This is a genomic window from Sphingomonas sp. LC-1 (genome assembly GCF_025371035.1).
GTDB lineage: Bacteria > Pseudomonadota > Alphaproteobacteria > Sphingomonadales > Sphingomonadaceae > Sphingomonas > Sphingomonas sanguinis_E.
The window spans coordinates 221,415-277,872 of sequence record NZ_JANZXB010000002.1 but is presented as its reverse complement, the minus strand read 5'-3'; the positions used below and the strand labels follow the sequence as shown (position 1 = coordinate 277,872).

The 56,458-nt window shown below is 66.6% G+C and carries 54 protein-coding genes and 1 tRNA gene (2 of these 55 only partly in view); 31 read left to right on the top strand and 24 right to left on the bottom strand.

Translation table 11 applies throughout. The annotated features are described in order from the left end of the window. Both tldD and NZL82_RS04075 read right to left on the bottom strand, forming a co-directional pair. Positions 1–1,385 carry the 5' portion of a metalloprotease TldD gene (tldD, locus tag NZL82_RS04080; RefSeq protein WP_261268489.1) on the bottom strand. 49 nt of this gene lie to the left of the window's left edge, so 1,385 of the gene's 1,434 nt are visible here — the first part of the coding sequence; its start codon is at positions 1,383–1,385; its stop codon lies off the left edge, out of view. A gap of 18 nt (positions 1,386–1,403) precedes the next feature. Continuing rightward, entirely contained in the window at positions 1,404–1,637 is a 234-nt protein-coding gene (locus NZL82_RS04075) for a zinc-finger domain-containing protein (RefSeq protein WP_261268488.1), read from the bottom strand. A gap of 100 nt (positions 1,638–1,737) precedes the next feature. Between NZL82_RS04075 and NZL82_RS04070 the strand changes: the two genes are divergently transcribed. Then, positions 1,738–2,670 carry an ABC transporter ATP-binding protein gene (locus tag NZL82_RS04070; protein ID WP_261268487.1) on the top strand — a complete coding sequence of 311 codons (933 nt, stop codon included), beginning with the start codon at positions 1,738–1,740 and terminating at the stop codon, positions 2,668–2,670. Between the two features lie 258 nt (positions 2,671–2,928). Here the strand turns inward: NZL82_RS04070 and NZL82_RS04065 are convergent, their stop codons facing one another. After that, a complete protein-coding gene (locus NZL82_RS04065) occupies positions 2,929–3,675 on the bottom strand; it encodes an energy transducer TonB (protein WP_261268486.1) in 747 nt (248 codons plus the stop codon). A gap of 113 nt (positions 3,676–3,788) precedes the next feature. On the opposite strand from NZL82_RS04065, the gene nadB reads away from it, so the two are divergent. Together nadB and NZL82_RS04055 are read left to right on the top strand one after the other, a co-directional pair. Next, positions 3,789–5,366 carry an L-aspartate oxidase gene (gene nadB / locus NZL82_RS04060; protein ID WP_261268485.1) on the top strand — a complete coding sequence of 526 codons (1,578 nt, stop codon included), beginning with the start codon at positions 3,789–3,791 and terminating at the stop codon, positions 5,364–5,366. Positions 5,367–5,607: 241 nt separating this feature from the next. After that, complete coding sequence (locus NZL82_RS04055; protein WP_405051345.1) at positions 5,608–6,747, top strand: serine hydrolase; 1,140 nt, start codon at positions 5,608–5,610, stop codon at positions 6,745–6,747. Positions 6,748–6,804: 57 nt separating this feature from the next. On the opposite strand, the gene NZL82_RS04050 is transcribed toward NZL82_RS04055, so the two are convergent. The 6 genes from NZL82_RS04050 to NZL82_RS04025 all read right to left on the bottom strand — a co-directional run bounded on the left by NZL82_RS04050 (position 6,805) and on the right by NZL82_RS04025 (position 16,970). Beyond that, the gene (locus NZL82_RS04050) at positions 6,805–8,319 is read right to left on the bottom strand and encodes a lipopolysaccharide biosynthesis protein (RefSeq protein WP_261268484.1); all 1,515 of its coding nucleotides are present in this window, start codon (positions 8,317–8,319) and stop codon (positions 6,805–6,807) included. A 37-nt stretch (positions 8,320–8,356) separates the two neighbouring features. After that, on the bottom strand, positions 8,357–11,131 hold the full coding sequence (gene polA, locus NZL82_RS04045) for a DNA polymerase I (protein ID WP_261268483.1): 2,775 nt from the start codon (positions 11,129–11,131) through the stop codon (positions 8,357–8,359). 162 nt (positions 11,132–11,293) lie between these two features. After that, positions 11,294–12,913 (bottom strand): bifunctional phosphoribosylaminoimidazolecarboxamide formyltransferase/IMP cyclohydrolase, encoded by a 1,620-nt coding sequence (gene purH, locus NZL82_RS04040; RefSeq protein ID WP_261268482.1) that lies wholly within the window; start codon positions 12,911–12,913, stop codon positions 11,294–11,296. A 263-nt stretch (positions 12,914–13,176) separates the two neighbouring features. Then, complete coding sequence (locus NZL82_RS04035) at positions 13,177–14,919, bottom strand: heparinase II/III family protein (RefSeq protein ID WP_261268481.1); 1,743 nt, start codon at positions 14,917–14,919, stop codon at positions 13,177–13,179. A 17-nt stretch (positions 14,920–14,936) separates the two neighbouring features. Continuing rightward, entirely contained in the window at positions 14,937–15,593 is a 657-nt protein-coding gene (gene rpe, locus NZL82_RS04030) for a ribulose-phosphate 3-epimerase (RefSeq protein ID WP_261268480.1), read from the bottom strand. Between the two features lie 33 nt (positions 15,594–15,626). Then, the gene (locus NZL82_RS04025) at positions 15,627–16,970 is read right to left on the bottom strand and encodes an RsmB/NOP family class I SAM-dependent RNA methyltransferase (protein WP_405051342.1); all 1,344 of its coding nucleotides are present in this window, start codon (positions 16,968–16,970) and stop codon (positions 15,627–15,629) included. Between the two features lie 66 nt (positions 16,971–17,036). Here NZL82_RS04025 and NZL82_RS04020 point away from each other — a divergent pair, with 66 nt between their 5' ends. After that, positions 17,037–17,198 (top strand): DUF1674 domain-containing protein, encoded by a 162-nt coding sequence (locus tag NZL82_RS04020; RefSeq protein ID WP_261268479.1) that lies wholly within the window; start codon positions 17,037–17,039, stop codon positions 17,196–17,198. A 138-nt stretch (positions 17,199–17,336) separates the two neighbouring features. On the opposite strand, the gene argB is transcribed toward NZL82_RS04020, so the two are convergent. Beyond that, entirely contained in the window at positions 17,337–18,236 is a 900-nt protein-coding gene (gene argB / locus NZL82_RS04015; protein WP_261268478.1) for an acetylglutamate kinase, read from the bottom strand. A gap of 49 nt (positions 18,237–18,285) precedes the next feature. Continuing rightward, on the bottom strand, positions 18,286–18,939 hold the full coding sequence (locus NZL82_RS04010; protein WP_261268477.1) for a queuosine precursor transporter: 654 nt from the start codon (positions 18,937–18,939) through the stop codon (positions 18,286–18,288). A gap of 247 nt (positions 18,940–19,186) precedes the next feature. Between NZL82_RS04010 and NZL82_RS04005 the strand changes: the two genes are divergently transcribed. From NZL82_RS04005 to NZL82_RS03980, 6 genes are all read left to right on the top strand, one after another. After that, positions 19,187–20,584 (top strand): M20/M25/M40 family metallo-hydrolase, encoded by a 1,398-nt coding sequence (locus NZL82_RS04005; RefSeq protein WP_261268476.1) that lies wholly within the window; start codon positions 19,187–19,189, stop codon positions 20,582–20,584. Between the two features lie 103 nt (positions 20,585–20,687). Then, positions 20,688–21,128 (top strand): hypothetical protein, encoded by a 441-nt coding sequence (locus tag NZL82_RS04000; RefSeq protein ID WP_261268475.1) that lies wholly within the window; start codon positions 20,688–20,690, stop codon positions 21,126–21,128. 87 nt (positions 21,129–21,215) lie between these two features. Beyond that, positions 21,216–21,485: a PadR family transcriptional regulator gene (locus NZL82_RS03995; protein WP_261268474.1), complete on the top strand. Its 270-nt coding sequence runs from the start codon at positions 21,216–21,218 to the stop codon at positions 21,483–21,485. Next, entirely contained in the window at positions 21,482–22,099 is a 618-nt protein-coding gene (locus NZL82_RS03990) for a hypothetical protein (protein WP_261268473.1), read from the top strand. Before NZL82_RS03995 ends, NZL82_RS03990 begins: the two co-directional genes overlap by 4 nt. Before the next feature lie 16 nt (positions 22,100–22,115). Further along, positions 22,116–22,811: a DUF3108 domain-containing protein gene (locus NZL82_RS03985; protein WP_261268472.1), complete on the top strand. Its 696-nt coding sequence runs from the start codon at positions 22,116–22,118 to the stop codon at positions 22,809–22,811. Between the two features lie 119 nt (positions 22,812–22,930). Continuing rightward, entirely contained in the window at positions 22,931–23,257 is a 327-nt protein-coding gene (locus NZL82_RS03980; RefSeq protein WP_261268471.1) for a hypothetical protein, read from the top strand. 95 nt (positions 23,258–23,352) lie between these two features. On the opposite strand, the gene rpoZ is transcribed toward NZL82_RS03980, so the two are convergent. Beyond that, on the bottom strand, positions 23,353–23,697 hold the full coding sequence (gene rpoZ, locus NZL82_RS03975; RefSeq protein ID WP_058734009.1) for a DNA-directed RNA polymerase subunit omega: 345 nt from the start codon (positions 23,695–23,697) through the stop codon (positions 23,353–23,355). Positions 23,698–23,855: 158 nt separating this feature from the next. On the opposite strand from rpoZ, the gene NZL82_RS03970 reads away from it, so the two are divergent. Continuing rightward, positions 23,856–25,043: a phosphatidylserine/phosphatidylglycerophosphate/cardiolipin synthase family protein gene (locus tag NZL82_RS03970; protein ID WP_261268655.1), complete on the top strand. Its 1,188-nt coding sequence runs from the start codon at positions 23,856–23,858 to the stop codon at positions 25,041–25,043. Between the two features lie 105 nt (positions 25,044–25,148). Here the strand turns inward: NZL82_RS03970 and NZL82_RS03965 are convergent, their stop codons facing one another. Beyond that, a complete protein-coding gene (locus NZL82_RS03965) occupies positions 25,149–25,763 on the bottom strand; it encodes a class I SAM-dependent methyltransferase (protein WP_261268470.1) in 615 nt (204 codons plus the stop codon). A 146-nt stretch (positions 25,764–25,909) separates the two neighbouring features. Between NZL82_RS03965 and NZL82_RS03960 the strand changes: the two genes are divergently transcribed. Then, the gene (locus tag NZL82_RS03960; protein WP_261268469.1) at positions 25,910–26,224 is read left to right on the top strand and encodes an antibiotic biosynthesis monooxygenase; all 315 of its coding nucleotides are present in this window, start codon (positions 25,910–25,912) and stop codon (positions 26,222–26,224) included. A gap of 46 nt (positions 26,225–26,270) precedes the next feature. Here NZL82_RS03960 and NZL82_RS03955 read toward each other — a convergent pair whose 3' ends face one another. Further along, positions 26,271–28,562 carry a CDC48 family AAA ATPase gene (locus NZL82_RS03955; RefSeq protein ID WP_261268468.1) on the bottom strand — a complete coding sequence of 764 codons (2,292 nt, stop codon included), beginning with the start codon at positions 28,560–28,562 and terminating at the stop codon, positions 26,271–26,273. Positions 28,563–28,824: 262 nt separating this feature from the next. Here NZL82_RS03955 and NZL82_RS03950 point away from each other — a divergent pair, with 262 nt between their 5' ends. Further along, complete coding sequence (locus NZL82_RS03950) at positions 28,825–29,715, top strand: LysR substrate-binding domain-containing protein (protein ID WP_261268467.1); 891 nt, start codon at positions 28,825–28,827, stop codon at positions 29,713–29,715. A gap of 189 nt (positions 29,716–29,904) precedes the next feature. On the opposite strand, the gene rpmG is transcribed toward NZL82_RS03950, so the two are convergent. Beyond that, positions 29,905–30,072, bottom strand: coding sequence for a 50S ribosomal protein L33 (gene rpmG, locus NZL82_RS03945; RefSeq protein WP_007407030.1), 168 nt, complete (start codon positions 30,070–30,072; stop codon positions 29,905–29,907). 203 nt (positions 30,073–30,275) lie between these two features. On the opposite strand from rpmG, the gene NZL82_RS03940 reads away from it, so the two are divergent. From NZL82_RS03940 to NZL82_RS03930, 3 genes are all read left to right on the top strand, one after another. Further along, positions 30,276–30,611 carry a hypothetical protein gene (locus NZL82_RS03940; protein ID WP_261268466.1) on the top strand — a complete coding sequence of 112 codons (336 nt, stop codon included), beginning with the start codon at positions 30,276–30,278 and terminating at the stop codon, positions 30,609–30,611. Further along, complete coding sequence (locus NZL82_RS03935) at positions 30,587–31,180, top strand: hypothetical protein (RefSeq protein ID WP_261268465.1); 594 nt, start codon at positions 30,587–30,589, stop codon at positions 31,178–31,180. The genes NZL82_RS03940 and NZL82_RS03935 overlap by 25 nt, the downstream gene beginning before the upstream one ends. Before the next feature lie 98 nt (positions 31,181–31,278). Continuing rightward, positions 31,279–31,776, top strand: a complete 498-nt coding sequence (locus NZL82_RS03930) for a Dps family protein (protein ID WP_405051341.1) — start codon at positions 31,279–31,281, stop codon at positions 31,774–31,776. Positions 31,777–31,852: 76 nt separating this feature from the next. On the opposite strand, the gene NZL82_RS03925 is transcribed toward NZL82_RS03930, so the two are convergent. Then, positions 31,853–33,640, bottom strand: a complete 1,788-nt coding sequence (locus NZL82_RS03925) for a hypothetical protein (protein ID WP_261268463.1) — start codon at positions 33,638–33,640, stop codon at positions 31,853–31,855. 275 nt (positions 33,641–33,915) lie between these two features. Here NZL82_RS03925 and NZL82_RS03920 point away from each other — a divergent pair, with 275 nt between their 5' ends. Then, positions 33,916–34,101, top strand: a complete 186-nt coding sequence (locus NZL82_RS03920) for a DUF1328 domain-containing protein (protein ID WP_261268462.1) — start codon at positions 33,916–33,918, stop codon at positions 34,099–34,101. A 7-nt stretch (positions 34,102–34,108) separates the two neighbouring features. Beyond that, positions 34,109–35,701, top strand: coding sequence for a cisplatin damage response ATP-dependent DNA ligase (locus tag NZL82_RS03915; RefSeq protein WP_261268461.1), 1,593 nt, complete (start codon positions 34,109–34,111; stop codon positions 35,699–35,701). 135 nt (positions 35,702–35,836) lie between these two features. On the opposite strand, the gene murA is transcribed toward NZL82_RS03915, so the two are convergent. Continuing rightward, positions 35,837–37,117, bottom strand: coding sequence for a UDP-N-acetylglucosamine 1-carboxyvinyltransferase (gene murA, locus NZL82_RS03910; protein ID WP_261268460.1), 1,281 nt, complete (start codon positions 37,115–37,117; stop codon positions 35,837–35,839). Between the two features lie 247 nt (positions 37,118–37,364). On the opposite strand from murA, the gene NZL82_RS03905 reads away from it, so the two are divergent. Next, positions 37,365–38,045 (top strand): Crp/Fnr family transcriptional regulator, encoded by a 681-nt coding sequence (locus tag NZL82_RS03905; protein ID WP_261268459.1) that lies wholly within the window; start codon positions 37,365–37,367, stop codon positions 38,043–38,045. Between the two features lie 70 nt (positions 38,046–38,115). On the opposite strand, the gene clpS is transcribed toward NZL82_RS03905, so the two are convergent. The 3 genes from clpS to NZL82_RS03885 all read right to left on the bottom strand — a co-directional run bounded on the left by clpS (position 38,116) and on the right by NZL82_RS03885 (position 44,271). Continuing rightward, positions 38,116–41,892, bottom strand: coding sequence for an ATP-dependent Clp protease adapter ClpS (clpS, locus tag NZL82_RS03895; RefSeq protein WP_314732868.1), 3,777 nt, complete (start codon positions 41,890–41,892; stop codon positions 38,116–38,118). Positions 41,893–42,053: 161 nt separating this feature from the next. Then, entirely contained in the window at positions 42,054–43,619 is a 1,566-nt protein-coding gene (locus NZL82_RS03890) for a DNA polymerase Y family protein (RefSeq protein ID WP_261268458.1), read from the bottom strand. Next, positions 43,510–44,271 (bottom strand): ImuA family protein, encoded by a 762-nt coding sequence (locus NZL82_RS03885; RefSeq protein ID WP_261268457.1) that lies wholly within the window; start codon positions 44,269–44,271, stop codon positions 43,510–43,512. Before NZL82_RS03885 ends, NZL82_RS03890 begins: the two co-directional genes overlap by 110 nt. A gap of 131 nt (positions 44,272–44,402) precedes the next feature. On the opposite strand from NZL82_RS03885, the gene NZL82_RS03880 reads away from it, so the two are divergent. After that, positions 44,403–44,477: transfer RNA gene (locus tag NZL82_RS03880), tRNA-Gly, on the top strand. 286 nt (positions 44,478–44,763) lie between these two features. Then, positions 44,764–45,246: a GNAT family N-acetyltransferase gene (locus NZL82_RS03875; RefSeq protein ID WP_261268456.1), complete on the top strand. Its 483-nt coding sequence runs from the start codon at positions 44,764–44,766 to the stop codon at positions 45,244–45,246. A 3-nt stretch (positions 45,247–45,249) separates the two neighbouring features. Here the strand turns inward: NZL82_RS03875 and NZL82_RS03870 are convergent, their stop codons facing one another. Beyond that, positions 45,250–45,999, bottom strand: a complete 750-nt coding sequence (locus tag NZL82_RS03870; RefSeq protein ID WP_261268455.1) for an SDR family NAD(P)-dependent oxidoreductase — start codon at positions 45,997–45,999, stop codon at positions 45,250–45,252. A gap of 155 nt (positions 46,000–46,154) precedes the next feature. On the opposite strand from NZL82_RS03870, the gene NZL82_RS03865 reads away from it, so the two are divergent. The 6 genes from NZL82_RS03865 (at position 46,155) to ribA (ending at position 51,709) form a co-directional block, all read left to right on the top strand. Further along, positions 46,155–46,802 carry a DsbA family oxidoreductase gene (locus NZL82_RS03865; RefSeq protein WP_261268454.1) on the top strand — a complete coding sequence of 216 codons (648 nt, stop codon included), beginning with the start codon at positions 46,155–46,157 and terminating at the stop codon, positions 46,800–46,802. Between the two features lie 20 nt (positions 46,803–46,822). Beyond that, positions 46,823–47,284 (top strand): peptide-methionine (R)-S-oxide reductase MsrB, encoded by a 462-nt coding sequence (gene msrB / locus NZL82_RS03860; RefSeq protein ID WP_261268453.1) that lies wholly within the window; start codon positions 46,823–46,825, stop codon positions 47,282–47,284. A gap of 104 nt (positions 47,285–47,388) precedes the next feature. After that, on the top strand, positions 47,389–48,789 hold the full coding sequence (locus tag NZL82_RS03855; protein ID WP_261268452.1) for a carbohydrate porin: 1,401 nt from the start codon (positions 47,389–47,391) through the stop codon (positions 48,787–48,789). A gap of 63 nt (positions 48,790–48,852) precedes the next feature. Continuing rightward, on the top strand, positions 48,853–49,485 hold the full coding sequence (locus NZL82_RS03850) for an outer membrane lipoprotein carrier protein LolA (protein WP_261268451.1): 633 nt from the start codon (positions 48,853–48,855) through the stop codon (positions 49,483–49,485). A 344-nt stretch (positions 49,486–49,829) separates the two neighbouring features. Then, complete coding sequence (locus tag NZL82_RS03845) at positions 49,830–50,663, top strand: exodeoxyribonuclease III (protein WP_261268450.1); 834 nt, start codon at positions 49,830–49,832, stop codon at positions 50,661–50,663. Then, a complete protein-coding gene (gene ribA, locus NZL82_RS03840) occupies positions 50,660–51,709 on the top strand; it encodes a GTP cyclohydrolase II (protein ID WP_261268449.1) in 1,050 nt (349 codons plus the stop codon). The genes NZL82_RS03845 and ribA overlap by 4 nt, the downstream gene beginning before the upstream one ends. Positions 51,710–51,837: 128 nt before the next feature. Here the strand turns inward: ribA and NZL82_RS03835 are convergent, their stop codons facing one another. Together NZL82_RS03835 and NZL82_RS03830 are read right to left on the bottom strand one after the other, a co-directional pair. After that, complete coding sequence (locus tag NZL82_RS03835) at positions 51,838–52,506, bottom strand: HAD family phosphatase (RefSeq protein ID WP_261268448.1); 669 nt, start codon at positions 52,504–52,506, stop codon at positions 51,838–51,840. Then, the gene (locus NZL82_RS03830) at positions 52,503–53,162 is read right to left on the bottom strand and encodes a YggS family pyridoxal phosphate-dependent enzyme (RefSeq protein ID WP_261268447.1); all 660 of its coding nucleotides are present in this window, start codon (positions 53,160–53,162) and stop codon (positions 52,503–52,505) included. The genes NZL82_RS03835 and NZL82_RS03830 overlap by 4 nt, the downstream gene beginning before the upstream one ends. A gap of 40 nt (positions 53,163–53,202) precedes the next feature. On the opposite strand from NZL82_RS03830, the gene NZL82_RS03825 reads away from it, so the two are divergent. Continuing rightward, positions 53,203–53,703: a thiamine phosphate synthase gene (locus tag NZL82_RS03825; protein ID WP_314732867.1), complete on the top strand. Its 501-nt coding sequence runs from the start codon at positions 53,203–53,205 to the stop codon at positions 53,701–53,703. A gap of 60 nt (positions 53,704–53,763) precedes the next feature. Next, positions 53,764–53,970: a hypothetical protein gene (locus NZL82_RS03820; RefSeq protein ID WP_261268446.1), complete on the top strand. Its 207-nt coding sequence runs from the start codon at positions 53,764–53,766 to the stop codon at positions 53,968–53,970. 45 nt (positions 53,971–54,015) lie between these two features. On the opposite strand, the gene NZL82_RS03815 is transcribed toward NZL82_RS03820, so the two are convergent. Continuing rightward, positions 54,016–54,723: a hypothetical protein gene (locus tag NZL82_RS03815; protein ID WP_261268445.1), complete on the bottom strand. Its 708-nt coding sequence runs from the start codon at positions 54,721–54,723 to the stop codon at positions 54,016–54,018. Between the two features lie 219 nt (positions 54,724–54,942). Here NZL82_RS03815 and NZL82_RS03810 point away from each other — a divergent pair, with 219 nt between their 5' ends. Together NZL82_RS03810 and leuS are read left to right on the top strand one after the other, a co-directional pair. Then, positions 54,943–55,377, top strand: coding sequence for a DUF3576 domain-containing protein (locus NZL82_RS03810; protein ID WP_261268444.1), 435 nt, complete (start codon positions 54,943–54,945; stop codon positions 55,375–55,377). Between the two features lie 15 nt (positions 55,378–55,392). Further along, positions 55,393–56,458: the 5' end (the start) of a leucine--tRNA ligase gene (gene leuS / locus NZL82_RS03805; protein ID WP_261268443.1), read on the top strand. 1,481 nt of this gene lie beyond the right edge of the window; only the first 1,066 of its 2,547 coding nucleotides appear in the window; the start codon lies at positions 55,393–55,395; its stop codon lies off the right edge, out of view.

The following is a 56,458-nucleotide window of genomic DNA, read 5'->3' as shown; positions in this document are numbered from 1 at the left end:
CTCGGCTGGCCGACGCCCGCAGGCACGCTCTGCCCGCCCTTGCCGCAGACCCCCACGCCCTCGTCCAGCGCGAAGTCGTTGCCGATGCCCTTCACCTTGGTCAGCACGCTCGGCCCGTCGCCGATCAGCGTCGCGCCCTTGATCGGCGCGCCCAGGCGGCCATTCTCGATCCGGTACGCCTCGGTGCAGGAGAAGACGAACTTGCCCGACACGATGTCGACCTGTCCGCCACCGAAGGACTTGGCGAAGATGCCGTTCTTCACCCGCGACAGCAGCTCAGCGGGATCGTCCTGCCCACCCTTCATGAAGGTGTTGGTCATGCGCGGCATCGGCGCATGGGCAAAGCTCTCGCGGCGGCCATTGCCGGTCGGCGCGACGCCCATCAGCCGCGCGTTGAGCCGATCCTGCATATAGCCCTTGAGGATACCGTCCTCGATCAGCACGACCTCACGCGTCGGCGTCCCCTCGTCATCGATCGACAGCGAGCCGCGCCGGTCGACAAGGCTGCCGTCATCGACCACGGTGACGCCCGCCGCCGCGACCCGCTCGCCGATCCGTCCCGAAAAGGCCGAGGTGCCCTTACGGTTGAAGTCACCCTCCAACCCGTGCCCGATCGCCTCGTGCAGCAGCACGCCCGGCCAGCCGGGGCCCAGCAACACCGTCATCTCCCCCGCGGGCGCTGCGACCGAGTCCAGATTGACCAGCGCCTGGTTCAACGCGACGTCGATGCCGCGCTCCCACGTCTCGCGCGCGACCAGTCGATCGTAAAGGTAACGACCGCCGATCCCGAAGCTGCCCGTTTCGCGCCGCCCATTCTGTTCGACCACGACCGAGATGTTGAGCCGGACGAGCGGGCGGACGTCGGTGGCGACGAAGCCGTCGGGGCGAACGATCTCCACCACGCTCCAGCTTCCCGACAGCCCGACCGACACCTGCACGACGCGGGGATCGCGCGCACGGGCAGCGGCGTCGATCGTCTGGCAGAGCGTCACCTTCTCGGCGAAGGGGATCAGGTCGAGCGGATCGGTCGCGGTATAAAGATGGCGATTGGTCCCCTGCGGCGGGGGCGCGGCGGTGCCCTTGGCGGGGTCGATCAGCGCCATGGTCTCCGCTGCGCGCTTGATCGCCGCCTCGGAAAGCTCATTGGCATGGGCGAAGGCGGTCATCTCGCCCGATACCGCGCGCAGGCCGAAACCCGAATGCGTGTCGTAGCTGGCCGTCTTCAGCCGCCCGTCATCGAAGCCGAACGCTTCGGATCGCTTATATTGCAGATACAGCTCGCCATCGTCCGCCCGCGACAGCGCATTGGCGGTCAGCCGAAGTGCGGCCTCCGGATCGAGCGTGTCACGGTAGAGGAACGAGCGGGGATCGGTGGCGGATGTCATGCCACCGATATAGGGGGCTCAGCGGCCCGCGCCATCCCCATGGTCGGGAAGCTGCGACTGATCCGCACCATCCGCCGGGCCACCGATCAGCACGAAGCGGCGATCGCAATAGCCGCAATCGACATAGCCGGTCTCATCGATCTGCAGCCAGACGCGCGGATGGCCGAGCGCAGCGCCTCCGGGAATGTCGGTGGCACCGTCGCAAGCGACGCGGGTCTGGGTGACGCGGGTGGTTTCGGGCGGCGGCAACATAATGGCTGTGGCGATAGCAAGGCGTGGAGCCCCGTGCAATTGCCCAAAACAGGGCAAAACCGGCTTGGCCTCTCTGCGTCACGCGCCTATCGCTGGCACCATGACCTCCTCGACAGAAGCCGCCATTTCGATCCAGGGCATCGCCAAGACCTATCAGGGCGGCAAGCGCGCGCTCGACGGGGTCAGCTTCGACGTGCCGCGGGGGCAGATCTTCGGGCTGCTGGGGCCGAACGGTGCGGGCAAGTCGACGCTGATCAACATCCTGGCGGGCTTGGTGATGAAGACCGAAGGATCGGCATCGATCTGGGGCTTCGACATCGACCAGCATCCGCGCAACGCCAAGGCGTCGATCGGCATCGTCAACCAGGAAATCCTGTTCGACCCCTTCTTCACGCCGCTGGAGACGCTGGAGATCCAGGGCGGGCTGTACGGCGTGCCCAAGGGTCAGCGCCGCTCGATGGAACTGCTGCGCGCGGTGCATCTGGAGGACAAGGCCAACGCCTATTCGCGCACCCTGTCGGGCGGCATGAAGCGCCGCCTGATGGTCGCCAAGGCGATGGTGCATTCGCCGCCGGTGCTGGTCCTCGACGAACCGACCGCAGGCGTCGACATCGAGCTTCGCCAGCAGCTCTGGGCCTATGTGCGCCAGTTGAACGAACAGGGCGTGACGGTGGTACTGACCACCCATTATCTCGAAGAGGCCGAGGAGCTGTGCGACCGGATCGCGATCATCAACCATGGTCGCCTGGTCGCCAATGAGCCGACCCGCGAACTGGTCGGCAAGGCGCAGGAAAAGATCGTCGCGGTGACGGTGGACCGCGATGTCGCAGCGGTGCCCGACCATGCCAGCTTCGGCAAAATCGTGCTGAAGGGCAGCCGCACGCTGGAGATCACCTATGCCAAGGACAAGGTGAATGCGGGCCAAGTTTTGGCAGCGGTGCAGGCGGATGGCTATGGGATCGTCGATGTCTCGACCAAGGAAGCCGATCTGGAGGACGTGTTCCTGTCGCTGACGCGGAGCGTGGGGGCCTGAGGCCAAGAGATTCCCTTGGCCTTCGACTTCACTCAGGCTGAACGAAGTTTAGGGAGAAGAGATTGGTTCGCGCGGAGGCGCGGAGAACGCGGAGGTGTCAGGCGCTTGGCAAGCGCATGATCCGCCTCAAAGGTCGATGATGACGGCCGGCCAGCAAAGCGAAGTACGACATCTCTGCGTTCTCCGCGCCTCCGCGCGAACCAAGAAAATCCTCAAGCCCCGTTCAGGCTAAGCGAAGTCGAAGCCCACGCCCCGCCCTCACCGCTCGTCCCGCACCCGCTCCAACACCCAGTCCTGATTGACCACGATGATCGAGCGCACCGGCCGGCCATCGGCATCACGCGACGGATCATAGCGGTATCGCTGCTCGATCAGCTGGCACGTCGTCTCGTCGAGCGCGGCGTTGCCGCTGCTCTGAGTCACCACACAGCCGCTGACCCGACCATCGACATTGACGAAATAGCGGACCTGCACCGTCCCGCTCGCGCCCGCATCGGCGGCGGCCTCAGGATAGTCCGAGTCCTTGATTCGCCCCTTGATCCGCCGGGGCGGGGTTTCCTCCCCATAACCGTCGCCGTCGCCCGACCCGCCGCTGCCCGTGCCGTTGCCGATCCCGCCCGCACCGGTGCCCGGACCGGGCTTGTCGGACGCGCCCTGGCTGGCATCCGCCCCCGTCCCCGCAACCGGCGCGACGATGACGGGCGAAACGGGCGGCAACACCACGATCGGCGGGGGCGCCACCACTTGGGTCGCCTGCGACCGGATATTGGGCGGCGCCGCCGCGCCGCGCGGGCGGTGGGTTTCGACCTTTTTGGGCTGAGTCCGGGGCGGTGGCGGCGGAGCCGGAGGCACCACGTCGAAGCTGTCGAGCGCTTGCGACGGGGCCGGGAGGCTCGGCGCGAAGCCCAGCCCCAGAATGAGCGCATAGCCCATGCCGCCCACGATCAGCCCCGTGGGAATCGCGGCGCGCAGACGGTCGCGCCAATCGGGCCGGGCCAGCGTCATAGCGCAGGAGGTGGGAAGCCCCTTCCCGCAAGACAAGCGCTTACCCCCTGTCCCAACCCTCTCGTCCGTGCCAGAGGGTACGCCATGACCCCAGCGCCCCAAGGAGCCCGCGCATGACCGATTCCGATATTCTGATCGTCGGATCGGGCGCGGCCGGGCTGACCGCCGCGCTCAATCTGGCGGACCGGTTCAAGGTGACGGTGCTGGCCAAGGGCAAGCTGAACGAGGGCTCGACCGCCTGGGCGCAGGGGGGCATCGCCGCCGTCCTCGAACCCGGCGACACCTTCGACAGCCATATCGAGGATACGATGGTCGCGGGCGCGGGTCTGAACGACCGCGCCACCGTCGAATTCGTGGTCGAGAACGCCCCCGCCGCGATCGAGCGCCTCCAGAAAGTGGGAGTCCCCTTCGCGACCGAGGGCAATATGCTCCACCTGACGCGCGAGGGCGGGCATTCGCACCGGCGCATCGTCCATGTGGCGGATGCGACCGGCTGGGCGGTGCTCGACGCGCTGTTGAAGGCCGCGGACGCGCATCCCAACATCACCATGGTCCCCGATCAGGTCGCGATCGACCTGGCGACCAGCCGCCACGAGATGCGCTATTCGGGGGCGGGCCATGTCTGGGGCATCTATGCGGTCGACCGGCGGACGGGCCGCGTCGTGGTGCACAAGGCGCGAGCGACGATCCTGGCGACCGGGGGTGCCGGCCGCACCTATCAATTCTCCACTGCACCCAAGGGGGCGACCGGCGACGGCATCGCGATGGCGTGGCGCGCGGGCGCGCGCGTGTCGAACATGGAATTCATGCAGTTCCACCCGACCTGCCTCTACAACACCCAGGTCAAGAATTTCCTGATTACCGAGGCGGTTCGCGGCGAGGGCGGGCATCTGAAGATTCCCGAGACCGGGCACCGCTTCATGCCCGATCTCGACCCGCGCGCCGAACTCGCCCCCCGCGACATCGTAGCGCGTGCGATCGACCATGAGATCAAGCGGCTGGGCCTGGACTATGTCCATCTCGACATCAGCCACCAGTCGCCCGCCTTCGTCCGCGAGCATTTCCCCAATATCCACGAAAAGCTGCTGTCGCTGGGAATCGATATGACGGTCCAGCCGATCCCGGTCGTGCCCGCGCAGCATTATACCTGTGGCGGCGTGATCGTGGACCGCGACGGGCGCACCGACCTGCCCGGCCTCTATGCGGCGGGCGAGGTGACGCAGTCGGGGCTGCACGGCGCCAACCGGCTGGCCTCCAATTCGCTCCTCGAATGCTTCGTCTATGGCGAGGCGTGTGCGAACCATATCGCGGCGCATTGGGACGATCTGCCCCCCGCCCCCGCCATCCGCCCCTGGGATGAAAGCCGAGTCACCGATTCGGACGAAGAGGTGGTCATCAAGCAGAACTGGACCGAAATCCGCCGCTTCATGTGGAATTATGTCGGCATCGTCCGCACCACCAAGCGGCTGGAGCGCGCGCAGCACCGCATCCGCATGCTGACCGACGAGATCAACGACTATTACGGCCATTTCCGCGTCACGCCCGACCTGATCGAGCTGCGCAACTTGCTCCAGACCGCCGAGTTGATCGTGCGCTGTGCGCTCCACCGCAAGGAAAGCCGCGGGCTGCATTACACGCTGGACTATCCCGAGATGCAGGCGGAGGCGGTGGACACGATCCTGATTCCGTGAAGCAAGCCTTGATTCCTCCCCTACAAGGGGAGGTGGCAGGCGCAAGCCTGACGGAGGGTGTCGCCCTCCTCGATAGCGGGGACACCCCTCCGACGCGCTTCGCGCGCCACCTCCCCTTGTAGGGGAGGAATTCAGAATGTTTCGCGTCTTGTCGTGCAGGAGCGACCTTTCGTCGCAAGCCCCGTGCGGGGGGATTTCCCCCACCCGGTCAAGACGTAAGGATACCCCTGTGTTGCGGGGTATTGCGGTGGCGAAGCGAGTATTGAGCGGCAGGCTGCGTTCATGGCCTGCCGGATTTCTTCTCTTGGGGCTCGCAGGCTGTGGGGCGGATTCACGCCCCGGTGCGACGTCCCATGCTCCCAGCGTGCCCGATCCCCAAGTTTCGGTGTCGATGCCGCTCCCCCCGCCCCGCCCCAGCCGCGCGCCCGCCGCGCCCAGCGGGCTGGTCAGCACGATCGACCGGCTGTCCGCCGGTTTCTCGGGCAAGAAGGGCATCGCCATCCGCGCGGTCGATGACGGCTGGACGGTCGAGGTCGGCGGCCGTCAGCGCCTGCCGCAGCAATCGGTATCGAAGCTGTGGGTCGCGATCACCCTGCTCGACCTTCGCGACCAGGGCCGCGCGCGGCTGGACGAACCGGTGGTGGTCCGCCACGAGGACCTGACCCTGTTTCACCAGCCGATCGCGATGCTGGTCAAGGGCGACGGCTATCACACCACGGTCGGCGAACTCCTGACCCGCGCGCTGACGCAGAGCGACAATACCGCCAACGACCGGCTGCTGACCTTTGTCGGCGGACCGCAGGCAGTACGCACGATGATCGCCAACAAGCGGCTGGGCGACATCCGCTTCGGTCCGGGTGAGCGGCTGCTCCAGGCGAAGACCGCCGGGCTGACCTGGCAACCCGCCTTCGCGATGGCGGGGGCATTCCAGGCGGCGCGCAACCGGCTCGATCCGGCGGCACGGACCGCCGCGCTCGACGCCTATGTCGGCGATCCGCCCGATGGCGCCGCCCCGATCGCGATCGCCGACGCGCTGGCCCGGCTGGCGCGGGGTGAGTTGCTGTCCGAAACCTCGACCCGCATCCTGCTCGACACGATGGAAGCCTCGCGCACCGGCCATGCCCGGCTGCGCGCCGCCGTGCCGTCCGGGTGGAAGATCGCGCACAAGACCGGCACCGGCCAGGATCTGGGTCGTCGCAATGCGGGCTTCAACGATGTCGGCCTGCTGACCGCCCCCGATGGCCGCCGCTTCGCCATCGCGGTGATGATCGGCGACACGACCGAGGATATTCGTCAGCGCCAGTTGCTGATCCAGAATGTTGCCGCCGCCGTCGCCAGCTACGCGGGTCCCCCACGCGGGCCGGTCGCCGTCGCGAACTGAGCCCTGTCCCTACCCCTCAAGGCCGCGATCCTGCTGCCGTCGAGGGGGAGGACGACCTTACCGCGTGATTCCGCCCGAATGGGGTAATGTGGCCTCGTCCGCGCTGGGGGCCTTGCCGAACAGCGCACGGTCCGCCGGGCCGAACGCCCAGCGCCAGAGTATGAACAGATAGGTCGCCGCGATCGCGGGCTCGCCGAACAGCAGTTCCGCCCATTCCAGCCGCTGCGGCAACAGCGTGAAGATGGCCCCCACCGCCGTCGCCGCCGCCGCCGCCCAGACAAGCGGCCAGCGAAACGGGGAGACCGGGGCCTTCAGCATGCCTGACAGGACGCGCGCCTTGATCACCGATGTCATGGTCACGCTGGCCGCCAGCGCCACTGCCGGACCCGCCGCGGCCCAGGTTTCCGGCCAGCCCAGGGCACGCATCCCCAGGATCAGCGCGAAGCTCAAGCCGATCTGCACCCCCAGCATCGCGATCGAGATCATCAGGTTGCGGTGGCGTGCGGTATAGACCAGCGCCGATTCGCACACCGCACCGGTCGAGGCCAGCACCTCGGCGAACAGCAGGAAGGCCAGCGCGGCGGTGCCCGACACGAATTGCGGGCCGACCACGCCCATCACGCCTTCGCCCGGAATCGATCCCATCAGCGCCAGGCACCCCTGCGCCGCCATGATCCAGAAGGCGACCTGTCGCACCTGCCGCGCGATCGCGCCCATATCGCCATTGGCCAGGCTCTGGGTGATGACCGGGCCCAGGATCGGGTCGAAACTGGTCTTCAGCTTCTGCGGCAGCGAGGCGACCTGCTGCGCCATATAATAGATGCCGACGATGCGGGGTTCGAACATCACGCCCAGGATGAAGCGGTCGACATTGCGCGTGCCCCATTCCAGTGCGTCCGCCCCCGCCAGCGGCGCATTGGCGCGGGCGAGCGCGAACACGGCGGCGAGCCGGGGGCTCCAGCCATGGGGCAGGCCATAGCTGCGCAGGAACGGCACCAGGCTGGCGATCAGCGCCGCTGTCATCGACGCCACATAGGACAGCACCAAGCCGTCGCGGATCGTGAAGAAGGAAAAGACCCAGGCGGCGATCGAGATGGTCCAAGGCTCGACCACCGCGCGCGCGGTAACGGTCGCCTTGACGTTCAGGCGATAGGCGAGCGCGGCGAGGCTGACATCCGACCAGGCGATGGCGACGATGATGCAGGGCAGCCATCGGTCCAGCCCGGTGATGGCGCTGTTGGGATAGAGTAGCTCAGGAAACGACCATAATAGACCGCTGGCCACAACCGAGGCCAGGAAGGCCAGCGCCATCGCGTCCCACACGACATGGACATGGGGCCGATCGGTTGAGGACAGCGCCTGCGCCAGCCCACGCTTGAGACCCAGCGTCGCGATCAGCGCCGCCAGTTCGACGACGACCACCGCAATGGCGAAGCGCCCGACCAGATCCGGACCATAGATCCGCCCGGCGATGAACAGGAAGGGGATGCGCGCCGCCAGTCGCAGGATGAACCCTGCGATATTGGTCCGCCCGCCTTTGGCGAGCGCATCAATGTCCTTGGTTTCGGCCATCAGCGGCAGAGCGGCTGGAAAAGGCGGGACGCGACGGTCAATGCGCCGCGCCCCAGCTTTTGCCGAACCCGATCTCGACGCCCAGCGGCACCGACAGCGTGACGGCCGGTTCGGCCGCGCCCGCCATCACTTCGCGGATCACGGCGCCGGCGGCTTCGGCATCCGCCTCGGGCGCTTCGAACACCAGTTCGTCATGCACCTGGAGCAGCATCCGCACATGGCCGAGGCCAGCCGCGGCGAGCGCGGGTTCCATGCGGACCATGGCGCGCTTGATGATGTCGGCACTGGTGCCCTGGATCGGGGCGTTGATCGCGGCGCGTTCCGCCCCCTGCCGCTCGCCCTGATTGCGTGAGGCGATGCGCGGGAAATGGGTCTTGCGGCCGAACAGCGTGCTCGTGAAGCCCTTCTCGCGCACGCTCGACAGCGTCTCGGCGATATAGCGGTTGATGCCGGGGAAACGCTCGAAATAGCGGTCGATCATCGCCTGCGCCTCGTCCGCCGACACGTCGAGGCGGCCCGCCAGCCCCCAGCGCGAAATGCCGTAGAGGATGGCGAAGTTGATCGTCTTGGCCCGCCCGCGCGTGTCGCGATTGACCTCGCCGAACAATTCCTTGGCGGTCAGGCTGTGGATGTCGTCGCCGTTCGCAAAGGCATCACGCAAGGCGGGCACGTCGGCCATATGCGCGGCGAGGCGCAATTCGATCTGCGAATAGTCGGCGGCGATCAGGACATGGCCGTCCTCGGCGATGAACGCCTCGCGCAGCTGTCGCCCGACCTCGGTGCGGATCGGGATGTTCTGAAGGTTGGGCTCGGTCGAGGACAGCCGCCCGGTCTGCGCGCCGGTCAGGCTGTAGCTAGTGTGGACGCGGCCGGTCTTCGGGTTGATCTGCGCCTGGAGCGCATCGGTATAGGTGCTCTTCAGCTTGGACAGCTGGCGCCATTCCAGGATCTTGCGCACGATCTCCGCCGCCTCGCCGCCGTCGCGGGCCAAGCGTTCGAGTTCGGTCACGTCGGTCGAATAGACGCCCGACTTGCCCTTGCGCCCGCCCTTCAGGCCGAGCCGGTCGAACAGGATCTCGCCCAGCTGCTTGGGGCTGCCGATGGTGAAGGGGGTGCCCGCCATGGCGTGGATCTCCCCCTCAAGGCCCGCAATCTGTCCGGCGAACTCGGTCGAAAGCTGCGACAGGCGTTCGCGATCGACCTTGATCCCGCGCCGCTCCATGCCCGCGATCACCGGCACCAGCGGGCGGTCGACCATCTCATAGACTCGCGTCGCCTGCTCCATGGGGAGTCGCGCCTTGAACCGCTTCCACAGCCGCAGCGTGACGTCGGCATCCTCGGCGGCGTAGCGGGTGGCGGTCTTGAGATCGACCTCGTGGAAGCCGAGCTGCTTCTTGCCGGTGCCGACCACTTCCTTGAAGGCCAGGCAGGTGTGCGACAGATGGGTCGCAGCCAGCTCGTCCATGCCATGGCCGTGCAGCCCGGCGTCGAGGTCAAAGCTCAGCACGATCGTGTCGTCATGCGGCGCGACGGAAATGCCCCGCTCGCCCAGCACGATCATGTCGAATTTCAGGTTCTGGCCGATCTTCAGGACCGACGGGTCCTCGCACAGCGCCTTGATCCGATCGAGCGCTTCGGCGACCGGAATCTGTACCGGCACTTCCGAAAGGAGGTCGGTGCCGCCATGGCCAAGCGGGATGTAACATGCCTTGTTGGGCGCCAGGCACAGGCTGACCCCGACCAGTTCGGCCTGGGTCGCGTCGGTCGAGCTGGTCTCGGTATCGATCGCGATAAAGCCCTGGTGACGTGCGTCCGCCACCCATTGGTCGAGCGTCTCCAGGTCCTGGACCGTGGTATAGCCGTCGAGATTGCAGGGCTCGTCATCGTCCATCGGCGCGGCGGGCGCGGCCTCTCCGGCGGCGGGGGCGGGCGCGGCGTCTTCGGTGATCTGCCCCATCTTGGCGATCAGCGAGCGGAAGCCATGATGCTCCAGGAACGCGCGCAGCGGCGCATCCGGGATGGTCGGATGCAGCGCCAGTTCCTCCAGCGGCTGCGGCAGCGGCGCATTGCACTCCAGCGTGACCAGCCGCTTCGACAGCCGCGCATTCTCGGCATGTTCAATGAGGTTGTCGCGCAGCTTGCCCTTCTTCATCTCGGGCGCGGCGGCCAGCACCGATTCGAGGTCGCCATGCTCGACGATCAGCTTGGAGGCGGTCTTCGGACCCACGCCCGGCACGCCCGGCACGTTGTCGACGCTGTCGCCCATCAGCGCCAGCACATCGCCCAACTGCTTCGGGCCGACGCCGAACTTCTCCTGGACGTAAGATTCGCCCAGACGCCGGTTGTTCATCGTGTCGAGCATGTCGAGGCTGCCATCCTCGACCAGCTGCATCAGGTCCTTGTCGCCCGATACGATCGTGACCTGCCACCCCTCGGCCATCGCGGCGCGGGCATAGCAGGCGATCAGGTCGTCGGCCTCCAGCCCTGCTTCCTCGATGCAGGGCAGCGAGAAGGCGCGGGTGGCGTCGCGGATCATCGGGAATTGGGGGACCAGATCGGGCGGGGGCGGGGGCCGGTGCGCCTTATACTGGTCGTACATCTCGTTGCGGAAGGTCTTGGACGACTTGTCGAGGACCACCGCCATATGGGTCGGCCCGTCGGCGGCGTTGATCTCGTCCACCAGCTTCCAGAGCATGGTGGTATAGCCGTACACCGCCCCCACCGGCTCGCCATGCTTGTTGGTCAGCGGCGGCAGGCGGTGATAGGCGCGGAAGATATAGCCGGAGCCGTCGACGAGATAGAGATGGGGCATGACCAGCGCGGTTTAGCGGAACAGAGAGAGGCTAAACAGCCCCTGTTATCACCCCGTTCCCCGAATGTTGCCGATGGGCCACGCTAGATATGATCTTTCCGCCCCCGCAAGGCCGGATCGGAAAAGCCCCTCCCGCATGCGTCGAGAGGGGCCCCCCAATCATCAATGCCGGAAGTGGCGCATGCCGGTGAACACCATCGCCAGCCCGGCTTCGTCCGCGGCCGCAATGACCTCGTCGTCGCGGATCGAGCCGCCCGGCTGGATCACCGCGGTCGCGCCCGCCTCGACCGCCGCGAGCAGGCCATCGGCGAAGGGGAAGAACGCGTCCGACGCGACCGCCGAACCGATGGTGCGCGGCTCGGCCCAGCCCGCCTTGTCGGCGGCGTCCTTGGCCTTCCACGCAGCGATGCGCGCCGATTCCAGGCGGTTCATCTGGCCCGCGCCCACGCCCGCGGTCGAACCGCCCTTGGCATAGACGATCGCGTTCGACTTCACATGCTTGGCGACCGTCCAGGCAAAGCGGCAATCGGCCAGCTCCTGCTCGGTCGGGGCGCGCTTGGTGACGACCTTCAGCATGTCGTCGGTCAGGCGACCATTGTCGCGGCTCTGGACCAGCAGGCCGCCCGCGATCGACTTCAGCATCAGGCCGGCACGCGACGGATTGGGCAGTTCGCCCGACAGCAGCAGACGGAGATTCTTCTTCTTGGCGAAGATCGCGCGGGCCTCCGCGCTCGCGTCGGGTGCCACCACCACCTCGGTGAAGATGCCCGAGATGGCTTCCGCCGTCTCGGCGTCGAGCGGGCGGTTGCAGGCGATGATGCCGCCGAACGCCGACACCGTGTCGCAGGCGAAGGCCGCCTGATAGGCCTCGAGCAGCGTCTCGCCGCTCGCCACGCCGCACGGATTGGCGTGCTTGACGATCACCACGGTCGGCGGGCCGTCGATGAACTCGCTGACCAGCTCCAGCGCGGCATCGGCGTCATTGAGGTTGTTGTAGCTCAGCGCCTTGCCCTGCAACTGCTCGGCCTGCGCGATACCCTGCCCACCCCGCTGCGGCAGATAGAGCGCCGCGACCTGATGCGGGTTCTCGCCGTAGCGCAGGGTTTCGGGATGCTTGGTAAAGGCGAGCGGCAGGGTCGCCGGGAACGCCTCGCCCTGATCGGCGAAGGCGAACCACTGGGCGATCGCCGAGTCATAGGCGGCGGTGGCGGCAAAGGCCTTGGCGGCGAGACGCTGGCGGGTCTTCAGCGTCGAGGCGCCGTCATTCGCCGCGAGTTCGGCGAGGAAGTCGGCATAATCGTTCGGGTCGGTCAGGATCGACACGTAACCGTGATTCTTGGCGGCCGAACGAACCATGGACGGACCGCCAATGTCGATATTCTCGATGATTTCGGGGCGTTCGGCGCCCTTTGCGACCGTCTGCTGAAAGGGGTAGAGGTTCACGACCACCAGGTCGATCGCACCGATGCCATGCTCGGTCATCGCGGCGGCATGCGCGGGATCGTCGCGCACCGCAAGCAGGCCACCATGGACCATCGGGTGCAGCGTCTTGACCCGGCCGTCCATCATCTCCGGGAAGTTGGTAACCTCGGAAATGTCGCGTACCGGCAGGCCCGCATCGCGGATCGCCTTGGCCGTGCCGCCGGTCGAGACCAGATCGACTCCGCGTTCGGCCAGCGCACGCGCCAGGTCGATGACGCCGGTCTTGTCGGACACCGACAACAGCGCGCGGCGAACCGGCACCTGATCGACGGAGGGAGCGGTGGGGAGCGAAACGGCCATCGGGCAGCGGGTCCTGATACTGGGAGGAGTTTGCGGACCCGATAGACTCCGATTCGCCGAAGCGCAAAATGTGATTCGGGAAAGACCCATTCCTCCCCTGTAAGGAGAGGGGGGCCATGCGCCGCATGGTGGAGGGGTGTTACCGGTTGCGAGGGCAGGCTTTACTTGCCGGGCGGGACACCCCTTCGTCAGGCCTTCGGCCTGCCACCCCCCTTGCAGGGGAGGAATTTGAGTCTTTGCGCCTCCGCGCGCATGCCCCCCCCTTAAAGCGCGCGCTTAAAGGCCCAGCTGACATGCGCGCCGCCTGCCGGGGTCTCGCCGGTCACGACAAGCTGCTGAGTCGCGACCGGACGGCCGGTGCCGTCGATCCACAGCGATTCCTCGATCGCCAGCGTGCCGCCGCGACAGCGGAACTGCCACAGCGCGCCATCGTCGAGGCGCAGGATCGCCTGGCCACTCTCGGCCGTCACCATCGCCTCCACCCCGTCGCCGAGATGGAAACGCAGGCTGAAATGGGTGCTCCCCGCCTGGCGCTTACGCCCCTCGGGCAGCAGCGCATCCTCGCCGCGCAACTCGCGCCCGTCGCCGGTCAGCAGCAGCTGGCGGCGATGGGTGAAGCCATAACGGCGGACATAACCGTCATGGCTCGCCTCGATCCGGCTGGCGGCGTCCGATTCCTGGCGGCTGAGTTCGACCTCGGCGACGCCGCGGCCCAGCGTGCCATCGGCATGGATGGCGGTGGAGTTGCTGTCGCCCAGCGTCAGCGTCGAATGCGCCGCCGTGGTGCGAAGGCCGTGCGCCAGGCTGGCGGGCACCTGCGCCACGGTTGCCCGCGCGCCGCCGCAATTGACGACGATCCGCTGCGCGCCGTCCGAAAACTCGAACGCCAGGGTCGAGGCACAGCCACCCTCGATCGCGCGAGCGATCGGCGGGGGCGCGGCGTCCATGACCAGCACCGCCTGCGCCGCCGCGAGCCGCTGATAACCCCAGTCACCCGCCTGGCGCAGCGGCCGGGTGCGCACGCCCGACGCTTCGATCACGGCGGCGATCTTTTCCGGCGTTTCGGGGCCCGAGCCCTGCCAGCTCGACAGCGCGCGATCGCCATGCATCACGCCGAGCAGCGCCGAGATCATCTTCTGCAACCGCGCCTGGAATGGATCGGGGAAGGCCAGGCCACGCGCGTCATAGACCTCACGCATCATGGTCAGCAGCATGACCGCGTCGAGCTGCACCGACGGGCTGCGCGCGATGACGCCGCCATCGGCGAACAGCCCGGTATCGAGCGCCCGCGACAGCCCCGCCTCGCCGAACGCCTGGCGCGGATCGCCCCCGGCCAGCAACAGCCCCGCCGCGATCACCCCGCACCAAGACGCGATCCGCGCGACGCCCGCCGGTGCCTTGTCGGCACCGCGATCCAGATGCCGCGCCCCCCGCGCCATCGTATTCAACACGCGCGAGCGATAGACGAGGTCGGTCGAGGACAGGATCAGCGGCGCATGCGCGGTCCAGAACAGGATGCGCCGTCCCCACAGATCGGGCCGCCACGCCGTGGCATCGACCGTCTCGGCAAAGGCGTCGAGCCAGCGGCCCATCAGATATTCGGCGATCGGCGCGCCCTGTTGCCGGGTGGCGACCGACGAAAGGTCGCGCAGCCAGGCAAAGCTGTGCAGATGATCGGCGAACCCCGTCGACCAGTCGGGCCGTGCGAAGTCGATCGATTCGACCCCCCGCTCCTCGCCACGCCAGTCGAGCACCCCGCCGAGCAGCGCATGACCGCGCTCGATATCGCCCAGGATCGGGTCCTCGGGCACCGCCATCAGCTTCAGCGGATGCCGCCCCTTCAACCGCAGCGAATGGAGCGGCGTGCGCCAGGTCAGGCGGTGGAGATGCTCGCTCAACCGATCGGCGAGCGACAGGCCCCCGGTCTGGACGCGGACGAGGCGCTTGCCCTCTTCGATGCTGTCGGCGGCGGGCGGGGCGACATCGCCCCCGATACGGTCACGCATGTCGTTCGATCGCCCGCTCAGCCGCGCAGCGCGGCGATATTGGCGGCGTAGTGCGCCGGGCCGCCCCGGAACGCCGCCGTCCCCGCGACCAGCGCATCCGCACCCGCCTCGATGCAGCGCTTCGCATGAACGGCATCGACGCCGCCATCGACCTCCAGATCGATTTCGCGGCCCGAATGGTCGATCATCTTGCGGATCGCGACGATCTTCTTGAGCTGGCTGTCGATGAAGCTCTGTCCGCCGAAACCGGGGTTGACGCTCATGACCAGGACCAGGTCGACCATGTCGATCAGATAATCCAGCATCTTGGCGGGCGTGGCGGGGTTCAGCACCACGCCGGCGCGCTTGCCCAGCCCCTTGATATGCTGGATCGTGCGATGGATGTGCGGCCCCGCCTCCGGGTGCACCGTGATGGTGTCCGCCCCCGCCTCGGCAAAGGCGTCCAGATAGGCGTCGATCGGCGAGATCATCAGATGCACGTCGAAGGGCTTGGCCGTGTGCGGGCGCAGCGCCTTCACCACCGCCGGGCCGATGGTGATGTTGGGCACGAAATGCCCGTCCATCACATCGATGTGAATCCAGTCGGCGCCGGCGGCGTCGATGGCCCGGACTTCTTCGCCCAATTTGGCGAAATCGGCGGAGAGGATGGAAGGAGCGATACGCACAGGAAGCATGGTTTTCCCCTCTACTCCCATATCGCGCCCAAGTCAGCCTTTGCGTTGCAGCCTGGCGATGAAGAACCCGTCGAGCCGCCCTTCCTTTGCGAGCATCGTCGGCAGGGTGCGGATCGTGCCCCTCTCCGTGATGCCGGGCCAGTCGCCAGCGATCGGGACCAGCGTATAATCGGGGCGCGCTTCGAGGAACGCCTCGATCTGCCGCTCGCCCTCTTCGGGCTCCAGCGAGCAGGTGGCATAGACCATGGTCCCACCGGGCTTCAGCCAGTCGGCCGCGCGCGCCAGGATCACCCGCTGCAATTCCGCCATCTCGGCGATGATCGCCGGGCGAACGCGGTAGAGCACGTCCGGATGACGGCGGAAGATGCCGCTGGCGCTACACGGCGCGTCGACCAGGATCGCGTCGGCCGGGGCCGGGGGCGCCCATTCGCGCAGGTCGGCGGTGACGATCTCGGCGGATTGCCCGGTCCGCTCCAGATTCTCGCTCAGGCGGGCGAGGCGCGATTCGGATTGGTCGATCGCGGTGACCTTCCAACCGGCGGCGGCGAGTTGCAACGTCTTGCCGCCCGGCGCGGCGCACAGGTCGAGCACATCGCCCTTCCCCTCGCCCAGCAGACGCGCGGGGATCGAGGCGGCGAGGTCCTGTACCCACCAGGCGCCTTCGTCAAAGCCCTGCAATTCCATCACCGAATGGCCCGAGGGCAGACGGACATGACCGGGCAGCAGGCTGACCCCGCCCAGCTTTTCGACCCATTCGGCGGTCGCAGCCGGATCGGCCAGCGTCAGGTCGAGCGGCGGCGGTGCGGCGATGGCATGGGCGGCGGCCTCGACCATCTCGTCACCCCAATTCGCTTCCCAGCGCGCTTCGGTCGCGTCGGGCAAAGCGGGGATTTCGGGGAGCAGCACGCCGCTTTTGGTGATGGTGCTGAATACGCCGTGGACCAGCTTGCGCGGGCCGCCATCGACCAGCGGCAATACGGTGGAGATCGCCGCATGGGGCGGCGTGCCCAGCGCCAGCAACTGCACCAGTGCGATACGGAGCGCGAAACGCGCCTTGGCATCGTCGGGCAGCCGCTGCTTGGTCGCCGAGTCGATCAGCGCGTCGAGATCGGGCAGGCGGCGCAGCGTCTCCGCGGCGATAGCGTGCGCGAGGCCCCGATCCGGTCCCCCCGGCAGCGCCCGGGTCGCCGAGGCGAGCGCGGCCTCCAGCGGCTCACCCCGGCGCAGCACCGCATCGAGCAGGCGGATGGCGGCGCGGCGGGCGGCGGTGCCCAGCGGCTCGGTGGGGCGCTGCTGTCGTCCGCGCCGGTCCTCACCCTTGGGCGCACCCCGGCGATCGGGACGGCCACGGGTCGGCGATTGGGGAGGACGTGTCACTTGGCAAAACTCCTGTCAGCCCCGACATGGGCTGCAATCATTGCCCCTTAGTCGAAAGGACCGCCCATGGGCCAGCGCCCCGACCATGTGAAGCCGCCCGCCTATCTGTCGCAGAATACCCCGGTGCCGCAGCCAGAGGCCAAGCCGGAGCCGCAGAATGACCCGTTGGGGAAGAATCCGGTGCGCTATGGGGATTGGGAATTGAAGGGCGTCGCGGTCGATTTCTGACCGTTTCCCGTCTGGTGCTGGGGCGTGGTCTTCGACTTCGCTCAGCCTGAACGGCTGTCGAGGAGTGGGCATACCCCCAACCCTGTTCAGCCTGAGCGAAGTCGAAGGCCACGCCCCGACCTCGCCTCAGACCAGAAATTACCGGCGGACTAACGTCCCCGCACCCTGCTTGGTGAAGATTTCCAGCAGCATCCCGTGCGGCACCCGCCCATCCAGAATCACCGCCGCATCCACGCCCGCCTCGACCGCGTTGACGCAGGTTTCCAGCTTGGGGATCATCCCCCCCGAAATCGTCCCGTCGGCCCGAAGCTCCGCGATCCGCGCGGGGTTGAGGTCGGTCATCAACTCGCCCTGCTTGTCGAGCACGCCCGCGACGTCGGTCAGCAGGAAGAAGCGCGACGCGCCCAGCCGCGCGGCGATCGCGCCCGCCATGGTGTCGGCGTTGATGTTATAGGTATGCCCGTCCAGCCCGATGCCGACCGGTGCGATCACGGGGATGATCCCGTCGGCGCACAGGCTTTCGATCAGGCGCGGATCGACTGAAACCGGCTCTCCGACGAAGCCCAGATCGACATGCCGCTCGATGCCCTTCAGCGGATCGGCCTCGCGCCCCTGCACCTTCTCGGCGATGACAAGCCCGGCGTCCTTGCCCGAGATGCCGACCGCGCGGCCCCCGGCGGCGGCGATCCAGCTGACGATTTCCTTGTTGATCGATCCCGCCAGCACCATTTCGGCGATCTGCGCGGTTTCCTTGTCGGTCACGCGCAGGCCGTTGACGAACTGCGACTCGACACCGAGGCGCTTGAGCATCGCGCCGATCTGCGGACCGCCGCCATGGACCACGACCGGGTTGATGCCGACCGCCTTGAGCAGCACCATATCCTCGGCAAAGTCGCGCTGACGCTCGGGATCGCCCATGGCGTGGCCGCCATATTTCACCACGAAGGTCTTGCCCGCATAACGCTGGAGATAGGGCAGCGCCTCGGTCAGCGTCTCGGCCTTGGCGAGCAGGGCGGCGTCGGGATCGTGGTTGGTCATGGCGCGCCCTTTATCGCGGGTCGGGACCGGGGAAAACCGGCAATATGGATCAGCCGCGATCCAGCCGCCGCCCGATCCCCACGAACACATAGATGAGCGGCGGCACCAGCACGGCCGACAGCGTGACCTTGGCGATCATCTGCCCCACGATCAGCTGCCCGATCGGAAAGGCGCCGTAAAAGGCGATGGTCACGAACAGCAGCGTATCGACGATCTGGCTGAGCATGCTGGCCACCGCCGCGCGCAGCCAGAGCAGCTTGCTGCCCTCCTTGCCCTTGAGCGCGGCGAAGATGGTGACGTTCAGCGTCTGCGACACGCCGTAAGCGATGATCCCGCCCAGCCAGATCCGCCAGGTCGATCCCAGCACCAGCTGGATCGCGTCGCGATTGGCCGGGATCATTTCGGGCGAGGGCGGCAGCATCCACACGACCCAGGACAGTGCCAGCGAGACGAGCAGCGGTACGAAGCCCACCCGCACCAGCCGCCCGGCGGTGGCGGCGCCGTGCAGTTCGGCGACCGCGCTCGACGTGACGACCAGCAGCAGGAAGGCGAAGATGCCCGCCTCCACCGCCAGCGGCCCCAGCGCGACCTGCTTGTTACCCAGTACGCCGGCGATACATACCATGCCGCCATAGAAGATCGACAGCGCGAACAGCGAGGGGGAGATCAGGCGAGGGCGGGAAACGGTGTCGGGTCGGTCCATCGGCGACTGCTAGCGCGAAATCGCCCCGGGGCAAAGGGATAGCCGCTCCATGTTCCTCTCCTGTAAGGGGAGGTGGCGCGCGCAGCGCGTCGGAGGGGTGTCACCCTCTCGATAGCGGGACACCCCTCCGTCAGGCCTGTCGGCCTGCCCCTCCCCTTCCAGGGGAGGAATGAAGGAACTCAATCGCTTGCACCTGTCCTCATGACGCGCTCTATTCCCATCGAAACCAGAATAAGGGGGACAGAAGATGCGGTTGGCGAAATGGATCGGTGGAGCGCTGGCGGGTTGCGCGCTGCTGCCCGCCATGGCGGCGGCGCAGGATCGGCCGGACCAGAAGGCGTTCTTCGACCTCTACAAGCAACTGGTCGAAACCAATACCAGCCTGTCCGTCGGCAGCTGCACCCAGGCATCGGCGCAAATCGCGGACCGTCTGAAGGCGGCGGGCTATAGGGACGCCGACATCACCCTGTTCTCGGTGCCCGAACATCCCAAGGACGGCGGCATCGTCGCGGTGCTGCCCGGCACCGACAAGAAACTGAAGCCCATGCTGCTGCTCGGCCATCTCGACGTGGTCGAGGCCAAGCGCGAGGACTGGACCCGCGACCCGTTCAAGCTGATCGAGGAGGACGGGTTCCTCTATGGTCGCGGCACCGTCGACGACAAGGCGATGAGCGCGATCTGGGCCGATACGCTGATCCGCCTCAAAAAGACCCCGCCCAAGCGGACGATCAAGATGGCACTGACCTGCGGCGAGGAGACGACCTTCGCGTTCAACGGTGCCGAATGGCTGGCCAAGAACAAGCCCGATCTGATTGCCGCCGAATTCGTCCTGAACGAGGGCGGCGGCGGGCGGCTGGACGCCGATGGCAAGCGCGAATTGCTGGCGGTGCAGGTCGGCGAAAAGGCCGCGCAGAACTATACGTTCCTGGCGACCAATCCCGGCGGACACAGCTCGCAACCGACGCCGGAAAACGCCATCTACGAACTCGCCGATGCGGTGAAGGCGGTGCAGGGTTATGAATTTCCCGTCGTCCTGACCGACACGACCCGCGCCTTCCTGACCGCGACCGCGCAAAAGGTCGGTGGGCAATTGGGCAATGCGATCACCCGGCTGCTTGCCGATCCGAACGACAAGGCGGCGGACGCCATCGTCAGCCAGGACAAGGCGCTGCACTCGACGCTGCGCACCACCTGCGTGGCGACACTGCTCCAAGCGGGCCATGCCGAAAACGCCCTGCCCCAGCGCGCGACCGCCAATATCAACTGCCGCATCTTCCCCGGCGAGACGGTCGAGGGGACGCTGGCCAAGCTGAAGGAGCTGGCCGGGCCGAAGATCACCGTCACCGCCAACCAGCCGGTTCGGCCGACCGCCATCCCGCCCAAGCTGGACCCCAAGATCATCGGCCCGATGAAGGCAATCGCCGCCAGGCATTTCCCCGGCGTGCCGCTGGTCCCGATGATGTCGACGGGCGCGACCGACGGCATCTTCTTCCAGGCGATCGGCATCCCCGTCTACGGCGCGCCGGGCATCTTCATCGAAAAGGACATGTCGGGCATCCATGGCCTGAATGAGCGGATTCGGGTGACGTCGCTCTATAACGGCCGCGACTATCTCTACGATCTGGTGCGTGCCTACGCCTATTGATGGCAGGGCGGGATGATGGTGAGGGGAGGCGGTGGCCGCCAGGGACGGCGACCTTCTCCCCCCACCCTGCTGAATCCCCGTCTCCTGCCGGGAGCGGCCTTCGATGATCGTCGTTCGGAAATTCATGCTCGCCCTGATCGGCATCGGCCTGCTGCTGGCGATCGGCTTCGTTCTGGAGCGCCGTTTCGGCGTGTCGCTGGATAGCAGCTACCGGGTCGCCTGTGCGGGCGTGTGTCTCGCTTTCATCGCCAAGCTCGATCGGGACAGCGGCGGGGAGCGATGGCTTCGGATCGGGCTCGCCTTGTCCGCGCTGATCAATATCGCGCTGTTCGCGACGCCGATCTTCGACCGACCGGCCTCACGCGGCGAGATTCTGTTCTTTGCCTTTCCCGATCTCGTGATCGTAATGATCGCCCGCATCGTCACCTATCCGGTGACCGACGGCCATCAGCGTGCCGTGCGACAGCAGCTCGTCGTCGGGCTGCTCCTCGCCATGGCCTTTTGCGCGCTGGTGATGGCGTCGGCTCTTGTCCCGCGGACGTGACGCGATCCATGGGGGCATCGGCTTGACTCTTAAATCTACATATGTCGTAGTGCCGTCATGCTTCGCAATAGACCGCCCTCGCGACAGATGCGTGCCCTGTTGGCCGCCATGATGACCGATCCGGCGGCGTGGCGGCATGGCTATGAGTTGATGAAGGATACCGGGCTGTCGTCCGGCACGCTCTATCCGCTGATGATGCGGATGACCGAAAAGGGGCTGGTCGAGGCGGAGTGGCGCGATCCGTCGCAGCCGGGGCGCCCCGCACGGCATGTCTATCGCCTGACCGCCGCCGGTATCGCGCTGGCGCGGTCGCAAGAGGCTGGCGGCGAACCAACCACCCAATGGTCACCCGCATGAGCGCGTCGCTACCCCAGCGGATCGTGGCGATTGCGGCACGCTGCCTGCCGCCCGATGAGCGGGCCTGGGGGCAGGCGATGCGCGCCGAACTGGAGGCGGCGGCGGCGGATGGACGTGCCCTGCCCTTCGCGCTGGGTTGCCTGACGACGGCATGGCGACGCCTGCCTTTGCATCGCGACGGCCGATCGCTCCTGGTCCGCCATGGGCTGACGATCGGGCTGATCCTGCCCTTTGCCGCCTTTCACTTCCAATGCGGTCTTCGCGGGGCCTATTTCCTGATCTCCGGTCATGACCCCTATTATGCCGTGCTGACCCATGGGGGTGCGGCGCAGCGGGCGAGGGCCGAACTCTATCGCGATATGACACCCGCCGTGACGGCCCTGCTGTTACTGCTGGGGCTGGCGCATATGGCGATCGCCTGGACCGTGCTTCAGCGCCGCTGGCATCAGGCCGCGATGCTTTGGCTGATAACGGCGGCGATCGTCGGGGCCGTCGTTGTCGTCATCGCTCCAATCGCCACGACGACGGGGCTTGTCGTACAGGCGGTCGCGCTGGCCATCGAGTTGATCGCCATTCCCCTTCTTGCCCATCGGCGGAGCGAATCCACCCCCTGACCTTGATGGAGGTTCCATGACGTCACTGCTTCTGCTCGCGGCCTTGGTCGGGGGCGATATCACCCCTGCGCGCATGGAAGGCGACCGGCTTCGCCCCGGCTCGGTCTGCTACACCATGACCGCCGATGGGAAAGCCATGGGTATGACCGCCCAGACGATCGCCGCGACCCGCATCGACGGCAGGCCGGTCTGGGACATCGTCATTCATCAGAAGGTCGCGAACGGCGTGTTCGACATGCGCGATCATTTCATCGTCGACCGCCGGACGCTGCTGCCGCTGCACATGGACAGCCAGCGCGGCGGCGCGCGGACCGATCGCGGCTGGCACCGGATCACGATCGACTATGCCAAGGGTCGGATCACCGGCACGCGCGAGACCGCGACCGCGACGACGCTGATCGACGTGGCGGCGGATCATCCGGTCTGGGATGGCAATTTATGGGGCGTGACCTTCGCCGCGCTGCCGCTTCGCCAGGGCGGGCGCTACACCCTCCCCTTCTGGCAATATGACAAGGGCTTCGGCCAATTCACCCTAAAGGTCGTCGGGCGCGAGACGGTGACCACCCCCTCCGGTCGGGTGGGCGCCTGGATCGTCGAGGCGGAGGACGATCCCGCGCACCCCATGCGCTACCGCATCGCGCAACGTCCCCGACAGGAACTGGGCTATGTCGTCGGGTCGCATGGACAACAGCTGGGCGGAACCTGTTCCTGACGGGCAATGCCTTGGCCACAAAGCTGGCGCACGGCTGAACGCCCCCGCCACGATCAGTTCAGAATCATGGGGCTATCACCTGATCATCCGGGAGCGGATCGATATCTTGAGGTGTCGCGATGACCATGCGCAAAACTGCTTTGCTGTTCGCCCTTGCCGGAGGCGCGCTGTTCGCCTCCACCGCCGCCAGCGCGCAAGCCTGGGGCTATGATTCCTACATGGCGAACCAGGCGTATCAGGATGCCCGGTACCGGGCCTATCAGGCGGGCCGGGATCAGCGCGCTGCGGACGAAGCCGCCTATTATGGCGATTACCACGCGGCCAACGCCTATGCGCGCGATGCCTCCATCCGCCGGTCGGAGGCCAAGCAGGCCGCCCGCTTCGCGCATGAGGAGAAGAAGGCGGCATATTGGGGTTCCTACCGGCATCACGGTTGGGGCTGGTAGACCGCTTCGTCCCCGCACGACCGGGCCCATAACGAAAAGGGGGCCGACGCTGGCTTGGCGTCGGCCCCCTTTTCCGATGTCATCGCGCCGGGCGATCAGCCGTCGTAATCAGCACCCAGATTCTGGTTGCGCGGCGGTGCGGCGGCGGTCAGACGCAGCGCCTCGGCCGAGGCCTGCAGGCTGCCGACATCGTCCGCCTCGTCCTCGTCGTCGATCTGGACGCGCTGCAGGCTGTTGACGACCGATTCTTCCAAATGGGTCGGACGAACGGTTTCCTCGGCGATCTCGCGCAGCGCGACCACCGGGTTTTTATCGCGATCGCGATCGACGGTCAGGTCGGCCCCGCCCGAAATCTGACGAGCCCGCTGCGCCGCGAACAGCACCAGATCGAAACGGTTGGGAACCTTGTCGACGCAATCCTCGACGGTGACGCGCGCCATGCGTGTGTCCTTCGCAAATAATGCTGGGATGAAAGCGGGCCACCTAACAGCAAAGGGCGGACAAGTCAAAAGCCTTGGCCAAAGCGCGGCAGCGTGCAACGCGCGTGTCGCCTCGATCGTTACGCATCGCACCGGACCATGCCATCAAGGAGCCCGTCATTTCGCCAAACCCGCCCCCCGAACAACCCGTCTTCCGGGTCGGTGACGACGCGCTGACCCTGCTGGACACGGGGCCCCGGCGGCTAAAGGCGGTGCTGGACCTGATCGACGGTGCACGAGACAGCCTGCGCATTCTCTATTACATCTATGCCGATGACGAGACCGGACGGCGGGTGCGCGACGCGATGATCGCCGCCGCCCGGCGCGGCGTGACGGTGTCGGTCGTGGTGGACGGTTTCGGCGCGGGCGCGGACGAGGCGTTCTTCCGCCCGCTGGTCGAAACCGGCGCGCGGCTGTCGCGGTTCGAGCCGCGTTTCGGCCGACGCTACCTGCTGCGCAATCATCAGAAGCTGGCCCTGGCGGATGCGGAGGGCCCCGCACCGCGCATCATCATCGGCGGCTTCAATATCGAGGATGACTATTTCGGCACCCCCGCCGACCAGAGCTGGCGCGATCTGGGCCTGTTGGTCGAAGGGCCGACGGCGGCGCGGATGGCGGATTATTTCGACGCACTGCTCGCCTGGACGGAGAATCCCAAGGGGCGGCTGCGCGATCTGAACAAGGCGCTGGCGCATTGGAGCGAGTCCCGGGGAACTTTGCGCTGGCTGATCGGCGGGCCGACGCGGCGGCTGTCCCCCTGGGCGCGGACGGTGCGCGACGATATGCGGCGGGGGCGCAGGATCGACCTGATCGCGGCCTATTTCACCCCCAGCCCGACCATGCTCCGCCGCCTCGACCGCGCCGGACGGCGCGAGGCGGAGGTGCGGATCGTGACCGCCGGCAAGTCGGACAATCAGGCAACGATCGCGGCGGCGCGCTTTACCTATGCCGGTCTGCTGCGCAAGGGCGTGCAAATCTTCGAATATCAGCTCACCAAGCTGCACACCAAATTATATGTCATCGACGATGCGGTGCATATCGGCTCGGCCAATTTCGACATGCGCAGCCTGTTCGTGAATCTGGAACTGATGCTGCGGGTGGAGGACCGGGCCTTTGCCGATCATGTCCGCGCCTATGTCGACGGCGAGGTGGCGCGGTCGGAACCGATCACGCCGGACTGGTACAAGCGCCAGACCGGCTGGTTCCAGCGGCTGCGGCAGTTCGGTGCCTATCTGCTGATCGCAGTAATCGATCCGTCGGTGTCGCGCGGGCTGAACTTCGGGATCGAGTCGCCGGATAGGGATTAAATCCTCCCCGGCTCGGGGGGGCTTGCTACCCAGCGACTCCTATGGGGGAAGCCCCCTCCGTCAGGCCTTCGGCCTGCCACCTCCCCGTACCGGGGAGGATTGTGTTCAGTCCTTCCACGCCCAGTAAAGCTGCGCCGGGGGCACGTTCCACCATTCCATATCATGGTCGATATTGTCCCAGTGCGGAACCAGGAAGTCCTTCACCTTGGGGCTGAACTGATAGACCAGGAAGGCGCCGCCGGGACGCAGCACGTCATGCGTGCCCTGCGCGATCGCGGGACCGACGCCGGGCGGCAGGGTGGAAAAGGGCAGGCCCGACAGGACATAATCGGCATGATCGAAACCATGGTCGCGCACGATCTTCTGCACGTCCGCCGCCGATCCGTTCACCGCGGCGAAGCGGGAATCGACGATCGTGTGACGCAGATAGTCGCAGAAATCGGGATTGGTATCGATCGCGATCAACTTCGCATCCGGCGCCATCCGCTCCAGGATCGGGCGGCAGAAGGTGCCGACGCCCGGACCATATTCCACGAACAGCTTGGTATTGGCCCAGTCGACGGGAGCGAGCATCTTGCGGATCAGCTTGCCTGAGGATGGGATGATGGAGCCGACCATCACCGGATGCTTCAGGAATTGCTGAAAAAACATCTGGCCGGGCGACGGATAACCCGTGGCTTCGGTGCGGGACTTGCGCGCGGCGGTGGTCGAGCTGGGCATCGAGTTCCTGTCGTTCGTGATCCCCGCGTGGAGGAAACGCGAGGGAAATTCCCTCGTCGCACAGGTGCCGAACGACTTTCAAGCTATTGGGTTGCGACGAAGCGGTGCATTCCGTCGCAAAGCCGATGCGGCAAATGGGGGCGGACATGGATCGGACGGGGCAGATCGCGGTGATTTTCGTGTCACAACGAACGGCAGAGGATGCACAGGGTTATGCCGATGCGGCGGCGGCGATGGACGGCCTCGCGGCGCAACAGCCCGGCTATCGCGGAGTGGACAGCGTGCGGGATGCCGATGGCCTAGGCATCACCATCAGCTGGTGGGCCGACGAGGCGAGCGCGCTGGCATGGCGCAACCATCCGGACCATACCGCGATCCGGGACCGTGGACGCGCGCGGTGGTATTCGCATTATGAGGTCGCGGTGACGACCGTCGCACGCGATTACCGCTGGGAGGCTTAGGCCCCACCCCCATCCCGGCGCGGACCGGGATGGGGACCTGGCGGCGTTACCGTTGCTTGCCCTCCGTCGACGTCAGCATCCCCGGCGCGATGAAGCCGATCGGCTGAATCGCCGCCGCGTCCTGTTTCAGCTTCGCCGCGATCTGTTCGTAATCGCGTTCCATCTCGGGCGTGACGCTGGCACGCGCTTCGGTCAGCGCCTCGTCGAACGCCGCCATGTCGACCTGCGCCGCGCTTAACGACCTGCGCAGCGCGATCAGACCCGCCCGGCGCACCACATCGCCCAGATCGGCACCGGTGAAGCGATCGGTCCGTGCCGCCACGTCATCCAGATCGACGTCCGGGGCGAGCGGCATCTTGGCGGTCTGAATCCCCAATATCCGCCGCCGCCCCGCCTTGTCCGGCACGCCGACATAGATCAGCTCGTCGAACCGCCCCGGCCGCAACAGCGCGGGATCGACCAGATTGGGGCGGTTGGTCGCGCCGATCACGACGACCGACTGCAATTCCTCCAGCCCGTCCATCTCGGCCAGGATGGTGTTGACCACCCGCTCGGTCACCTGCGGCTCGCCCAGGCCGCCGCCGCGCGCGGGCACCAGCGAATCGAGTTCGTCGATGAAGATGACCGTCGGTGCCACCTGCCGCGCGCGGGCGAACAGGCGGGTGATCTGTTGCTCGCTCTCGCCATACCATTTGGACAGCAGGTCGCTCGACTTGGTGGCGATGAAGTTCGCCTCCGCCTCGCGCGCCACCGCCTTGGCGAGCAGCGTCTTGCCGGTACCGGGCGGGCCATAGAGCAGGAAGCCCTTGGCGGGCCGTATGCCCAGACGCCGGAACGCATCCGGGTCCTTGAGCGGCAGTTCGACGCCTTCCTTCAGCTTCATCTGCGCGGTGTCGAGACCGCCGACATCCTCCCAGCGGACCGAGGGCGCCTGCACCATCACCTCGCGCATCGCCGAGGGCTGGACGCGCTTCAACGCTTCCAGGAAATCCTCGCGCGTGACCGAAAGCGTGTCTAGCACCTCCGCCGGGATGGTCCGCTCCTCCAGGTTGAGGCGTGGCATGATCCGCCGCACCGCCTCGATCGCCGCCTCACGGGTCAGCGCGGCCAGGTCCGCCCCGACAAAGCCGAAGGTCGTCCGCGCCAGCTCGGCGAGATCCACCTTGTCGCCCAGCGGCATGCCGCGCGTGTGGATGCCGAGAATTTCCCGCCGCCCGCGCTCGTCGGGGACGCCGACCACGATCTCGCGGTCGAACCGACCCGGCCGCCGCAACGCCTCGTCGATCGCCTCCGGCCGATTGGTCGCGGCGATGATGACCAGATTCGCCCGCGATTCCAGCCCGTCCATCAGGGTCAGGAGTTGCGCGACCAGCCGCTTTTCCGCCTCGCCCTGCACCCGGTCGCGCTTGGGCGCGATCGAGTCGATCTCGTCGATGAAGACGATCGAGGGGGCGGACTTGGTCGCCTCCTCGAAAATCTCGCGCAACCGCTGTTCCGACTCGCCATAGGCCGAGCCCATGATCTCGGGCCCGTTGATCAGGAAGAATTGCGCATCCGATTCATTGGCGACGGCACGGGCGAGGCGCGTCTTGCCGGTACCGGGCGGTCCGTGGAGCAGCACGCCCTTGGGCGGCTCGACCCCCAGCCGCTCGAACAATTCGGGGTAGCGCAAGGGGAGTTCGACCATCTCGCGCAACTGGTCGATGGTCGCGCCCATGCCGCCAATATCGTCATAGGTGACGTCGGCGCGGCGGGCCTCGCGCGGTTCCTCATATTCGGGGCGAAGCTCAACCTCGGTATTCTCGTCGATATGCACCACGCCCTTGGGGCTGGCCGCCACGACCGCGAGGCGGATTTCCTGAAGCGCATAAGCGGGCGCGTTCATGAACTGCGCCACGCCCGGCGGCATGTTGGTGACCCGCTGCTGCCCCGCGGTCGCCACCACATCGCCCTGACAGAGCGGTCGGTTGAAGAAGGTCCGCTTGAGCGCCTGGGCCGAGCCCTGCAGCCGCAGATTCTCCTGCGCGGGGGCGAAGACGACGCGGGTGGCGGGTTTCGAATCGACCCGACGCACCTCGACGAAATCGCCCGAGCCGACGCCCGCATTGGCACGCTGCAACCCGTCGATTCGCAGCAGGTCGAGCCCTTCATCCTCTGGATAGGGGGCAACGGCGCGAGCCGGGGTCGCCTGTTTGCCCACGATCTCGACCACATCGCCTTCGGTAATGCCCAGCGCGGCCATCAGGTTGCGCGGCAAATGGGCCAGGCCGCGCCCGGAATCCTCGGGGCGGCTGTTGGCCACCTGTATCTTGCGGGTCGGCGCGTCGCTGTCGGCCATGATCGTCCCTTGGCAAAGTGTCTGAGACACGAAAGCGCGGGACGTGGGGGCGGGTTCCTGCCGGTGAAAGACCGGACCGCCGAACCGAGACAAAAAAAAGGGCCGATCGAAACGACCAGCCCGAAAAGTTTTTAGGAGAGGATGCCTGAAAGGCCCGTTCCTTTTGCGCTGCGACACGTTATGTTGCAAGTGCGAAAAGCTTGGTTATGATTGCAGTTTATGCAATCCTGTACCCAAGCGACGGTAAGATAAAGGTTGCGTGATGCGCAGGCTCCCTCCGCTGGGTGCGATCGAAGCGTTTGTACAAGTCGTCCGGCTGGGCTCGATCAAGGCCGCGGCCGAGGAATTGGCGCTGTCCGCGCCGGCGCTCAGCCGCCGGGTGCAGACGCTGGAACGATTCGTCGGCAAGCCGCTCTTCGCCCGGCGTCATCAGGCGATGGTGCCCAATGTAGACGGCCAGACGCTGATGGAGCAGATCGCCCCGTTGCTCGATCAATTGTCCGATGCGGTGGAGGCGATGTCGAGCGGGCAGGAGGTATTGCGCCTGCGTCTCGGCGTGCTGCCGCTCTATGCCGCGCAGCGGCTGTTCCCGCATATGGGGCAATTGCGCGCGGCGCATCCCGAACTGCATCTGGACATCGATACGGCGGGCCACGGCATTGCGCGCCTGGGCGAAGGGCTGGACGCCGTCATCGCGCTGGGCCGCGAAATCGATCCGTCGCTTTATGCCAAGCGGTTGGATTTCAACAAGGTTTACGTCATCGGCGCCAAGCGGCTGGCCGAGGGTCCCAATGCCTTGCTCCATCCCGAACAGATGAACGGGATGACCGCTTTGCTGCACCGCGAAATGCCCGACGCCTTCACCGCTTGGTGCCAGGCGGCGGGGCTGACCAACATCAAGCCCAAGGCGATCGACTTTTTCGACTCCGGGGGCCTGATGCTCGAGGCGGTGGCGCAAGGGCTCGGCGTCGCCTTCATGCATGCCAGCCATTTCGAACATGCCCAGGACCCGCGACTGGTCCGGCTGTTCGATATAGAAGTGGACAGCCCCTATAGCCACTGGTTCGTCTGTCGCCCCCGCGCGCTCCAGCAGAAATCGGTGCGGCTGTTCCACGACTGGCTGATCCAGACGCTCTACCCCGCGGCAGCGTAAGCCTGTTCCCCGACATGGCCCCGGCAGACGCTGGGGCCGTTACCGATCGACAGTTCGCAAGCGTGTCACTGCCCTGGCTCTGCGAGATGACGCGTGATGAGGTAACGACAAAAAGCCGCGCGTCCATCAGGACGGCGGCTTCACGCCTTCAAGCCATTCACGAGGCGGCGTGCGCGCCGCCCCCGCGAATTACTTGATCTTGGCTTCCTTGAACTCGACATGCTTGCGCACGACCGGGTCGTACTTGTTGAAGCTCAGCTTCTCGGTCTTGGTGCGCGGGTTCTTCTTGGTGACGTAAAAGAAGCCGGTATCAGCCGAGCTGACGAGCTTGATCTTGACGGTGGTCGGCTTGGCCATGACCTGGTTCCTGTATGCGTGAAAAAGCGAAAGCGGCAGCCGGAGCCGCCGCTATATAAGGGCGGCGCATGGCCCAAAGGCACGTCCGAGTCAAGCATTTCGCCCGATTTAAGCCCCTCTTTACGCGCGCGGCGCTATATTCCAAGGCGGATCCGCCCCCTGACAGGGCGAATAGGCGGACAGGCAAAGGCCGGGGGGAAGCGATGGAGCAGGACGAATCATCCGATCGGGCGATTCCTTCGGAAATACGGGACGAGCTCTGGGCCCGAATCGCCGCGCTCGACGTCAGGGCACCCTATGCCCCCGCCGCCGATCTAGCCGGTGGAATCGACGCCATTCGCCGGCTGGCCCATGCGTATGGCCTGGCTCCTGCGGTCACCGTCACCCATTTCATCGACCGCGCACTGACGCGTGACGGCGCGGCGGGGCCCGTCCATGGCTGGTTCGCGATGCTGACCGACGCGGTCGCCAGCGAGCGCCAGGATCTGGAGACCGCAAACCGATTCGCCGAGGCGTGTTCGGTACGAATGGCGGGCTGATGGACGCCTTCATGATCGTTCTGGTCGCGACCCTGGCAGGGCAGGCCTGCGGACGATCGAGCCTGTTGGCGGCGCAACTGACGGAGCGGAGTGGGCGGCCGGTCGCGGTGCTGGCCGGGCTGGTGCTGGCACAGGCATTGCTGGCGGGGGTCTGGATTCGGCTCGGCACCGTGCTCGCCGCGCGATTCACACCCGAGACGCATGGTCTGTTCCTGGCCATCGCACTGATTTTTATCGGGATTGGGATGATGGGGCCCCTGCCCCGCTCCGCGACGCCTTATGGCTGGCCCCGGCTGGGCGTTTTCGGCGGGGCATTGATCGGCGGCGGAGCGATCCTGTTCGCCGATTCGGGATCGTTGATCGTGGCCGCCGCCGCCGCACGCTCCCCCCTGCCCTGGGCGGCGCTGCCCGGTGCGGCGATCGGGCTGGCCGGGGCCGTGCTGCCTGCGATCATCCTGGGGGAGCGGGGCTGGCGCCGCCTGCCATTGCGGGCCATGCGGGTTGGATTGGGCGTGCTGATGGGGCTGACTGGCGTGGTGATCGCACTGGCGGTGAAAGGACTGATCTAGGGTATCGATCACTCAGGCCATGCTTTGTACATGGACGCGGCGGAGCCATTCCGCCATCGAATCGTTAACGCAACGATCCAGACAGCGGGAGCATGTCCATGTCCGATATCAATCCGGCGCTCGATACGCCGACCGACCTGAACCGCAACGCGACCGCCAGCGTCGCCGATGCCCTGAACGGCGCGCTGGCCGATTGCTATGCGCTGTACCTGAAGACCAAGAATTTCCACTGGCATGTCTCGGGCCCGCATTTCCGCGACTATCACCTGATGCTCGACGATCAGGCCGCGCAGATTCTAGGCGTGACCGACGCCATTGCCGAGCGGGTGCGCAAGACCGGCAACGTCACGCTGCGCTCGATCGGCGACATTGCGCGCCGCCAGACGATCGTCGACAATGACCGCGAGTTCGTCTCCGCCGCCGACATGCTGGTCGAGCTGCGCGACGACAATATGAAGCTGGTCGAGCGCTTCCGCACCGTGAAGGACGCCGCCGAAGAGGCCAAGGACAATGCCACCAGCGGCATCGTCGACGAATGGACCGACCAGGCCGAGGAGCGCGCCTGGTTCCTGTTCGAGGCCGGCCGCAAGGGCTGAGGGCCTGGAGCAACCTTCGAACAGAACGACAGGCGAAAGGCCCCGGTGAAAGCCGGGGCCTTTTTCATGGGTCAGATCAGAGGGGCAGGGACGAAGCCCCGTCGCGCATCCAAAGCTCGGTCTTGGTCAGGACGTCCAGATCCCCGGCATCGCGCCGTGCGACGATATAGTCGATCAGGCCGCGGAACTTGTCCGGATCGGTCTGGCCGGTACCGGTGGCAGAGAGGCCATGGATATAAAATTCCGAGGTTTCCCCGCGCAGGATGGTCAGATCGATATCGGCCTTCAACTGATCCAGCGATTCGTTCGACGTGGCATTGGCGGGGACGAGGACACCGCCGCGATCGGGAATGCCGAAGCGGGACAGCCAGCTTCCGCGCCCCTGAGTCGTTCGCGCCATCTTGAACCCCGCCGCCTTCAACGCCAGCGGCAGCTTGGTGTAGGAGAATTCGCCCGACAGGTCGGTGAAGTTGAATGCCTTGACCTGGGCGATGACCGGAGCGCTGAGCGTGATCTGGGTGGTGCTATCCACGCTGACCACGGTGGTGCCGATCGGGACGTTATAGCCGCCCACGAACATGCCAGGCTGGATGCCCGAAGTGTCCGCCATGGTGGCGATCACCGTGCCATTGGTCCGGACGGAAAAGCTGCGCGGCCGGGCCGGGCTGTCCTGGTAACGGCCATTGGGATAGCAGCAGAAATCATTGCCGCGCGGCATGCCATTGGCCTGTGCCCAGTCGCGCACCTTTTGCAGATCGGCCACTGCAGCAGCCAGCGTCGAGTGGCCGATCATCATACCGTCGTCATAGGTGCCGTTCAGATAGCAATCCCAGCCCGCATCATACATTTCGCGAATCTGCGCGAGGGTCAGCCTGCTGGGGCCGCCGACCAGGCCGGGGGCGACATGGAAGCCGCCCTTGACGTTGCGGGCGCGCATATAGGGAAAGGCTTCGGTATATTGCGTCCGCAGAAGATCGTCGAAGCCGATTATGATGGTCGGGCGGCCACCGGCCCGGGCCACCAGTGCATCGACGCCGACCCGCGGCGCGTCGGGTGCCTGTGTCGACACGCTGTTCGCCATGCCGAACCGGCCGGGCCCCGCGCTTTGCAGCCCCGCAATCTCGCTCGAATGGATCGATCCCCACATCGTGCCATAGAAAAGCGGCTGCGGCGTCTGATAGAGCGGCGCCAACAGCGCCGTCTGGCCGCGAAACTCCTGCCCGTCGCGCAAAAAGGCCAGATCGAAGGCGGTGACAGTGCCATAGACCGGATCCCATCCCAGATCGACGAACTGCGCGATCGTTCCCAGCTTGGCGGGGTCGTGATAGCCGATATCGGACTTGCGCAGTCCCGGTCCACCCAGGCGCGATCCCGTCCCCTGCATCTCTACCGAGCCGCTACCCTGAGCCCGAGCCGATCCGCTGGCGAGCAGCGCTCCATTGGTTGCCGTAAAGCCGCTCGTCGTATCGAAGCTTTCCAGCAAAATGGGGGAATCGAGCACCACCGCAAGCGCGACGGCGGTGACGTTCTGCCCATTCATCAGGCCGGTGGCGACCAGGCGGGTGCCGAGATCCTGCGCGCGGGCGACATAGGTTGCACCGGAAGCGTCGGCAATCGGCGTGCGCGTCCGATCCACGGTCAGCGCCTCTCGAAACCACTGAATGCCGGTCAGCCCATTGGGCACGGAATAGGTTTGGCCGACCGACCCGTCCTTCGTCGCCAGCATATAGAGCGGCGGGGTCGCGACAGGGGTCGGCGTCGGCGTGGGCGTTGGTTGCGGCTGGGGATCATTTCCCCCCTCCACCACGCAGCCGGCACAGGAAAAGGCCGCCGCGCCGATCAGGAATTGGCGCCGAGTCGTCATGAATTTACCCCCGTGAGCAGTTGGTTACTGCCCCCTCCCCTTCCGCACATGCCCCAAAGAGGGACGATGTTGCAATGCCGCGATCGGGCGCCGATCCGGTTTCGATACCATGATGGGACAGACCACATGTCCCTTTTTCCTCTTTCGCCTGGGCACGGCGCGCCGACGGGCAAGGCGACATTCGCGCCCGCATGGATCGCAACGGCAATCCGTAACCGGAACACCAACCCGCCCCGCCGGTTAACCCTTTTCATCAAGGTCGGAAGGATGCCCCCATGCTCAAGCTCGCCATCACGTTTCTCGTCGTCGGATTGATTCTCGGCGCACTCGGTTTCGGGGGTGTCGGCGGGGCGTTTGTCGGGATCGCCAAGATCCTGTTCTTCATCGCGATCGCATTGTTCGTGATCTTCCTGGTGCTCGGGCTGGTCGCGGGCAAGTCGGTGAAGAACGCGATCGACTGATCCGCCGGTGCGCGACTTTGCCGCGTTGCTCGACGCGCTGATCTATACGCGATCGCGCAACGCCAAGCTGAAACTGGTCGCGGATTACCTCGCCGCCACGCCCGATCCCGACCGGGGCTGGGCGATGGCGGCGTTGACGGGCGATCTCGACCTGCCGGGCGTCAAGCCCGCGCTCATCCGCGCGTTGATCGAGCAGCGGGTCGACCCCGTGCTGTTCCGCATGAGCCGCGATTATGTCGGCGACACGGCCGAGACGGTCGCCCTGCTCTGGCCCACACCCGACCGGCCGCTCGATCCCGAGCCGCTATCGGTCAGCGCGGTGGTCGAGCGGTTGCGCCACCTGTCGCGGTCGGACGCGCCCGCCGTGCTCGCCGACATGCTCGACCGATCGAGCGCGGAGGAGCGCTTCGCACTGCTTAAGATGGCGACCGGCGGCCTGCGGATCGGCCTGTCCGCGCGGCTGGCCAAGACCGCCTTCGCCCAGCATTTCGGCCTGGATGTCGAGGCGGTGGAAGAGGTCTGGCACGGCTTGTCCCCGCCTTATGCCGAACTGTTCGCCTGGGGCGAGGGCAAGGGGGCACAGCCGACACCCGCCGATGTGCCGGTCTTCCGCCCCTTCATGCTCGCCCATCCGCTGGAGGATCTGCGGGTCGACCTGACCGACTATGCCGCCGAGTGGAAATGGGACGGCATTCGCGTCCAGATCGTCCATGTCGCGGGGCAGACCCGACTCTATAGCCGCACCGGCGACGACGTGACCCACGCCTTTCCCGATGTGGCGAACGCCTTCGACGCGATCGGCGCAGTCGATGGCGAACTGCTCGTCAAGGGCGAGCATCAGGGGGGTACGCTGGAGGATGGCGGGGGTGCCGCCAGCTTCAATGCTCTCCAGCAACGGCTCGGGCGCAAGACGGTGTCGGCGAAGATGCTGACGGATTATCCCGCCTTCGTCCGGCTCTACGATATTCTCGTCGACGGGACCGAGGATGTCCGCGCCCTCCCCTGGACCGAGCGGCGGAAGCGGCTGGAGGCGTTCGCCGCGAAACTCGACCCCGATCGCTTCGACGTCAGCGCGGTGATCGAGGCGGAGGATTTCACCGCGCTGGAGGCCCTGCGCGCCACCGCCCGCGACGCCGCGATCGAGGGGGTGATGCTCAAGCGCCGCGATTCGCCCTATAGCGGTGGGCGGCGCGTGGGCCTGTGGTACAAATGGAAGCGCGATCCGCTGACCGCCGATTGCGTGATGATGTATGCGCAACGCGGCAATGGCCGCCGGTCGAGCTATTATAGCGACTATACCTTTGGCTGCTGGACCGAGGATGGCGAGTTGCTCCCCGTCGGCAAGGCCTATTCGGGGATCACCGATGAGGAATTGCGCGCATTGGACCGCTTCGTTCGCGCGCATACGGTCCAGCGCTTCGGGCCGGTTCGCGAGGTAGACAAGACGCTGGTGCTGGAGATCGCGTTCGATTCGATCCACGAATCGAAACGGCACAAGTCCGGTGTTGCGATGCGCTTCCCCCGCATCGCCCGTATCCGCACCGACAAGCCCGCCGCCGAGGCCGACCGGGTGGAAACGCTGAAGCGGCTGGTGACGTAGGCAACTCTATTCCTCTCCTGCAAGGGGATGGGGACCATCCGAAGGATGGTGGAGGGGTGTCGCGCTCTCGATAGCGGGACACCCCTCCGTCAGCGCTATGTGCTGCCACCTCCCCTTACCGGGGAGGAAACGGGTTTAGTCCCCGACGCGCTCGATGTCGGCACCCACCGCCGACAGCTTTTCCTCCAACCGCTCATAGCCGCGGTCGAGGTGATAGACGCGGCTCACCGACGTCTCGCCCTCGGCTGCCAGACCCGCCAGGATCAGGCTCATCGAGGCGCGCAGATCGGTCGCCATCACGGGCGCGCCCGTCAGCCTGGCGACGCCCTTGACCATCGCGGTGCGGCCATGGACCTGGATGTCCGCACCCATCCGCGCCAGCTCGGGCACGTGCATGTAGCGGTTCTCGAAGATCGTCTCGGTCAGGGTGCTGGTGCCGTCGGCCTTGCACAGCATCGCCATGAACTGCGCCTGCATGTCGGTCGCGAAGCCCGGGAAGGGCGCGGTCGACAGGGTCAGCGGCTGAAGCGGGCCATCGGCCTTCACGCGGATCGAGTCGCGGCCTTCCTCGACGGTAACGCCAGCCTCGGTCAATGCGGCGAGCGTGGCGCGCATATCCTCGGCACAGGCCCCGACCAGTTCCAGGTCGCCGCCGGTGATCGCGGCGGCACAGGCATAGGAGCCCGCCTCGATCCGGTCGGGCATCACCGAATAGGTCGCACCGTGCAACCGCTCGACGCCTTCGATCGTCAGCGTCTCGGTACCGACGCCATCAATCCGCGCGCCCATCGCGATCAGCAAGCGGCAGAGATCGACGATCTCGGGCTCGCGCGCGGCATTGCCCAGCACGGACGTCCCGCGTGCGGTGACGGCGGCCATCAGGGCATTCTCGGTCGCGCCGACCGATACCACCGGGAAGGTATAGCGCCCGCCCGACAGGCGCCCGCCGGGCGCGCTCGCCTTGACGTAGCCGGCGGTCAGCTCAATCTCGGCGCCCAGCGCTTCCAGCGCCTTCAGGTGCAGGTCGATCGGGCGGTTGCCGATCGCGCAGCCACCAGGCAGCGACACCCGCGCCTCACCCGCCCGCGCCAGGATCGGGCCCAGCACCAGGATCGATGCGCGCATCTTGCGCACAATGTCATAGGGCGCCTCGGTCGAGAAAAGCTGACCCGCCCGGATCGTCATGACCCGGCCGAAATCCTCGGGCCGCGTCCCCTCGACCCGCGTCGACGCACCGATCTGGTTGAGCAGATGACCGAACCCGTCGACATCGGCCAGACGCGGCAGGTTGCGCAGCGTGACCGGCTCATCGGTCAGGATCGCGCAGGGCATCAGGGTGAGCGCGGCGTTCTTCGCGCCCGAGATCTTCAGGCGGCCCGACAGCCGGTTGCCGCCGCGAATGAGGATACGGTCCATAGGCCCGTCCTCCTAGCGGACCCGTGCGCCACCGCCAAGGGTCCCGCACTCGATCGCGTTCAAATCCTCCGGCGACTCGTCCGGCGCGGCATCCCTCGACGGTTAAACCAGAAAAGGGCCGGTTGATCGATATTAATGCGGGCTCGCACCCTCCGTGGCTAAGGCACGTGTCCGCTCGGGGGATGAGGTGTCAGTGTCAAATTTCGGCCTTGCTGACAGACTGGGAAGATGGGTTGAATTAACCCCGTTGGAGCGTGAAGCCCTGTCCCAGCTGGAGGAACGGCCGCGCCAGGTCCGACGCGGATCGGTGCTGATGGACGAACAGTCGCGCAGCGAGGAATTGTTCGTCCTGCTGCAGGGCATGCTGATGTGCTATGTCCTGCTCGACGACGGCAGCCGCCAGATCGTGCGCTTCCTGTTTCCCGGCGACCTCTTTGCCATGTCGACCCTGGTCTATGGCCGATCGCCCGACACGGTGGTGGCGGCGTCGAACGCGGTGGTCTGTGGCTTCGACCGATCGCACGTCACCCGGCTGGCGACCGACCATCCCCGCCTGTTCAGCCTGATCCTCGTCCTCAACCAGATCGAACGGGTCGTCACCACCGATCGCCTCGCCGGACTGGGCCGGACCTCGGCCCGTGCGCGGGTGGCGACGCTGCTGCTGTCGCTGCGCGGTCAGATGCGTCAGGCGGGGATGGCGGTCGGCACCTCCTTCACGCTCGGACTGACCCAGGAAGAGATGGGCGACGCGATCGGGCTGACTGCGGTGCATGTGAACCGCATGCTGCGCCAGTTGGAGGATGAAGGGCTGATCAAGCGCGAGGGCGGCCGGGTGTCGGTGCTGGACGAGGCGCAACTGGCGCAAGAAGCCGCCTATATCGACCGCTTCGCCAATCTGGACCTGAGCTGGCTGCCCCCGGCACGCTGACGCATTCGTCGCATCGGGCGGGCGGCGGCAGGAACGCCTTCCCGTCAGCAAAGGATCGAGGGAAAGCCCCTTACGCCTTTTCGAGCGTGCATTGCAGCGGATGCTGGTTCGCGCGGGCGAAGTCGATCACCTGCGCCACCTTGGTCTCCGCCACCTCATAGGAAAACACACCGCAGACGCCCACGCCGCGCTGATGGACGTGCAGCATCACGCGGGTCGCATCGTCCATGCTCATGCGGAAGAAGCGCTGGAGGCACAGCACCACGAATTCCATCGGCGTGTAGTCGTCGTTGAGCATCAGCACGCGGTACGGCGTCGGCTGCTTGGTGCGCGTCCGGGTCCGCGTCGCGACGCCCAGGCCGTTGCCGTCGTCATCCCCATGGTCGGGGCCCTGGCCGGGTCCGCGTCCCGGCCCATTGCCGGTCATTCCCAAAGGATGGGTGAGAAGGTCGCTGTTCAGGGCCATGATGATGTAAAATATGGCATGGTGGGGGGTGCGCACAAGTCCCCCAGGATAAGGCCATCGCAGAAATCGCCTTCTCCGGCCCCTTATGGCCCGCTCAATGGAAATCGCGCGAGCGGGGGAGCAGCCGAACGTCGCGCGGATGGATGCCGCGCTGGGCAGGAGTGCCGCGCGGATCGGGCGAGCACGTGGGATGGCGGGTATATCCTCCAGCCGCGCCAGCATCGCGCTGCGATCCTCGACCCCGGCGGTCATCACATGGATCACCCCCTCCTCGCTCCGCTGGACGACGCCGTGGATCAGCATCAGCCGCGCCGCCATCACCGCCCGCCGGTTCACCTCGAAATCGCGCGCCCAGAGCAGCGCGTTAACGATCCCCGTCTCGTCCTCGATCGTGACGAAGATCGCATTGCCCTTGCCCGGCCGCTGGCCCACCAACACCACCCCCGCCACCTTCACCCGGCGTCCGTCGCGCAGATGCGGCAGGTCGGCGGCGCACAGGATGCCTTCGGCCGCCAGTTCGCTGCGCAGGAACGCCATCGGATGGCCTTTCAGCGACAGGCGGGTGGCGCGGTAATCCGCCGTCACCTGTTCGGACGGCGTCATGGGGGGAAGCGGCACCTCGGGCTCGGCGGCCATTTCGGGGGCCTGCATCGCGGCGAATAGCGGCAGTTGCGCCGATTTCATCCGCCGCGCCTCCCACTGCCCTTCCCGCCGCCCCCGCCCCAACGAGCGATAGGCATCCGCCTGCGCCAGCAGGTCGAGCGCCCGGCGGGGAAGCTGTGCGCGGATCGCGACCGACTCGATCGTCTCATAGGGGGCATGGTCGGCGATACCGTCGCCCCAGCTTTGGCGAAACCCATCCACCTGTCGAAAGCCCAGCCGCAGCGCGAAGGCGCCATCCTCCCGCCGCTCCAGTCGATTGTCCCAGCCGCTGTGATTCACATCGACCGGCCGCACCTCGACCCCGCCATTCTCGCGCGCATCGCGAACCAGCTGGGCGGGGGCATAGAATCCCATGGGCTGGGCATTGAGCAGCGCGCAGGTGAAGATCGCGGGCTGATGGCATTTCAGCCAGGCCGAGACATAGACCAGCCGCGCGAAGGACAGCGCATGGCTTTCGGGAAAGCCATAGGAGCCGAATCCCTCGATCTGCTTGAAGCAGCGCTCGGCGAACTCCGCCTCATAGCCGCGTGCGACCATGCCGCCGATCATCTTGTCACGGAAATTCTGGATGGTCCCGACATTGCGGAAGGTGGCCATGGCGCGGCGAAGCTGGTTGGCCTCATCGGGGGTGAACCCCGCCGCCGTGATGGCCAGCTTCATCGCCTGTTCTTGGAACAGCGGCACGCCATAGGTCTTGCCGAGCAGCGTTCGCAATTCGTCCGCCGGACCTTTGGTCGGGGAAGGATAGCTGACCGGCTCCTTGCCCGCCCGGCGGCGCAGATAGGGATGGACCATGTCCCCCTCGATCGGCCCCGGCCGGACGATCGCGACCTGTACGACCAGATCGTAGAATTCCTTCGGCTTCAGGCGGGGCAGCATGTTGATCTGGGCCCGGCTTTCCACTTGGAACACGCCGATGCTGTCGCCCTTCTGCAGCATCCTGTAGACGCGACCATCCTCGTCCTGCGCCAGCGTGTCGAGACCCGGGCGCGGCAGCCCGTTCGCCTCCATCAGGTCGAACGCCTTGCGGATGCAGGTCAGCATCCCCAGCGCCAGAATGTCGACCTTCATGATCTTCAATTCGTCGATATCGTCCTTGTCCCATTCGATGAAGGTCCGCCCCTCCATCGCGCCGTTATGGATCGGCACCGTCTCGTCGAGCCGCCCCTGCGTCAGCACGAAGCCGCCGACATGCTGCGACAAGTGGCGCGGCGCCCCCAGCAGCCGGTCTACCAGCGTGCGCAGCCGCGCGATTTCGGGATTGTCGGGCGAGAAGCCGGTTTCGTGGAAGCGCTTTTCCTCGAACTGCTTGGAGAAGCTGCCCCAGACGGTGCTGGTCAGCCTTTGCGTCACATCCTCGCTCAGGCCCAGCGCGCGGCCGACCTCGCGCACCGTGCTGCGCGGGCGATAATGGATGACCGTCGCGGCGATGGCGGCGCGGTGGCGGCCATAACGGTTATAGATATACTGGATCACCTCCTCGCGCCGTTCATGCTCGAAATCGATGTCGATATCGGGCGGCTCGTTCCGCTCGGCGGAGACGAATCGCGAGAAGAGGAGGTCGTGCCTGGTCGGATCGACCGACGTAACCCCCAATATCCAGCACACCGCCGAATTGGCCGCCGAGCCGCGCCCCTGGCAAAGGATTGGCGGTTTCAGGCCGCGCGCATGACTCACCACGTCGTGCACGGTCAGGAAGTAATGCGCATATTGGCACTCGCCGATCAGAGCCAGTTCCTTGGCCAGCGTGGCTTGCAGCGTGGCGGGCACACCGTCTGGAAAGCGCTCCGCCGCCCCCCGCCGCACGAGTTCCTCCAGCCAGTCCTGCGCCTCCCATCCTTCGGGCACCGGCTCGTCGGGATAGTGATAGGACAGATGCCCCAGTCGAAACTCTATCCGGTCGAGGATCGTCCTGCTCTGTGCGACCGCGTCCGGGCGATCGGCGAAGAGCCGCGCCATTTCGGTGGCGGGCTTCAGATGCCGCTCGGCATTGGCGGCCAGCCGTCGCCCGGCGCTGCGGATGGTCAAGCCTTCGCGGATACAGGTCAGTATATCCTGTACCGGACGGTCGGCAGGATCGGCGAACAGCGCGTCGGTGGTCGCGAGCAAGGGCACGCCCCGCGCCTCGGCCAGCGCCGCCTGCGTCATCAGCCGCCGCCGGTCCGCGCCCCCTCTCGGCATCGTCACGCCCAGCCACACCCGCCCCGGCGCCGCCGCGACCAGCCGGTCGAGCGTCGCCTCCAACCCCGGATCAGCGCGCTTCGGCGGCACCATCGCATCCGCCATCGGCCCGCAGGGGCGCGCGCTGGAGTGCGGCAGCGCGATCAGCAGCAGATCCTCCGCATGACGCGTCAGGTCGCCCAGCCCCAGGATGCAGCCCCCCTTTCGCGCCCGTTTGTTGCCCAACGTCAGCATCCGGGTCAGCCGTCCCCAGCCGGTACGATTGACCGGATAGGCGACGATGTCCGGCGTCCCGTCGCTAAAGACCAGCCGCGCGCCGACGACCAATTCAAAGGCGCCGATGTCCTTGCCATGCATCTCACGGATTTCGCGCAAAGCCCGATGCGCGCGTACCACCCCCGCCACCGTGTTGCGGTCGGCGATACCGATTCCGTCCAGCCCCAGCACGATAGCCTGCTGGACCATCGCCTCCGCCGAACTCGCGCCGTCGAGGAAGGAATAATGCGTCGCCGCGACCAGTTCAGCGAAGTCGGGCATTTATCCTTTTCCTTCCCCGCAAAGGGGAGGGGGACCATGCGCAGCATGGTGGAGGGGTGTCGCCGCCAACGAAGCTGGGGAACCTCACCACCGGGGACACCCCTCCGTCAGCGCGATGCACTGCCACCTCCCCTTGCAGGGGCGGAATGGGAACGACTCCCTCATGCGAACAGGCCGTGGACATACCAGCGCGGCCGTTCGGTTTCGGAATAGAGGCCGTGGCGGAAGATCCAGAAGCGCCGCCCGCGCACATCCTCGACCCGGTAATAATCGCGCGTCGGCGGCGCCATGTCGGCGCGGCGCCACCATTCGCCCGCGATCCGCTCGGGTCCTTCGGCGCGCGCCACGTCATGCAGCTTGCGCCGCCAGCGAAAGCGCGCCGGGGGCCCGTCGGGCGTCTCGGCGGCAAGCGATTCGATCGGCTGAGGCGGGTCGAACAGATGGATCGGGCGCATCGGCGGCTCGCCCGCCTCGGGCCGGGTCCATTCCGCGCGGGGCGGCGCCTCGGTCGCGGGAAGCAGCAATTCGGCCTGTTCGGGCATATGGCTGTCGCGCGGATGGATACGCCGCACCCGTTCACGCCCCAGCCGCGTCCCCAATTGGTCGATCAGCGCCGCGACGGCCGCCTCGGCCTGATGCGCACGCCCCTCGCCCCCCTCCAGTCGAAGCTGCACCGCATCCATCTTCTCGGCCAACCCGACATCCAGCCGGATCAGGTCATAGCCGAAACCGGGGTCGAGCGGATCGGCCAGCGCCTCGATCCGCTCGCGGAACAGGCGGAGCAGCATGGCCGGATCGCGGGTCGGCTGCCCGGTCTCGACGCGCAGATCCTGAACCTCGCCATCCGCGCGGAACAGCCGCGCGTCCCAGCGCCGCCCGCCCTCATGCCGTTCCTCCAGCGCCCGCGCCGCTTCCCCCGCCAGTTCCTCCAGCACGCCCAGCATATGCTCGGTCCGGGCCACCGGCTCGGCAAAGCGGCGCTCGACCGCGATCGGCGCGGCCACGACACGCGGGGTCAGCGGGCTCTCCTCCTCGCCGGTCAGCCGCCGCAGCGCGGTCGCCGCCTCCCGCCCGAAGCGCGCGGCGATCGTCGCCATCGGCCGCGCCAGTACGTCGCCGACCAGCTTCAGCCCCGCCGCGATCAGCGCGGCGGTCGCCTCCTCATCCAGGTCCAGCGCGGCGACGGACAGGCGGCGGATCGCCCCCATCTCGTCCGGGGCGGGCGCCCCGGCATGCCGTGCCAGCGCGCGTGCCGCCTCGGGCGTGTCGCCATAGGCCAGCCGAACCGTAATTCCCCGCCGCGCCATCCGCGTCTCGATATCCTCGGCCAGCCCCCGCTCCCCGCCGAACAGATGATCCACGCCGGCGCTGTCGATCACCAGCCCGTGCGGCGGATCGAGCGCCACCGCCGGGCTATAGCGTCGCGCACCCTCGGCCAGTCGCTCCAGCCAGTCCGCATCGGCGGCGGGATCGTGCGGGAACACTTCGATCTCCGGCACCCGCGCCCGCGCATCGGCCAGGGTCAGCCCGACCGACAGCCCCGCCACGACCGCGCCCCTGTCGAGCGCGGCCAGCCGAATCGCGCCGCCCACCGATTCGGCAAAGACGATCGGCGCCTCATCGCGCCCGACGAACAGATGCGGGCGACGGGCCCGCAACCGCTCGATCGGCAACCAGGGGAAGACGAGCGCCAGATAGCGGCGCGGGGTCGAAGCTTTGCGTGTCACGGTTCCACTCCACGCGCCACCGGGCGCCTGCGGGCCCTCCCCGTCGGCGCAGCAATTCCAGATCATAGGCGGGCGCGCCCGGCGCATCGGCCGCCAGAGCGCGCGACGGGGCGGGCGCGACGCCCCAACGGGTGGCGGCCGCGCTGGGCACCGGCTGTCCGCCGACGCGCAGCAGGATCATCAACACGCCCGAAGCCTCGGCGGCCAGCATCAACCGGCGCGATGCGGTCAGGTCATAGTTCCGCATCGCGCCCCAGCCCTCCACGATCACCGTGCCCAGGCCCGGACAGCGCGCACCATCCGCCGCCGCGCGCAGCAACGCCGCATCGTCGGCCACGATCACCACGACCAGATCGGCGGGGTCGAGCCCCATTGCGATCAGCCCCGGCCCATGGAGTCGCCCCCCTTCCCGCTCGGCGGATTCGGTGCGCAGCCATAGCAGGGGCCGCGCCGCCGCCGTCAGCACGCATCCCATGGCAAAGCCCGCGCCGCTCGCCCCTTCGTTGTCGGAAAACACATGAATTTCATGGAGTTGCGCCCGAGCCAGACGGGGCAGCCCATCCTCCGCCGCCGCCACCGAACCGGGCACCACCTCGCCCGCCAAAGCGGCGGCGCGGCGCAATCGGTCGATCAGGGCGAAGGGCTCCTCCATATATGTTCTTGTAATGTTCTATTGAAAAAGCCGCCAGCCGGAAAAATTTTGAAAAAAGGGCTTGCCGGTTCGAAAACCCCCATCTAATAGCCCGCCTCACCCCAGCCGGTCAGCCGGCTCGGAACGCCAGAGCGGGCGTAGCTCAGGGGTAGAGCACAACCTTGCCAAGGTTGGGGTCGAGGGTTCGAATCCCTTCGCCCGCTCCAGCGACTTGTTCCACAAGTTGCCTTCGTCGCAGTCAGCGGCGCTTTTTCCAGCTTCTACGGGTTATGGCGACACCGATCGCCGATGATCGCCTGTGCCGCTCGAAAACTCCTCTTCGCCTTTGTCGGGACTCAGGAATTTCGAGTTTATGGCCATCGGGTACGAGGAGTAAGTCGATGCCCCCGACCTCGGCTTTCCACCCTAGCGAGACAACATCCGACGCCACGGCGGAATCAAGCCGCTGTCAGGTGAATCGCCAATCGCGCAGCGCACGCGTATCACCGTTTCATGCCAATTCGCCCCGCCACCCCCGACGACGCCCCCGCCATCGCCGCGATCATCCTGCCGGTGATCCGCGCGGGCGAGACCTATGCGCTGGATCCGACCATGACGGAGGAGGATGCCCTGGCCTATTGGTGCGCGCCGGACAAAAGGACCTTCGTGTTCGCGCAGGAGGGCGCGATCCTCGGCACCTATTTTCTGCGCCCCAATCAGGCGGGCGGCGGGGATCATGTCGCCAATGCCGGATATATGACCAGCCCCGCCGCGCGCGGCCGTGGCGTTGCCAGGGCGATGGCGCTGCATTCGCTTGACGCGGCGCGGGCGCGCGGCTTCACCGCGATGCAATTCAACTTCGTCGTCAGCGCCAATGCCCCCGCCGTGCATCTGTGGACCTCGCTGGGCTTCGCGACGGTCGGCCGGGTGCCGGGGGCGTTTCGGCACCCGGCGCTGGGGCCGGTCGATACGCTGGTGATGCACCGACCGCTGTAGCGATCACGCTCCGCGCGCGACCTGGAATCCGGCAAAGGACTGGCTGACCGGCATCAGCTCCAGCCGGTTGATGTTGAGATGCGGCGGCAGTTCGGCCACCCAGAGCAGCGTCGCGGCGATATCCTCCCCCGTCATCGGGTTGGAGCCCGCATAAAGCGCATCCGACGCCGCCTGATCGCCGCCGGTGCGGATGGTGGTGAACTCGGTCTCGACCATGCCCGGCTCGATCGAGGTCACCCGCACCCCCTTGCCATGCAGGTCGGCGCGCAAGTTGAGCGAGAATTGCCTCACGAACGCCTTGGTCCCGCCATAGACGTTGCCGCCGGTATAGGGGTAATTGGCCGCGACCGAAGACAGGTTGATGATCCCTCCCCGCCGCTCGATCAGGCGGGGGAGCAGCCGGTGGGTGATGGTGATCAGCCCGTCGATATTGGTCGCGATCATCGTCCGCCACTGGGCCAGGTCGCTGTCCTGGGCGGGCTTGGTGCCGAGCGCGAGACCGGCATTGTTGATCAGCAGGTCGATCTCCGCGAAATCCTGCGGCAGGCTGGCCAGCCCTGCATCGAGCGCGGCCTCGTCGGTGATGTCGAAGGCCAGCGGGTGAAACGCCTCGCCCAGTTCGTCGGCCAGCGCCTGCAACCGGTCGGCGCGGCGCCCCGTCCCGATCACCCGCCATCCGGCCGCGACGAAGGCGCGCGCGGTCGCGGCTCCGATTCCGGCGGTGGCACCGGTGACAAGTGCGGTTCGGGTCATGGGCTTACTCCTTGGTCGCAGGCGCGTCGGGCGCGAAGAGGGGTGTCCGGCCAAAAGGCGAAACGCAGCTTTGCGCTCCCGCCCCTTTGCCCAGGCGTTCGGCTTTCCCACATAAGGTCCCACGCCGTTCGCGGCCACGTCAATTAGGACCCCCGATGCCCCGCCCGATCCGAATCGATTTCGTCTCCGACATTTCCTGCCCCTGGTGCATCATCGGCTTGCGTGGGCTGAAGATCGCCTTGGAGCGGATGGGTGATACGGTCGCGGCGGAGATTCACTTCCAGCCTTTCGAGCTGAACCCCGCCATGGCGCCCGAGGGCGAGAATATCGTCGAGCATATCGGCCGCAAATATGGCGCGACGCCCGAACAGTCCGCCGCCAACCGCGCGACGATCCGCGAGCGCGCGGCGGCGGTCGGCTTCACCATGGCGATGGGCGATACGTCGCGAATCTATAACAGCTTCGATGCGCATCGACTGCTCCACTGGGCGGCGATCGAAGGGCGACAGGCCGCGTTGAAGCACGCGCTGTTCGACAGCTATTTCACGCGGGGCGAGGATATTTCAGACCACGACGTGCTGCTCGCCGCTGCGGTGCGTGCCGATTTGTCGGAGGATGACGCCCGCGCCATCCTGACGTCCGACCGCTATTCGGCCGAGGTGCGCGAGGCCGAGCGGCTGTGGCAGGGTCGCGGCATCCAATCGGTGCCCGCCATCGTTATCGACAATCGTTACCTGATCTCGGGTGGGCAACCGCCCGAAGCTTTCGAACAGGCACTGCGCCAGATCGCCGCCGAAGCCTGAACCCATCAAAGGAGTCCCCCATGGCCGACACCCGTTACGCCAAGACCGAGGAAGCGCTCGCGAAGCTGACCCCGGAGCAATATTATGTGACCCAGCAGAGCGGCACCGAACGCCCCGGCACCGGCGAATATCTGCACACCCGCGAACCGGGCCTCTATGTCGACATTGTCTCGGGCGAGCCGCTGTTCGCCTCCGCCGACAAGTTCGATTCGCATTGCGGCTGGCCCAGCTTCACCCGGCCGATCGAGCCCGCCCATGTCAACGAGCTGCGCGACACCACGCACGGGATGATCCGCACCGAGGTCCGCTCGGCGCATGGCGACAGCCATCTGGGCCATGTCTTCCCCGACGGCCCGCGCGATCGCGGTGGCCTGCGCTACTGCATCAACTCGGCGTCGCTGCGCTTCGTGCCGCTCGGCGAGATGGAGGCGCAGGGATATGGCGACTATGTCGACCAGGTCCGCGCGGCGGAGCAGGGCTGATCCAATCCTTCCCGGACGGGGAGGATTGACGTTTACGGCACCTTTTGCCCCCCGGATCGTTAGCGCCGCGCAACGATAAGTCTTGGAAAACGGGGGGCTATAGGATGGCGATGATCTGGGGATGGGCGCCGTTGCTGCTCGCGGCCCCGCTGTCGCCGCAGCAGACCACCGATCCCGTCCCCACCGCCGCGCGCATCACGCCCGATGCCGCCACCGGTGATACGCAGCGAATCCCGACCCGCCGCCGCCCGGTCCGCCCCTCCGACAGCGCGCCCTCCGCGATCACCGCCGACACGCGCCGCACGCCGCCGCCGGGGATCATCGGCAACTGGCACGAGATCCGCACCAGGCTGAACCAGCGCGGCATCACCGTGACCGCCCGCTATGCATCGGAAAGCGCCGCCAATGTGACCGGCGGCCGCAAGACCCTGTTCCGCGAAACCGGGCAGTTCGATGCGGGCGCGCTGTTCGATCTGGAAAAGGTGATGGGACTGAAGGGCGGGGCGTTCCAGGCCACCCTCACCTATCGGCGCGGCCGCAACCTGAGCGACGACGCCAATCTGGGCACGCTGCAACAGGTGCAGGAGGTCTATGGTCGCGGCCAGACGCTGCGCCTGACCCAATTCTGGTACGAGCAGCGGATTGGCGAGCGGTTCGAGCTGAAGCTGGGCCGCGCCAATCCGGGCGAGGATTTCGCCATCTTCTCCTGCCACTTCATGAATCTCAGCTTCTGCGGCGCGCAGCCGGGCAATCTGGTCGGCGACTATTGGCAGAACTGGCCGGTTAGCCAGTGGGGCGCGAGGCTGCGTTACGAGCCGCGCGACGATCTGTACGTCCAGGGCGCGGTCTATGAGATCAATCCGCGCAACCTGGATACCGACTTCTTCATCGGGCATTTCAAGGGGGCGACCGGGGTGCTGGTTCCTGCCGAGATCGGCTGGATCAACAATGCCAGCGCTGGGCGGATCGGATCGTACAAGCTGGGCGGCTGGATCGCGACGGCAGATGCGGCGGACGTGTATCTCGACGTCAATCGCAGACCCGTGGCGATCACCGGGCTGGCCCCGCTGGAGCGGAGCAGCCGCTACGGCATCTATGTCAACATCCAGCAGCAACTGACCGGCGAGACCAAGGACGGCAAGGCGGAGAACGGCCTCAGCATCTTCCTGAACGCGACCCAGGCCGACCGAGCGACCAGCGTCACCGACAACCAGGTCGCAGCCGGCCTGTTCTACAAGGGGCTGGTCCCTGCGGTGCCGGGCGACGTGCTGGGCATCGGTGTCGCGCGGACGCATGTGAACGGGCGCGTAGCCGATGGACAGCGGCTCGACCCCACCCGCCCCGCCGTGCAGGGATCGGAATATGCCGCCGAGGTCTATTACAGCATCCATCCCGCCGAATGGCTGGAGATGCGGCCCAACGTCCAGTTCGTCCACCATCCCGGCGGCTATTCGCAGGCCGACGACGTCACCATATTGGGGCTGAAAGCCGCCTTCACCCTGTGACATCCGCGATTCACGACCCGTTCAATAGGCCGCACGCATGACGGTCGGCCAAAGGAGTTTGATATGATCCGTTCGATTGTGGCGTCCGCCCTGTTGGCGCCGACCGCCATGGCGATGGTCGCCGCCCCCCTCCCCGCCCTTGCGCAAGCCAGCGGCGATCTGGCGGCGGTGCAGCGTCACCTGCAATCGGTGCAGACGATGACCGCCGACTTCACCCAGACCGATCGCGCCGGCAAGGTGCTGACCGGCACGCTGACCATGAAGAAGCCGGGCCGGATCCGGTTTCAATATGAAAAGGGCGTGCCCCTGCTGATCGTGGCGGATGGCGGCGCGTTGACCTTCATCGACTATTCGGTGCGCCAGGTGCAGCGCTGGCCGATCAAGAACTCGCCGCTCGGCGTGCTGCTCGACCCCAGCCGCGACATCGGCCGCTATGCCAAGGTGGTGCCCAGCGCCGATTCGCGGCTGCTTTCCGTCGAGGCGAACGATCCCAAGCATCCCGAATATGGCAAGATCACGCTGGTCTTCGCGCGCGATGCCTCGGCGCCTGGCGGGCTGATGATGCAGGGTTGGGTCGCGCTCGACAGCCAGAACAACCGAACCACCATCCGCCTGTCCAACCAGCGATTCGGCGTGCCGGTGGACGACAAGGCGTTCCGATTCAACGACCCGCGGAGAGGCGCGGCGCGAAACTGAACGCTCGCGGACCGTTTCATTCATCCGGGCGACAGGTTTCCTGTCCTATCAGGGCTTTGCGGTTGAGGGGCCTTCGAGATTCCCCCCTGTTGCTCGGACGAGCATCCTCATCCCGCCTGCGTGACGAACGCTAGGTCGGCCCTCGCTCCATGCCCCCGGAGCGGGGGCCTTTCCTTTTCTGCACCTCTTCTTCGCGACCCCGGCGAAGGCCGGTGCCCTGTCGCCATGTCGCTGATGGCGCGCATCGCATTGCGTGGAAGGCAAAAACGCCGCGCCCCCGATAGTCCGTCGTATCTGGACCCGGGCCTCCGCCGGGGTGGTACAGAGATATACAACGCCACCCCATGAAGCGGGTAATCTTGTCTCCCCCTCGCCCCGCCGCTACATCGACGTCCGTGAAAATCGCCTCCTGGAATATCAACTCGGTGCGTTTCCGCGCCGCCATCGTCGAGCAATTCCTGAAGGAAGCCGAGCCCGATGTGCTGTGCCTGCAGGAGACGAAGGTCGTCGATGACGACTTCCCGTTCGATCTGTTCCGCGCGGCGGGTTACGAGCACATCATCATCCATGGCCAGCGGATGCATCACGGCGTCGCCATCGCCAGCCGCGTCCCGATCACCGAGGACGACCGCCTGGACTGGCAGGCCAATGCCGAGGCGCGGCATGTCGGCATCCGGCTGCCGAACGGCGTGCGGCTGGAGAATGTCTATATCCCGGCGGGCGGCGACGTGCCCGACCGAGAGGTGAATCCGAAATTCGGGCAGAAGCTCGATTTCCTGGGCCGCATGATCGACTGGTCGGAGAAGCTCGACTGCCCGACCATCCTGACCGGCGATTTCAACATCGCGCCGCTCGAATCGGACGTATGGAGCCACAAGCAGCTGCTCGACGTGGTCAGCCACACCCCCATCGAGGTGGAGACGCTGGCCAGGCTTCAGGCGTCGAACGACTGGGTCGATCTCGGCCGCCATTTCACCCCGGCGCCGCAGCGGCTCTATACCTGGTGGAGCTACCGCGCGAAGGATTGGGCGGCATCGGATCGCGGGCGGCGGCTCGACCATATGTGGGCGACGCGCGACGTCGCGGCAAAGGCCGTGTCGCACCAGGTGTTCGAGGGGTGCCGGAGCTGGCTCAAGCCGTCCGACCATATCCCGATCATGACGGAATTCGATTTTTGACCGCTGACCCCAAGGCCGCCGCCCGCGCGATCGACGCGCTGCGCCGGGGCTGGCCGATCGCGATCGACGGGCAGGCGCTGCTCGCGGTCGAGACGGCCGATCCGCTGCGCTTGTCCGCCTTCGATCCCGAAGCGCGTGCGCCGGTTCTGATCTCGGCCGGGCGTGCGGCAACGCTCAAGCTGATCAACCAGCTGGAAGCGGCGGACCCCGATGCCGCCGTGCTGGTCGAACGTGCGCCATGGATCGATTTCGCCGCCGCCACCGCGCTGGCCGATCCGCAATTCGATCTCGCGACGCCGTTGAAGGGCCCCTATCGCGCGCTCCCGCTGCCCGATCCGGCGATCGCGGCGGCGGCCATCCGGTTCGCGCGGATCGCGGGGATGCTGCCCGCCTTCTTCCTCGGCGGGACGGGGGTAGAGGCGGCACTTTCGCTGGCCGACATCGCCGCGCATGAAAATGCCGAGGCGCTGGCCATCGCGACCCGCGCCCGCCTTCCCGTCGCTGGCGCGGAGGATGCGGAAATCGTCGCCTTCCGCTCGCCCCATGCGGCGGGCGAGCATGTCGCGCTGGTGATCGGCCAGCCCGACGGCCAGCCCCCTCTGGTGCGGCTGCACAGCGAATGCCTGACCGGCGATGTGCTGGGCAGCCTGAAATGCGATTGTGGGCCGCAGCTTCATGCCGCGATCCAGGCCATCGCGGACTCGGGCTGGGGAATCCTTCTCTATCTGCGGCAGGAGGGGCGCGGGATCGGCCTGGTCAACAAGCTGCGCGCCTATCAGCTTCAGGACCAGGGGTTCGATACGGTCGATGCCAACACCCGCCTGGGCTTTGCGATCGATGCGCGCGATTTCGGCGTGGCGGCGCGGATGCTGACCCTGTTGGGGCAGGACAAGGTTCGGCTGCTGACCAACAATCCGGCCAAGGTCGCCGGGCTCGACGCCGCCGGCGTCCATGTGATCGAACGCGTCACGCACAGCCTGCCACCCAATCCGCACAACGAACGCTATCTGGCAACCAAGCGCGACCGGACCGGGCACCAGCTTTAGGAAAGTCCTCCTTCCCCCCTTCCGTTCAGCCTGAGCGAAGTCGAAGGCCACGGGATTGGCCTTTGTGGCCCAGCGCGGAACGTGCGCTTCGACTTCGCTCAGCGTGAACGGAAGTTGGGGTTGGGCGTTCAGAACCCCAATTCCCGCCGCACATCCGCATAATCCTGGGCGATCGCCGCGACGCCAATGTCGCGCAGCCGCTGGTCATGCCCGACCGCGCAGTGGCTGCCCATGCACATGCCGATGACATGGCCCCCGCTCGCCACCGCGCCGGTGGCGCCGACGGGAGAGTCCTCCAGGATCGCGCAATCCTCGATCCGCACGCCCAGCCGATCGGCGGCGAAGAGATAGAGGTCGGGCGCCGGCTTGCCCCTCGTCACATGCTCGCGCCCGCTATAGACGTGATCGCCGAACGCCTCGCGCAGTCCCAGATGGCGCAGATGCCGGTCGAGCCAGACGGTCGGGCTGGACGATACCACCGCCTTGGGGAAATCGGCGGGGAGCGAGCGGACGAACTCCACCGCACCGGCGATCGCCGCCACGCCCTCTTCCATCGCGCGGATATCCTCGACGCGACGTGCTTCGTAAAAGGCATCCGGCAGGGCATAGCCGATCCGCCCCTCGACCGCGGCGACGAAGTCCTTGCCCGCCAGGCCCATATAATGGTGCATCGCCTCTTCGGGCGTATGCGGGTGGCCGTTGGCGGTCAGCCATTCGGCGAGATGGCGATTGCCCTCATATTCGCTGTCGATCAGCACACCGTCGAAATCGAACAGCAACGCGGCGAACTTGCTCATTGGCGTGCTCCGAACAGCGCGCTGCCGACCCGGACATGGCTCGCCCCCAGCATCGCGGCGACCTCATAATCCTCGGACATGCCCATGCTGAGCTTTTCCAGCCCCATCTCCCGCGCCATCTTGGCGAGCAGCGCGAAATAGGGTGCCGCATCCACCCCGTGCGGGGGGATCGCCATCAGGCCGATGACGCGAAGCCCGGCCGCCCGCGCCTGTTCCAGCATGGCGGGCGCCTCCACGATGGCGCAGCCCCCTTTCTGCTCCTCCTCGCCGATATTGACCTGAAGGAAGCAGTCGGGCCGACGCCCGCTCTTGTCCATCGCCTCGGCCAGCGCGGCGATCAGCGAGGGGCGGTCGATGGTGTGGATCACATCGAACAGCGCGACCGCGTCGGCGGCCTTGTTCGACTGCAACTGGCCGATCAGGTGGAGTTCGACACCCGCATAGCCTTCGCACAGCGCAGGCCATTTGGCAGCCGCCTCCTGCACGCGATTCTCGCCGAATACGCGGTGCCCCGCGTCGAGCAACGGGCGGATCGTCTCGGCATCATGGGTCTTCGACACCGCGATCAGGGTGGGCATGGCATGATCCCCCAGCTTCGCGGCACGCCGAAGCTGATCGGAGACGGTGGAAAGGCGGGAAACGCTGTCGTCGGTCATGCCTCGCGCTATAGTCGTGAGGATGGCCGACCGATACCCCGTGACATGGTTGATGACCGACGAGCGATTGGGCGACGGGCTTTGGGCGGCACTTCGGCGCCTGCCACCGGGTTCGGGCGTGGTCTTCCGCCATCACGCCACCCCGCATGCCGAGCGCCGGGCGATTCACCGCAGGCTATGGCGGATCACGCGCGCACGGCGAATGCTGTTGCTGGTCGCGGGGGGCGGTCTGCCCGGCGATGGCGTGCACAAGCGCGGCAAGGGCCAGGGCCTGCGAAGCTGGCCCGCGCATGACCGCGCCGAGGCGGTCGCGGGACGGAGGGCGGGAGCGGACCTTCTGTTCGTCTCCCCCCTCTTCCCGACCCGTTCGCATCCCGGTGCGCCGAGTCTCGGCCCCGATCGGGCGATACGAATCGGGCGGGGGCTGGGTTTGGCGCTGATCGCGCTGGGCGGAATGGATGCCCGCCGTTTCCGTCGCTTGCGCGGGCGCTTCGACGGCTGGGCCGCGATCGATGCCTGGGGTGGGGCTTCCCGGTCGTGACTATGTCATGGGACGGTCGATCCGGCGCGCTAAGGTCGCCGCGAAGGTGAAAGGAATGCGATGATATTCTCGCTGATCCTGGCCGCGGCTGCCCCCGCGTCGATACCGATTCCCGCTGGGCTGGCCCCCTATGTCCGCGATCACAAGCTGACCCGCTACGACCATGCGCTTCGCGATCTGAACGACGATGGTCGCCCCGAGGCGTTGGTCTATGCCCGACCTATCAAGGGGTCGGAGCAAGGGACGACTGTCATAAACGCCGAATGACGCCGATCGAACCAGGGTCGCCGCCGTCATGCGGGCAGCACCGGATCAGAAGCGGAAGGCCGTACCCAGATACACCGCCTGGCTGTTCCGGCGATCATCGTCCATCCGCGCCAGACGTTCGCGATCCGAGCGATAGCGGACGCCCGCCGTCACATCGAGGTTGCGGGTCAGCGAATAGGAGCTGCTCATGTCGAGCGAATAGCTGGACGGCATATCGACCAGCTTGTTCACGCCCTCGATCGGGCGATCGCTCGATGCCTTCACCCGGCCGGTAAAGCGATTCGCGCTATAGCTGACCGCCACATCGGCGCTCTCGCGGCTGCCCGGCAGGCCCGCCAGATCGACCCGCGCCAGTTCGCCGGTGACGGCCAGACGCTTCCAGCCTACCGCAACACCCAAATTATAGGAGATGGGCGCCAGTCCCACCGTCGGCGCGGTATTGGCGGCGATGCGTTCGTCGTTGGTACGGCTGGTGCGGGCGCGGACCGCCACGGTGACCGGGCGATTGGCCCCACGCTGGCTTTCCGCCGGGGTGAAACGCAGATCGCCTGCGTCCAGACCGCTCCGCGCGAAGATCGCCGCGAGCCGGGGATCCGCCGCCGCTGGCGTGAAGCCGCCGCGCCCCATCAGGCTGAGGCTGCGCTTGGGGGCCCGACCATTCTGGTCCACCGCACCGATGGCGGGCGCGACCAGCGCAGTCGTGGCGGCAAGCGCCCCGATTGCGATTCCGATCACCACACGCCCGAACGACACGGTCCACCCCTTTATGAGACCTCTTTGATACATAGCCTCTAACATGAAATCGGCGGTGAGCGATCCCATTGTTACGCTGACATCCGCGATTCTTGTCCGAGTGTTGCGCATCTTCCACAGAATCGGTCTTCGGCGCGTGATTCGCCGGAATGCTTGCCGGGGTGGCGGGGCCCCTGTAGAGGCTATAACCAACCCTTATTCCCAGTCAGGACAATGCCGATGCTTCGCCGTTCCGCCACCGCGTTCGCGGTTATCGCCGCCCTGTCGCTCGGCGCCTGTGCCGGCAAGAAGGATCGTCCGCAGGGCGATCTGGCCGCGTCGAAGGTGACGACGATCGGCGTGAACTCCTATCTGTGGCGCGCTAGCCTCGACACGCTCAGCTTCATGCCGCTGGCCGAGACCGATTCCAATGGCGGCGTGATCGTCACCGACTGGTACGTCAATCCGCAGACGCCGACCGAGCGGATGAAGGTCACCGTCACCATCCTCGACCAGGATCTGCGCGCCGATGCGCTGCGCGTCACCGCGCTGCGCGAGGTGAACCGCGGCGGCCAGTGGGTCGAGGCACCCGTCCAGGCCGCGACCATCCAGAAGCTGGAAGACATTATCCTGACCAAGGCGCGCGACCTGCGCCGTGCGTCGATCACGAACTGATAAAAGACGAGAAGAATGGCCTCGCGTTTCAATGCCCTGAAATCGGATTCGACCTGGCAGCGGATCTGGGAGGAGCGGCGCACCTTCGCCGCCGACGATCACAGCACCAAGCCACGGTCCTATGTCCTTGAGATGTTTCCCTATCCTTCGGGGCGCATCCATATGGGGCATGTCCGCAACTATACGATGGGCGACGTGCTGGCGCGCTATCGGCGGATGATCGGGCATGAGGTGCTCCACCCGATGGGCTGGGACGCGTTCGGCATGCCCGCCGAGAATGCCGCAATGGAAAAGGGCGTCCATCCCGGCGGCTGGACCCGCGACAATATCGCGACGATGAAGGCGCAGCTGAAGCGGCTCGGCTTCGCGCTCGACTGGACGCGCGAGATCGCGACCTGCGAACCCGATTATTACGGGCATGAGCAGGCGCTGTTCCTCGACCTGTATGCGGGCGGCCTGGTCTATCGCAAGGAATCGGCGGTCAACTGGGATCCGGTCGACATGACCGTGCTCGCCAACGAACAGGTGATCGACGGGCGCGGCTGGCGTTCGGGCGCTCTGGTCGAGAAGCGCAAGCTGAACCAGTGGTTCCTCAAGATCACCGACTTCGCCGACGAGCTGCTGGAGGGTCTGACGACGCTCGAGCATTGGCCCGACAAGGTGAAGCTGATGCAGGAGAACTGGATCGGCCGCAGCAAGGGCCTTCAGTTCCGTTTCGCGCCGGTCGCCCCCTTCGCGACCCCGATCGAGGTCTATTCGACCCGCCCCGACACGATCTTCGGGGCGAGCTTCGTCGCGATCGCGGCGGATCACCCGATCGCGCGCGAACTGGCCGAGACGAATGCCGATGCGGCCGCGTTCATCGAACGCTGCAAGGCGGGCGGCACCACCGCGGCCGAACTGGAAACGCAGGAAAAGCTGGGCTTCGATACCGGTTATCGGATGCAGCATCCGATGGACGAGAGCATCACCCTGCCCGTCTATATCGCCAACTTCGTGCTGATGGATTACGGCACGGGCGCGGTGATGGGCGTGCCCGCGCATGACCAGCGCGATCTCGACTTTGCGCGCAAATATGGCC

Coding starts and splice junctions, on each gene's coding strand:
- NZL82_RS04075 (WP_261268488.1), bottom strand. CDS start 1,637: ATGTTGCCGCCGCCCGAAACCACCCGCGTCACCCAGACCCGCGTCGCT.
- NZL82_RS04070 (WP_261268487.1), top strand. CDS start 1,738: ATGACCTCCTCGACAGAAGCCGCCATTTCGATCCAGGGCATCGCCAAG.
- NZL82_RS04065 (WP_261268486.1), bottom strand. CDS start 3,675: ATGACGCTGGCCCGGCCCGATTGGCGCGACCGTCTGCGCGCCGCGATT.
- nadB (WP_261268485.1), top strand. CDS start 3,789: ATGACCGATTCCGATATTCTGATCGTCGGATCGGGCGCGGCCGGGCTG.
- NZL82_RS04050 (WP_261268484.1), bottom strand. CDS start 8,319: ATGGCCGAAACCAAGGACATTGATGCGCTCGCCAAAGGCGGGCGGACC.
- polA (WP_261268483.1), bottom strand. CDS start 11,131: ATGCCCCATCTCTATCTCGTCGACGGCTCCGGCTATATCTTCCGCGCC.
- purH (WP_261268482.1), bottom strand. CDS start 12,913: ATGGCCGTTTCGCTCCCCACCGCTCCCTCCGTCGATCAGGTGCCGGTT.
- NZL82_RS04035 (WP_261268481.1), bottom strand. CDS start 14,919: ATGCGTGACCGTATCGGGGGCGATGTCGCCCCGCCCGCCGCCGACAGC.
- rpe (WP_261268480.1), bottom strand. CDS start 15,593: ATGCTTCCTGTGCGTATCGCTCCTTCCATCCTCTCCGCCGATTTCGCC.
- NZL82_RS04020 (WP_261268479.1), top strand. CDS start 17,037: ATGGGCCAGCGCCCCGACCATGTGAAGCCGCCCGCCTATCTGTCGCAG.
- argB (WP_261268478.1), bottom strand. CDS start 18,236: ATGACCAACCACGATCCCGACGCCGCCCTGCTCGCCAAGGCCGAGACG.
- NZL82_RS04010 (WP_261268477.1), bottom strand. CDS start 18,939: ATGGACCGACCCGACACCGTTTCCCGCCCTCGCCTGATCTCCCCCTCG.
- NZL82_RS04005 (WP_261268476.1), top strand. CDS start 19,187: ATGCGGTTGGCGAAATGGATCGGTGGAGCGCTGGCGGGTTGCGCGCTG.
- NZL82_RS04000 (WP_261268475.1), top strand. CDS start 20,688: ATGATCGTCGTTCGGAAATTCATGCTCGCCCTGATCGGCATCGGCCTG.
- NZL82_RS03995 (WP_261268474.1), top strand. CDS start 21,216: ATGCGTGCCCTGTTGGCCGCCATGATGACCGATCCGGCGGCGTGGCGG.
- NZL82_RS03990 (WP_261268473.1), top strand. CDS start 21,482: ATGAGCGCGTCGCTACCCCAGCGGATCGTGGCGATTGCGGCACGCTGC.
- NZL82_RS03985 (WP_261268472.1), top strand. CDS start 22,116: ATGACGTCACTGCTTCTGCTCGCGGCCTTGGTCGGGGGCGATATCACC.
- NZL82_RS03980 (WP_261268471.1), top strand. CDS start 22,931: ATGACCATGCGCAAAACTGCTTTGCTGTTCGCCCTTGCCGGAGGCGCG.
- rpoZ (WP_058734009.1), bottom strand. CDS start 23,697: ATGGCGCGCGTCACCGTCGAGGATTGCGTCGACAAGGTTCCCAACCGT.
- NZL82_RS03965 (WP_261268470.1), bottom strand. CDS start 25,763: ATGCCCAGCTCGACCACCGCCGCGCGCAAGTCCCGCACCGAAGCCACG.
- NZL82_RS03960 (WP_261268469.1), top strand. CDS start 25,910: ATGGATCGGACGGGGCAGATCGCGGTGATTTTCGTGTCACAACGAACG.
- NZL82_RS03955 (WP_261268468.1), bottom strand. CDS start 28,562: ATGGCCGACAGCGACGCGCCGACCCGCAAGATACAGGTGGCCAACAGC.
- NZL82_RS03950 (WP_261268467.1), top strand. CDS start 28,825: ATGCGCAGGCTCCCTCCGCTGGGTGCGATCGAAGCGTTTGTACAAGTC.
- rpmG (WP_007407030.1), bottom strand. CDS start 30,072: ATGGCCAAGCCGACCACCGTCAAGATCAAGCTCGTCAGCTCGGCTGAT.
- NZL82_RS03940 (WP_261268466.1), top strand. CDS start 30,276: ATGGAGCAGGACGAATCATCCGATCGGGCGATTCCTTCGGAAATACGG.
- NZL82_RS03930 (WP_405051341.1), top strand. CDS start 31,279: ATGTCCGATATCAATCCGGCGCTCGATACGCCGACCGACCTGAACCGC.
- NZL82_RS03925 (WP_261268463.1), bottom strand. CDS start 33,640: ATGACGACTCGGCGCCAATTCCTGATCGGCGCGGCGGCCTTTTCCTGT.
- NZL82_RS03920 (WP_261268462.1), top strand. CDS start 33,916: ATGCTCAAGCTCGCCATCACGTTTCTCGTCGTCGGATTGATTCTCGGC.
- murA (WP_261268460.1), bottom strand. CDS start 37,117: ATGGACCGTATCCTCATTCGCGGCGGCAACCGGCTGTCGGGCCGCCTG.
- clpS (WP_314732868.1), bottom strand. CDS start 41,892: ATGCCCGACTTCGCTGAACTGGTCGCGGCGACGCATTATTCCTTCCTC.
- NZL82_RS03885 (WP_261268457.1), bottom strand. CDS start 44,271: ATGGAGGAGCCCTTCGCCCTGATCGACCGATTGCGCCGCGCCGCCGCT.
- NZL82_RS03875 (WP_261268456.1), top strand. CDS start 44,764: ATGCCAATTCGCCCCGCCACCCCCGACGACGCCCCCGCCATCGCCGCG.
- NZL82_RS03870 (WP_261268455.1), bottom strand. CDS start 45,999: ATGACCCGAACCGCACTTGTCACCGGTGCCACCGCCGGAATCGGAGCC.
- NZL82_RS03865 (WP_261268454.1), top strand. CDS start 46,155: ATGCCCCGCCCGATCCGAATCGATTTCGTCTCCGACATTTCCTGCCCC.
- msrB (WP_261268453.1), top strand. CDS start 46,823: ATGGCCGACACCCGTTACGCCAAGACCGAGGAAGCGCTCGCGAAGCTG.
- NZL82_RS03855 (WP_261268452.1), top strand. CDS start 47,389: ATGGCGATGATCTGGGGATGGGCGCCGTTGCTGCTCGCGGCCCCGCTG.
- NZL82_RS03850 (WP_261268451.1), top strand. CDS start 48,853: ATGATCCGTTCGATTGTGGCGTCCGCCCTGTTGGCGCCGACCGCCATG.
- NZL82_RS03845 (WP_261268450.1), top strand. CDS start 49,830: ATGAAGCGGGTAATCTTGTCTCCCCCTCGCCCCGCCGCTACATCGACG.
- NZL82_RS03835 (WP_261268448.1), bottom strand. CDS start 52,506: ATGAGCAAGTTCGCCGCGTTGCTGTTCGATTTCGACGGTGTGCTGATC.
- NZL82_RS03830 (WP_261268447.1), bottom strand. CDS start 53,162: ATGACCGACGACAGCGTTTCCCGCCTTTCCACCGTCTCCGATCAGCTT.
- NZL82_RS03820 (WP_261268446.1), top strand. CDS start 53,764: ATGATATTCTCGCTGATCCTGGCCGCGGCTGCCCCCGCGTCGATACCG.
- NZL82_RS03810 (WP_261268444.1), top strand. CDS start 54,943: ATGCTTCGCCGTTCCGCCACCGCGTTCGCGGTTATCGCCGCCCTGTCG.